The sequence below is a fragment of the Amycolatopsis sp. WAC 01376 genome, assembly GCF_003947415.1.
GTDB lineage: Bacteria > Actinomycetota > Actinomycetes > Mycobacteriales > Pseudonocardiaceae > Amycolatopsis.
Genome location: NZ_QHKL01000007.1, coordinates 567,228 through 613,293 on the forward strand (window position 1 = coordinate 567,228; position 46,066 = coordinate 613,293).

At 69.3% G+C, this 46,066-nt stretch carries 43 protein-coding genes (1 of these 43 running past the window's edge); 15 read left to right on the forward strand and 28 right to left on the reverse strand.

All coding sequences use genetic code 11. The features are described from left to right. Together DMH03_RS33165 and DMH03_RS33170 are read right to left on the reverse strand one after the other, a co-directional pair. Positions 1 to 786, reverse strand: partial view of a sensor histidine kinase gene (locus tag DMH03_RS33165; protein WP_125795912.1) — the 5' portion only. 456 nt of this gene lie to the left of the window's left edge; the window shows 786 of its 1,242 coding nt (coding positions 1-786); its start codon is at positions 784 to 786; its stop codon lies off the left edge, out of view. A gap of 52 nt (positions 787 to 838) precedes the next feature. Beyond that, on the reverse strand, positions 839 to 1,573 hold the full coding sequence (locus tag DMH03_RS33170; protein WP_125795913.1) for a TetR family transcriptional regulator: 735 nt from the start codon (positions 1,571 to 1,573) through the stop codon (positions 839 to 841). A gap of 101 nt (positions 1,574 to 1,674) precedes the next feature. Here DMH03_RS33170 and DMH03_RS33175 point away from each other — a divergent pair, with 101 nt between their 5' ends. Continuing rightward, the gene (locus tag DMH03_RS33175) at positions 1,675 to 2,142 is read left to right on the forward strand and encodes a glycogen operon protein GlgX (protein ID WP_125795914.1); all 468 of its coding nucleotides are present in this window, start codon (positions 1,675 to 1,677) and stop codon (positions 2,140 to 2,142) included. Between the two features lie 10 nt (positions 2,143 to 2,152). Here DMH03_RS33175 and DMH03_RS33180 read toward each other — a convergent pair whose 3' ends face one another. From DMH03_RS33180 to DMH03_RS33240, 13 genes are all read right to left on the reverse strand, one after another. Then, on the reverse strand, positions 2,153 to 2,881 hold the full coding sequence (locus tag DMH03_RS33180; protein ID WP_125795915.1) for a VanZ family protein: 729 nt from the start codon (positions 2,879 to 2,881) through the stop codon (positions 2,153 to 2,155). A gap of 124 nt (positions 2,882 to 3,005) precedes the next feature. After that, positions 3,006 to 3,611, reverse strand: a complete 606-nt coding sequence (locus DMH03_RS33185; RefSeq protein WP_125795916.1) for a TetR/AcrR family transcriptional regulator — start codon at positions 3,609 to 3,611, stop codon at positions 3,006 to 3,008. Between the two features lie 28 nt (positions 3,612 to 3,639). Further along, the gene (locus DMH03_RS33190) at positions 3,640 to 4,713 is read right to left on the reverse strand and encodes a hypothetical protein (RefSeq protein WP_125795917.1); all 1,074 of its coding nucleotides are present in this window, start codon (positions 4,711 to 4,713) and stop codon (positions 3,640 to 3,642) included. Next, positions 4,710 to 6,185, reverse strand: coding sequence for an NAD(P)/FAD-dependent oxidoreductase (locus DMH03_RS33195; protein WP_125795918.1), 1,476 nt, complete (start codon positions 6,183 to 6,185; stop codon positions 4,710 to 4,712). Before DMH03_RS33195 ends, DMH03_RS33190 begins: the two co-directional genes overlap by 4 nt. Positions 6,186 to 6,792: 607 nt before the next feature. Continuing rightward, positions 6,793 to 8,268 carry an isochorismatase family protein gene (locus DMH03_RS33200; RefSeq protein ID WP_125795919.1) on the reverse strand — a complete coding sequence of 492 codons (1,476 nt, stop codon included), beginning with the start codon at positions 8,266 to 8,268 and terminating at the stop codon, positions 6,793 to 6,795. Then, entirely contained in the window at positions 8,255 to 8,908 is a 654-nt protein-coding gene (locus DMH03_RS33205; RefSeq protein WP_125795920.1) for an SRPBCC family protein, read from the reverse strand. Before DMH03_RS33205 ends, DMH03_RS33200 begins: the two co-directional genes overlap by 14 nt. Continuing rightward, complete coding sequence (locus DMH03_RS33210; RefSeq protein WP_125795921.1) at positions 8,905 to 9,405, reverse strand: (2Fe-2S)-binding protein; 501 nt, start codon at positions 9,403 to 9,405, stop codon at positions 8,905 to 8,907. The genes DMH03_RS33205 and DMH03_RS33210 overlap by 4 nt, the downstream gene beginning before the upstream one ends. Beyond that, a complete protein-coding gene (locus DMH03_RS33215) occupies positions 9,402 to 11,807 on the reverse strand; it encodes a xanthine dehydrogenase family protein molybdopterin-binding subunit (protein ID WP_125795922.1) in 2,406 nt (801 codons plus the stop codon). Before DMH03_RS33215 ends, DMH03_RS33210 begins: the two co-directional genes overlap by 4 nt. Next, complete coding sequence (locus tag DMH03_RS33220) at positions 11,804 to 12,691, reverse strand: xanthine dehydrogenase family protein subunit M (protein ID WP_125795923.1); 888 nt, start codon at positions 12,689 to 12,691, stop codon at positions 11,804 to 11,806. Before DMH03_RS33220 ends, DMH03_RS33215 begins: the two co-directional genes overlap by 4 nt. Then, complete coding sequence (locus DMH03_RS33225; RefSeq protein ID WP_125795924.1) at positions 12,688 to 14,082, reverse strand: MFS transporter; 1,395 nt, start codon at positions 14,080 to 14,082, stop codon at positions 12,688 to 12,690. The genes DMH03_RS33220 and DMH03_RS33225 overlap by 4 nt, the downstream gene beginning before the upstream one ends. 32 nt (positions 14,083 to 14,114) lie before the next feature. Further along, positions 14,115 to 15,386 (reverse strand): FAD-dependent monooxygenase, encoded by a 1,272-nt coding sequence (locus tag DMH03_RS33230; protein ID WP_125795925.1) that lies wholly within the window; start codon positions 15,384 to 15,386, stop codon positions 14,115 to 14,117. Further along, a complete protein-coding gene (locus tag DMH03_RS33235; RefSeq protein ID WP_125795926.1) occupies positions 15,364 to 16,161 on the reverse strand; it encodes an aspartate/glutamate racemase family protein in 798 nt (265 codons plus the stop codon). The genes DMH03_RS33230 and DMH03_RS33235 overlap by 23 nt, the downstream gene beginning before the upstream one ends. Then, positions 16,158 to 17,204, reverse strand: a complete 1,047-nt coding sequence (locus tag DMH03_RS33240) for a leucyl aminopeptidase (protein WP_125795927.1) — start codon at positions 17,202 to 17,204, stop codon at positions 16,158 to 16,160. The genes DMH03_RS33235 and DMH03_RS33240 overlap by 4 nt, the downstream gene beginning before the upstream one ends. 236 nt (positions 17,205 to 17,440) lie before the next feature. Here DMH03_RS33240 and DMH03_RS33245 point away from each other — a divergent pair, with 236 nt between their 5' ends. Next, positions 17,441 to 17,950 carry a MarR family winged helix-turn-helix transcriptional regulator gene (locus DMH03_RS33245; RefSeq protein ID WP_125795928.1) on the forward strand — a complete coding sequence of 170 codons (510 nt, stop codon included), beginning with the start codon at positions 17,441 to 17,443 and terminating at the stop codon, positions 17,948 to 17,950. A gap of 473 nt (positions 17,951 to 18,423) precedes the next feature. Here DMH03_RS33245 and DMH03_RS33250 read toward each other — a convergent pair whose 3' ends face one another. Then, a complete protein-coding gene (locus tag DMH03_RS33250) occupies positions 18,424 to 20,064 on the reverse strand; it encodes a VWD domain-containing protein (RefSeq protein ID WP_158633145.1) in 1,641 nt (546 codons plus the stop codon). A gap of 68 nt (positions 20,065 to 20,132) precedes the next feature. After that, positions 20,133 to 20,642, reverse strand: coding sequence for a hypothetical protein (locus DMH03_RS33255; protein WP_125795930.1), 510 nt, complete (start codon positions 20,640 to 20,642; stop codon positions 20,133 to 20,135). A gap of 180 nt (positions 20,643 to 20,822) precedes the next feature. Here DMH03_RS33255 and DMH03_RS33260 point away from each other — a divergent pair, with 180 nt between their 5' ends. Genes DMH03_RS33260 through DMH03_RS33275 form a run of 4 tightly spaced genes read left to right on the forward strand, consistent with a single transcriptional unit; the run spans position 20,823 to position 24,299 of the window. Further along, positions 20,823 to 22,028 carry a hypothetical protein gene (locus DMH03_RS33260; RefSeq protein WP_125795931.1) on the forward strand — a complete coding sequence of 402 codons (1,206 nt, stop codon included), beginning with the start codon at positions 20,823 to 20,825 and terminating at the stop codon, positions 22,026 to 22,028. Beyond that, entirely contained in the window at positions 22,029 to 23,165 is a 1,137-nt protein-coding gene (locus DMH03_RS33265; RefSeq protein ID WP_125795932.1) for a sensor histidine kinase, read from the forward strand. It abuts the gene before it with no gap. Beyond that, on the forward strand, positions 23,158 to 23,808 hold the full coding sequence (locus tag DMH03_RS33270; RefSeq protein ID WP_125795933.1) for a response regulator transcription factor: 651 nt from the start codon (positions 23,158 to 23,160) through the stop codon (positions 23,806 to 23,808). Before DMH03_RS33265 ends, DMH03_RS33270 begins: the two co-directional genes overlap by 8 nt. Before the next feature lie 32 nt (positions 23,809 to 23,840). Further along, a complete protein-coding gene (locus tag DMH03_RS33275) occupies positions 23,841 to 24,299 on the forward strand; it encodes a GNAT family N-acetyltransferase (RefSeq protein ID WP_125795934.1) in 459 nt (152 codons plus the stop codon). A gap of 260 nt (positions 24,300 to 24,559) precedes the next feature. On the opposite strand, the gene DMH03_RS33280 is transcribed toward DMH03_RS33275, so the two are convergent. Next, positions 24,560 to 28,906: a cation-translocating P-type ATPase gene (locus tag DMH03_RS33280; protein WP_125795935.1), complete on the reverse strand. Its 4,347-nt coding sequence runs from the start codon at positions 28,904 to 28,906 to the stop codon at positions 24,560 to 24,562. A 79-nt stretch (positions 28,907 to 28,985) separates the two neighbouring features. Further along, the gene (locus DMH03_RS33285; protein ID WP_233611767.1) at positions 28,986 to 29,729 is read right to left on the reverse strand and encodes a hypothetical protein; all 744 of its coding nucleotides are present in this window, start codon (positions 29,727 to 29,729) and stop codon (positions 28,986 to 28,988) included. Between the two features lie 603 nt (positions 29,730 to 30,332). On the opposite strand from DMH03_RS33285, the gene DMH03_RS33290 reads away from it, so the two are divergent. From DMH03_RS33290 to DMH03_RS33310, 5 genes are all read left to right on the forward strand, one after another. Beyond that, positions 30,333 to 31,037 (forward strand): response regulator transcription factor, encoded by a 705-nt coding sequence (locus DMH03_RS33290; RefSeq protein ID WP_125795936.1) that lies wholly within the window; start codon positions 30,333 to 30,335, stop codon positions 31,035 to 31,037. Positions 31,038 to 31,149: 112 nt separating this feature from the next. Beyond that, positions 31,150 to 31,650: a lamin tail domain-containing protein gene (locus tag DMH03_RS33295; protein WP_125795937.1), complete on the forward strand. Its 501-nt coding sequence runs from the start codon at positions 31,150 to 31,152 to the stop codon at positions 31,648 to 31,650. Positions 31,651 to 31,703: 53 nt separating this feature from the next. Continuing rightward, positions 31,704 to 31,961 carry a helix-turn-helix domain-containing protein gene (locus tag DMH03_RS33300; protein WP_370311008.1) on the forward strand — a complete coding sequence of 86 codons (258 nt, stop codon included), beginning with the start codon at positions 31,704 to 31,706 and terminating at the stop codon, positions 31,959 to 31,961. A 132-nt stretch (positions 31,962 to 32,093) separates the two neighbouring features. Continuing rightward, a complete protein-coding gene (locus DMH03_RS33305) occupies positions 32,094 to 32,723 on the forward strand; it encodes a lamin tail domain-containing protein (protein ID WP_125787779.1) in 630 nt (209 codons plus the stop codon). Between the two features lie 297 nt (positions 32,724 to 33,020). After that, positions 33,021 to 36,977: a S8 family peptidase gene (locus DMH03_RS33310; RefSeq protein WP_233611768.1), complete on the forward strand. Its 3,957-nt coding sequence runs from the start codon at positions 33,021 to 33,023 to the stop codon at positions 36,975 to 36,977. Here DMH03_RS33310 and DMH03_RS33315 read toward each other — a convergent pair. From DMH03_RS33315 to DMH03_RS33325, 3 genes are all read right to left on the reverse strand, one after another. Continuing rightward, positions 36,940 to 37,974 (reverse strand): helix-turn-helix domain-containing protein, encoded by a 1,035-nt coding sequence (locus tag DMH03_RS33315; protein WP_125795940.1) that lies wholly within the window; start codon positions 37,972 to 37,974, stop codon positions 36,940 to 36,942. The genes DMH03_RS33310 and DMH03_RS33315 overlap by 38 nt on opposite strands. An 81-nt stretch (positions 37,975 to 38,055) precedes the next feature. Continuing rightward, positions 38,056 to 38,826 carry an alpha/beta fold hydrolase gene (locus DMH03_RS33320; protein ID WP_125795941.1) on the reverse strand — a complete coding sequence of 257 codons (771 nt, stop codon included), beginning with the start codon at positions 38,824 to 38,826 and terminating at the stop codon, positions 38,056 to 38,058. Then, positions 38,823 to 39,341: a PadR family transcriptional regulator gene (locus DMH03_RS33325; protein WP_125795942.1), complete on the reverse strand. Its 519-nt coding sequence runs from the start codon at positions 39,339 to 39,341 to the stop codon at positions 38,823 to 38,825. The genes DMH03_RS33320 and DMH03_RS33325 overlap by 4 nt, the downstream gene beginning before the upstream one ends. Positions 39,342 to 39,457: 116 nt before the next feature. Here DMH03_RS33325 and DMH03_RS33330 point away from each other — a divergent pair, with 116 nt between their 5' ends. After that, entirely contained in the window at positions 39,458 to 40,228 is a 771-nt protein-coding gene (locus DMH03_RS33330; protein WP_125795943.1) for an SGNH/GDSL hydrolase family protein, read from the forward strand. On the opposite strand, the gene DMH03_RS33335 is transcribed toward DMH03_RS33330, so the two are convergent. The 5 genes from DMH03_RS33335 to DMH03_RS33355 form a co-directional block, all read right to left on the reverse strand. Next, entirely contained in the window at positions 40,219 to 40,791 is a 573-nt protein-coding gene (locus tag DMH03_RS33335; protein ID WP_125795944.1) for a TetR/AcrR family transcriptional regulator, read from the reverse strand. The genes DMH03_RS33330 and DMH03_RS33335 overlap by 10 nt on opposite strands. Before the next feature lie 242 nt (positions 40,792 to 41,033). Then, a complete protein-coding gene (locus DMH03_RS33340; protein WP_255431272.1) occupies positions 41,034 to 41,522 on the reverse strand; it encodes an SRPBCC domain-containing protein in 489 nt (162 codons plus the stop codon). Beyond that, positions 41,468 to 41,785, reverse strand: coding sequence for a metalloregulator ArsR/SmtB family transcription factor (locus DMH03_RS33345; RefSeq protein ID WP_125795946.1), 318 nt, complete (start codon positions 41,783 to 41,785; stop codon positions 41,468 to 41,470). Before DMH03_RS33345 ends, DMH03_RS33340 begins: the two co-directional genes overlap by 55 nt. Continuing rightward, complete coding sequence (locus DMH03_RS33350) at positions 41,785 to 42,171, reverse strand: VOC family protein (protein WP_125795947.1); 387 nt, start codon at positions 42,169 to 42,171, stop codon at positions 41,785 to 41,787. Before DMH03_RS33350 ends, DMH03_RS33345 begins: the two co-directional genes overlap by 1 nt. Before the next feature lie 395 nt (positions 42,172 to 42,566). Beyond that, positions 42,567 to 42,836: a hypothetical protein gene (locus DMH03_RS33355; protein WP_125795948.1), complete on the reverse strand. Its 270-nt coding sequence runs from the start codon at positions 42,834 to 42,836 to the stop codon at positions 42,567 to 42,569. A gap of 120 nt (positions 42,837 to 42,956) precedes the next feature. Here DMH03_RS33355 and DMH03_RS33360 point away from each other — a divergent pair, with 120 nt between their 5' ends. From DMH03_RS33360 to DMH03_RS33370, 3 genes are read left to right on the forward strand one after another with little or no spacing between them, the layout of a single operon-like run. Continuing rightward, positions 42,957 to 43,541 (forward strand): NADPH-dependent FMN reductase, encoded by a 585-nt coding sequence (locus tag DMH03_RS33360; protein ID WP_125795949.1) that lies wholly within the window; start codon positions 42,957 to 42,959, stop codon positions 43,539 to 43,541. Next, positions 43,538 to 44,986, forward strand: coding sequence for a DHA2 family efflux MFS transporter permease subunit (locus tag DMH03_RS33365; RefSeq protein WP_125795950.1), 1,449 nt, complete (start codon positions 43,538 to 43,540; stop codon positions 44,984 to 44,986). Before DMH03_RS33360 ends, DMH03_RS33365 begins: the two co-directional genes overlap by 4 nt. Then, a complete protein-coding gene (locus DMH03_RS33370; RefSeq protein ID WP_125795951.1) occupies positions 44,983 to 45,357 on the forward strand; it encodes a MerR family transcriptional regulator in 375 nt (124 codons plus the stop codon). The genes DMH03_RS33365 and DMH03_RS33370 overlap by 4 nt, the downstream gene beginning before the upstream one ends. On the opposite strand, the gene DMH03_RS33375 is transcribed toward DMH03_RS33370, so the two are convergent. Then, complete coding sequence (locus DMH03_RS33375) at positions 45,347 to 45,829, reverse strand: pyridoxamine 5'-phosphate oxidase family protein (RefSeq protein WP_125795952.1); 483 nt, start codon at positions 45,827 to 45,829, stop codon at positions 45,347 to 45,349. The two genes, DMH03_RS33370 and DMH03_RS33375, sit on opposite strands and share 11 nt — an antisense overlap. Between the last annotated feature and the right edge of the window lie 237 nt (positions 45,830 to 46,066).

The following is a 46,066-nucleotide window of genomic DNA, read 5'->3' on the forward strand; positions in this document are numbered from 1 at the left end:
CCTGCGCAGCTCGGTCAGCCCTTCACGAGCGGTTCCGGCGAGGTCGGCGAACTCCTGCCAGATCTCGGCTTCGCGGCCGGCGTTGGCCGGATCGGCGAACCGGAACCGCGCCGAGTCCGCGCGCACCGCGAGTACGGACATATGGTGCGCGACCACGTCATGCAGTTCCCGCGCGATACCGGCCCGTTCTTCCAGCAGTGCCGCCCGGGCCTCCTCGGCGAGCCTGCGTTCCTGTTGTGCCACGCGTTCCTCTTCGGCCAGCCTGCGCTGCCGGACCGTGTTGCCGAGGAAGAACGCGATCCCGCCCAGCAGGACGAGCAGCGCCGCGTCACGCCAATCACCCAGGAAGGGCGTGGCGGCACCGAACGAGATCAGCCCCGCCCAGGTCAGTTCCGCCTGATCGTTGCTCTCCCCCACCAGGTAGAAGACGAGCGCCGCCGTGAGCGCGAAGCCCGGCGCCCACGGCCAGCCCCAGGTGGCGGCGATGCCGGGCAAGGTCAGCGGGGTGCTCACGACGCCGACGATCAGCGTGCGCCACCCCCACAGCGGCGAACGCACCGCGAGCAGGCAGGGCAGCACGGTGATGAGCACGTTGAACGTCTTCACGGGCGGCGACACCGAGACGGTCGAGAACGTGACGAAACCCGCCCAGAGTCCGCATCCGACGATCGCCAGCGTGCGCAGCCAGCGCAACCCCGCCGAACGCTTCGGCGGGGCGTCGGTTCCGGCGAATGCCGTGTAGCGCAGGGCATCCCACCACGCCCGCAGGCGCTGTCGGGTGATCATCAGACGTCACCCTACCTTCGGATCGCCTCATGGCACTGAGTGCCAGAACCGGCTACGGCTCGTTCAAGGCGGCGTTCACCTTGGCGATGACGGTGTGCAGCGGTGCCGCCGTGGTCAGTACGGCCACCACCGTCTTTTCGGCGCCGTCCGCCGCGGCGGGTTCGGCCCTGAACGCGTCGATGACCAGCGCGAAGGCCTCCGCCGCGCTGGCCGCGATGTCGTCCTGCCCGCCACTGCGCAGCCAGCGCCGGAGCACGTGGTTGTTGGCGGCCGCGATCGCCGCCGCGGCCACGGCCGCCCGCAGGCTCGCCGTCTCGTCGCCCTGCTCCGTGAACCGCGCCCGCAGGTAGCGGGCGAGCACCCGCTGGTAGCGGTCGACGGTCGCGACCTCCTTGTCCCGCAACGAAGGCACCGTCCGCGTCAGGGTGAACCGCTTGAGCGAGACGTCGAGTTCCGCGGCATAGGAGTCGAGGACAAGGCCGACGGCGTCGCAGGCCACCTCCACCGGGTCGCGGCCGGGATCCGCGGCGGCGAACGTCTCCTCCATCTCGGCCACGATCTCGTCGTGGTTCGCGAAGAGCACGTCGTCCTTGGCGTCGAAGTACCGGAAGAACGTCCGGCGGCCCACCCCGGCGGCGGCCGCGATCTCGTCCACCGTGGTGGCCTCGTAGCCCTTGGCCACGAACAGGTCCACGGCCGAGGCGGCGAGCGCGCGACGCAGCCTGCGACGGCCCGCGGGGGTCGCCCCGGCCCTGGTCACCGGCGCTCGGCGCGGCGAATCGGTCATAGCGGGACGGTAGCAGCCACTTGCTAGTGGCACTGAGTGCCGTTAGGCTGACGATGATCCCGGGGCCATCGTGTCCCTCCTCCGTCCGGAAGGCGCCGACGATGTCGCTGGACCACCAAGTGCTTCCGATCGAGTCCCGCTCGTCAGTGGAGTCGATCCGCCCCCGGGGCGACGCCTTCTACAGCCGCCTCTTCGGCTGGTCGCTGAAATGGCGTGGCACGCAGCCGTTCCTGGTGCTCGAGAACGGGATCTGCGCGGTGACCCTGCCCAAGATCAACGGCGCCCAGGTCCTCACCCGGCTCGCCGAGACCGGCTGCGAGGGCCCCGCCATGGCGGTGCTGACCCAGCAAGGCCCGCGTGTGGCCATCCTCGCGGAATCCGACGGGCTGATCCCGCCCCGGATCTCCCTGCCACCGCATGTCGAGGTGCTCGCCTGGGGGTCACTGCTCCCCTTGCCCGTCGACTCGGGCCGCGCCGAAGCCCACGCGGAATGGCTCTCGGCACCTGATCCCCGGCAGCGCTGGCTTCCGAGCCTGGACGCCGTCCTCGCGGGCGTCCGGCCGAGGTAGCGCTCGCGGCTCATGCCGCCACCGAGGCCTGAGCCGAGACAAGCAGAGCTCCACCGTCCGATTCGGACAGAGTGATCTCGAGCGTCGCGCCTTCGGCCAACGGAGGAAGGTCGCTGAGGGTCACGCGGCCGATCAGCCGGTGCCCGCGGCGCGCGTTCATCACACCGGGGCGCCGGACCTCGATCCCCGACCGCTGCCACACGCGGACACTGCCCGCTGTCGCCGTCCGGCCGCGCCACAGGCTTGCACACCAGGCCGCGAGCGCGGCCCCCGCCGTGTTGCACAGCACGTCGTCCAGCGATCCGACCCGGCCGGCGCCCTGCCAGACCTGAAGACACTCGATCGACACGGACGCCACGAACGCCGACAGGACGACCCGCGGCACCGGCCTCGCCCACTCGAAGCGCACCGGCATCAGCACCGCTAGCGGCGTCAGCAGGAAAACGTTGCCCGCCAACTGGAACAGGGCGGGGTCCGGATGATCACCGAAGACGGGCAGGACGTCCGCCAGCAGGTGAAGACTCACCGGGGAACCGCGTCCCGTCGTCGGCGCCGGCACGAAGACGACCAGGAGCACCGCGAAAAGCGAAGCCAGCAAAGCGAAATCCAGCGCGATCACGAACGGGCGACGCCGCTTCCCGCGAAGGCGCGCCCCGATTTCGGCGACTCCCGCACCGGCCGCGGCGGCGAGCAGCGACCACGGTGCGGCGCCGGAGAATGCCTGCCACCACCATCCCATGCACTCCCCTTTCGCCGATGATCGTCTTCGGCGAGGGTGGCAGGATCGTGAAGGTCAGACAAGAACCCGGGCTATTGTCGGTGAATAACTACCATATGCGTTGATAGTGCACCGGATTCGTTTGTCACGGCCGTGCGGTCAGCGCGGGGCCGATCCACCGGCGGACGAGGGTACGCAACTGCTCGTCGGTGTGGGCCGGCGTGGACGGGTACTGCAGGAACGAGAGGAACAGCCGCATCAGCATTTCGGCGAGCCCCTCGAAGTCCTCGTCGGTCGTGACGCCCACCGCGGCCCAGTCGACGGGCACGTTCCGGAGGATCCGCGCGCCGAGCGCGAAGGACTGCGAAGAAGTGACCGCGACGGTGAAGACGTCGGCCTCACCCGCTTTCAAGAGCAGTCCGAGGTACGGCTCGTCGGGGACCGCGCGGACGCCGAAGACCACGGATTCCACCGCGACCTCGGCGGCACTGCCGAACGAGGCCAGATGCCGTTCCATCCGCCCGGCGAACTCCTCGACCCGGTCCAGCGCGACCGCGCTGAGGATGTCGGCGAGGCTCGGGAAGTAGCGGTAGACGGTCTGCCGGGTCACGCCCGCTTCGGCGGCGACGTCGGAGAGGCTGGTCTTGGCGAGACCGACCCGGTCGATGCAGGCCGTCGCCGCGTCGACGATCCGGCGGCGAGCCTCGCGCTCGGTTCCGGGCGGGTTGCCCCGCCATCCGTGGTGCCCCATACGTCCCATCTTCCCCGAACGGAGAATCTCAGACGGTGGCAGGTGCCCCGCGGCGCACGCGGTACAGCGCGGCCAGCAGCAGACCGGCGGCCACGAAGCAGGCCAGTGTGTACAGACCGTTCCCGACCGGGGTGCCGTCTTCGGTGACGCCGTTCTCCGCGGACAGGTAGCCCGGCAAGGCGCCGAGCCAGAACACGGCCATACCGCCCAGGTAGACGGCGGGATAGAACCGGGTGAAGGCGGTCAACGGCTCGCCGGGACCCCGGTGCCGGACGAAGATCCAGATACCCGCGAACCACAGCAACGCCAGCTCGACGCCGAGCACCCAGGCCTGCGCGGTCACGTTCCCGCTGAAGACGCTCGACGGGAGACCGGCGATCGCCATACTCGGCGGCGTGAGGACACCGGCCACGGCGATGCGTGCCGCGAGCGACCACCCGCGTCGCGAACCGCCTGCCAGCCGCACCACCAGATAGGTCATGGCGCCCATCGAAACGGAGGCGAAAAGCAGCATGCTGTTCATGGGAACCGAATCCAGCGCGGGGTGGTTGACGATCCGGTTGTTCCCGTTCCAGGCCCACCATGTCAGCTGCGGGCCGAGGTGATCGAAGACCTCGTAGAACACCTGACAGGCGAAGGCGACCGCCACCGATCCGATCAGCGCGCCCCTGGCGCGGAAGATCCCGAGGGAGCGGACGAGTTCGTAGGCGAGCTGGCTGATCATCGGATAGAACGCCACGATGTACAGCGGCAGCCGGTCCCACATGAACTGAACGGTGAACCGGTTGTGAGCGAAGATGAAGCCGTACTGCCGCTCGAGCCCGAACCACTCCGGGAAGTACAGCGGCGGTTCGATGACGAAGAGGTAGACCAGGGAAGCGCACCAGAGCGCCAGGTTGGTCGAATCACCCTGACGGTGACGGCGAATCGCGTGCACCAACGCGAACACAGCGCCGCCGAGGACGAGCAGTTCCAGCAGCGGCATCGTCCAGTGGGCCGCCGCCCACGGTGGGCGGATCGACAGCCAGGGGGAAACGTCGTGGCAGTCGAAGCCGAGTCCGCGGGTGACGGCTTCCGCGTCCGGCCCGCATACGGCGTTCATCGGGAGACGGCGGGCTCGGTGGCGCCTTCCGGCGAGTAGTCCGTGACCGGTGGCTCGGCCCGGGCGTCGAAGTCGAAGGGAACCCGGTGCCGTCCGAGCGCGGCCCGGATCCGGTAGCGCACGAGCCCCGCGAGCACGCGCGGGTTCGTCATCATGTCCTTCAAGGACTCGTCGAGGTTGAACACCTTCGCGAAGTGCTCGTCGACCACGTCGTCCTCGCGGGCGGCGCCGACGATGAGCCTGAACGCCGGGCCGGACACCGCCTCGAGCAGGCGGCGCTTCCACTCCCCCGCCTTTTCCGTGCCCACCGCGCAGGCGTAACCCTGATCCCTCGCCATCGCCAGGCTCCACGGCACGTTGAGCAGCTTTCGTTGCGCGGCAAGGAAACGCGCGGAGAACTGCGGGTCGAGGCGGCCGGCGCGCGCGAGGTGCTCGCGCAGCAGCAGCGCCGAACCGGCGGCCGAACTGATGCCTTGCGCGTAGAACGGGTTGAACGCGCAGATCGAGTCGCCGACGAACGCGAGGCGTTCCGGCGGGGTGCGGAGCCGGTCGTAACGGCGCCACTTGTTGCCCGTCGAGCGGGTCAGATGCACCTCGGACGTCGGGGTGGACCGCTCCATCGCGGCCGCGAACAAGGGCGCCCGCACCCGGCGGGCCGACTCGACGAACGCCTCCGTGGTGCGCGGCATTTCGAGCCCCCACGAGCCCATGCACGCGATGACGCGGTTGCCTTCGATCGGGAAGAAGTTCACCAGGAACTCGTGCTCGGCCGGATGCGTGCCCTTGTCGGGGGTCGGCATGATCACCAGATGCCGCCACCACCAGGACGGGGGCCGGTCCTCGGGTGAGGGCAGGTCGTACCAGCGCGAGGTGTAGGTGACCTTGGCGTCGAGGGTCCGCACTTCGGGTTCGGGCCAGCCCGCCGCCGCCAGCCAGGCGCTGACCGAGGAACCGCGGCCCATCGCGTCCACCACGAAGTCGGCGTCGACGTGCTCCTCACCGTCGCGGGTGGCGAACCCGACCCCGGTGACGGCACCCGCCCGCGTGGCCAATCCGTTGACGGCCACGCCTTCGCGGATCACGACGTTCGACAAGGCCCGGACCTTGTCGCGCAGCACGCGTTCGATGAGGATCCGCGAGCCGTAGATCATCGTCATCGCGCTGCGTTTCCGCGCCGACCAGCCCTTCCCGTCGAGATAGGCGGCGTCCATGGACGGCATCAGATGCAGTCCGCCAGCGGCGATGAGGTCGTCTTCGAATCCGGGGAACAGCTCGCCGATCGCGCGACGGCCGGAGTTCAGCAGGAAATGCGGATGTTTGCTCTGCGGTACCCCGCGCCGATGTTCGGCCTCGGCCGGAAGCTCGTCGCGTTCGAGCACCAGCACCTCGTCGAAGTACGGGGCGAGCGCGCCCGCGGTGCAGAGGCCGGCGGCGCTGCCACCGAGGACGACGGCGGTCTTGCCCAGTCGCATGCGGACCAACTCCCAGCGTCATTCATACACATTGACAACGCATGTATGAATGTATGAACGACGCTGGAAGCTGTCAAGGAGGGACCCGGGGAAGAAGACAGAGCAGGTGCCCGGTCGTGAGTGATTGGGAGGATTAGAGCCAAGGGCGACTTAGGTAGCCGAAGGTCAAACGTGTCTTGTCGGCGGAGTGTCCAAGGACCGGGGGCCGCTGGGTGGTCGTGAGTGTTATGTGTCGTTCTAACGACCCGAAACACTCACGACCACCCAGCGGCCGTGTCGCGAAAGCCACTTTCGGGACGGTAGGCGTCGCGAAAGTGGCTTTCGCGACACGGCTTGGCATCACGCCACCTTTGCCTTACCTCTCAGTAGTACTACGCGGATTCCGGCTGCGGTTGGTGCCGGGCCCGGCCCGGCACGTTCGCCCCACAGGCACCAGCAGCCACAACAGTGGCGCGTGAAGGCCCCCTTAACTCGGCTCAGCCGAGGAAACTCGACCTTCACACCTTGCCGAGGTACATGAAGGACCCCTTCCTGTACCTAGGCGCAAGGAAGGGGTCCTTCATGTACTCAGGCGGCAAGGACACCGAAACGAACCGCTGATCTGACCTCAGAGGAGCTTTCGCAGCACTTCCCGCAGCGCGGTGAGGGCGGCCTCGGGCTGGTCCCAGAAGACCATGTGCCCGGCTTCCGGGATCTCGACGAGTCCGGCCGAAGGGTTGCACTCGGCGGCTTCGGCCACACCGGCGGCGGTGACGACCGGGCTCTCGCCGCCGTACAGGAAGAAGGTCGGAGCGGGCACCTCCGGCCAGTCGATGAAGAAGTCCTCCGATTCGAAACCGGCGTGGGTGGCGGCGATCGCGTCACGGGAACACGACGACAGCCAGCGGGCACGCAACTCCTGTTCCCGGCGCGGCCAGCGTGGCCAGGACCGGGCCACCTCGTCGGCGTCGGTCCCCCGGCGGGCCTGGTCGAGTTGCCCGAGGAAGGCGTCGAGGGTGGTGGGGTACGGCTCCCGGCCGGGCCCGCTCAGCGGAGGGTCGACCAGAACGGTGCCTCGAAGCCGGGAACGGCCGACGGCGGCGGCCCGCGCGGCGATCCGCGCGCCCATGGAGTGCCCGAGCAGGATCGGGTCGCGCAGTTCCAGTCCGGCCACGACCGCGTCGACGTCCGCGGCGTAGCTCGCCAGGTCGTAGCCCGGCGCGTCGTCGGACAGGCCGCGGCCGCGGACGTCGAGTACGAGCGGGCGTACGAGATCGGTGAGTTCCCGCGCCACGAAATCCATCGTGACGGCCGGACTGGTGATCCCGGGCAGCACGAGCACCGGGACACCGTCGGCGGGACCGTAGTCGAGCACGTGCAGCCGGACCGGCCCCGACCGCACCCAGCGGCTGGTCGCGGGAACGGTGCCGAGGTCGGCCAGCGCGGGCTGCCCGAGCGTGCGAAGTGGCGCCTTCCCGAGGTAAGCCGCGGCATCTTCGACGCTGACGACGTCGGCGTACTTGGCATGGAGGTCGAACAGTGCGGCGTCGTGCGGTCCCTGGGCGCGGTCACCGCAGGCTTCCCGGACGACGAGGGTGTTGAATCCGGACTGGACGGCGTCGACGGCGGTCGCGCGGACGCAGCCCGAGGTGGTGGCGCCGCAAACGACGACGGTGTCCGCGCCCAGGCTCGTGAGGAGAGCGGCCAGCGCGGTTCCGTGGAACGCCGAGGCCCCCTTCTTCAAGACGAAATGGTCGCCTTCGCGCTTTTCGAGCCGAGGGTCGAGGGCGATCGCTTCGCTTCCTTCACGGAGGGCTCGCATCCCGGGTGCTTTCCGGAGCCAGGCGATGGCGTCGCCGTCCGCCTCGGCGGGCGTGTAACTGATCGCCGTGTAGATCACCGGCACGTCCTGCCGCCGGGCCACGGCCACGAGGGCGGCGGTCGCGGTGACTTCGGCGGTGAGGTCCGCTCCGGACGGGAAGCCGGGTTCGGTGAATCCACGGGTCAGGTCGACCACGACCAGCGCCGGACGGGATCCGCGGGGCACGCTCGCGCCGAAACCGGCTCGGTCGTACACGCTGTCGAGGTGTTCATCGACGGGCACGCTGCAACTCCTTGATCAGTTTGTCCTGAGTGCGGATCCGGCCGAGCAGCCAGCCCTGGAACAGACCGAGCGCCGCGGCCGCCGCGATCGCGCCGTAGCGCTTGACGTTGTCGGGAACCAGCATGGCCAGCCCGTCGAGCGCCTCACCGCCTTGCGCGGGAACGGATTTCGCCACCGGCGCGGGCCCCGCCGCGACAGGCTGCCGCAACTGGTCGGCGAGGTTGCGGGCGAACTGGTCGAGCAGCCGGGTGGACACGGCGCCGATCGCACCCTTGCCGAACTGGGCGAGTTTGCCGCGGATCGACAGGTCGGTGCGCAACTCGATGGTGGCGCCGCCGGGTGCCTCGAGCACGGTCAGCGTGACGTCGGCTTCGGCGTCGCCGTTGCCGTGGGCGTCCGCTCCCCTGGCCAGCAGCCGCAGAGTGCGGTCGGCCTCGGTGACGTCGGTGAAGCGCACGGTGCCGGAGTAGGCGGCGGTGATCGGGCCGACCTTGACCTTGACGCGGCCGAGATAGGCGTCGTCCTGCCGCCCGTCGAGGGTCGCGCCCGGGAGACAGCCCGCCACCCGCTCGACGTCGTTGATCAAGGCGAAGACCGCGTCGGGTCCGGCCGGTACGGACAGCTGGTTTTCCAGGATCACGCTGTCGCCTCCTTTTCCTTGGCGTGGCACCGACGGGTCGCGGTCGCCTCGACCGCGTCCACGATCGTCTGGTAACCGGTGCAGCGGCACAGGTTCGCCGACACGGCCTCGCGGATCTCCTCGCGGCCGGCGTCCGGCCGCTGGGCGAGGAATCCTTCGGCCAGCATGAGGAAGCCGGGTGTGCAGAAGCCGCACTGCAGGCCGTGGTGCTCGCTGAAAGACCGTTGCAGGTCGGAGAGTTCGCCGTCGTGGCTCAGTGATTCGACCGTGCGGATCTCGGCGGTTTCCGCTTGTACGGCGAACATCAGGCAGGCCCGCACCGGTTCGCCGTCGACGAGGACGGTGCAGGCGCCGCACACTCCGTGCTCGCAGCCGACGTGGGTGCCGGTGAGCCCGAGGTCGTGGCGCAGGACGTCGAGCAGGGTCTTGCGCGGCTCGACGAGGGTTTCGTGCTCGTCGCCGTTGACGTTCAGGACGATCAGGTGCCGGTCGGTCATGATGGGACGCTCATTTCCTCGGGGATCCGCGTTTCGAGCGCGGCGAGCACGGTCTGCGGATGGACGGGGGTCGTGTCGAGTTCGATCCCCGTATGGCGCAGCGCGTCGTTGATCGCGTTCAGCACGGCGGCAGGCGCGCCGATGGTGCCGCCTTCGCCCGCGCCCTTCGCACCGCTTTCCGTGAAGGCGCAAGGGGTTTCGAGGTGTGTGACGGTGATGTCGGGGATCTCCGTCGCGGTCGGGACGAGGTAGTCGATGAAGCTGGCGGCCGACGGTTCGCCGTTGCCGGCATAGGTGACCTCCTCGAACAGCGCGCCGGCGATGCCCTGCGCGATCCCGCCGCGGCATTGGCCGTCGACGACCTGCGGGTGGATCACCACCCCGCAGTCCTCGACGCACGCGTAGCGCAGGATCTTGATCTGCCCGGTGCCCGGATCGGCCTCGACGACCACGGCGTGGGTGGCGTTCGAGAAAGTCCCGTCGCCGGGCACGTCGAAGCTCGCCGTGGCCGTCAGCGTCGGTTCGACGTCCTTGGGCAGCAGGTGACTGCGCAGGTACGCCACGTCGGCGATCTCCTCGAACGACGCACGCCGCTCCGGGTCGTCGATCTGGACGACGCCGCCGTCGCCGTCGAGACGGACGTTGTCGGGGCTCGTTTCGAGCAGGTGCGCGGCGATCTTGCACAGCAGCTCGCCGAGCTTCCCGGCGGCGAGGGACACCGCCGAGCCGCCGATCGTCACCGAACGGGAAGCGAAGGTCCCCCATCCGTAGGCGATGCGCTCGGTGTCGCCCTGGCGCAGTTTGACCTGGTCGAGGTGCAGCCCCAGCCGGTCGGCCACGATCTGCGCCAGCGTCGTCTCGTGGGACTGGCCGTGGTTCATGGTGCCGCTGGTGACGACGACGGATCCGGTGGTGTCCATGCGGATTTCGGAGATGTCGAAGCCGGGGACCACGGCCATCTTCCGCTTGGCGAAGGCACCCGACCCGTAGCCGGTCCGCTCCGAGAAGCAGCAGTAGCCGATGCCGATGTGCCTTCCCTCGGCGGCGGCACGGTCCCGGGTCTCGTACCAGCCCTCGTCGCGGAGCGTGGCTTCGGCCAGTTCCAGCGACTCGCGATAGGTGCCGGGGTCGTAGGTGATGCCGTTGACGCCGGTGTACGGGAACTGGGTGATCACGTTGCGCCGCCGGATCTCGACGGGGTCGAGGCCGAGTTCCCGTGCGGCGCGTTCCATGACCCGTTCGATCGCCATCACGTACTGCGGACGGCTGACGCCGCGATAGGGCGCCGTCGGTGCCTTGTTGCTGGTGATGGCGCGGGCGCGGACCCGGTACTCGGGCACCTGGTACACGCTCGGCATCTCGGCCGACGCCATCAGCGGCTCGATTCCCGCCGTGAACGGGTAGCAGGAGTACGCACCCATGTCGCAGACGACGTCGACGTCCAGCGCGGTGATGCGGCCGTCTCCGTCGAACGCCGCCAAGGTGCGGTAGCGCTGCTCCCGTGCCAGGAAGCCGGCCGTGAGCGCCTCCCGGCGGTCCTCGATCCACTTCACCGGCCGGTTCAGCCGTCGTGCCACCGCCGCGACCGCGATCTCCTCCCGGCCGACCACGCATTTCTGCCCGAAGCCGCCGCCCATGTCCGGAACGGTGACCCGCACGGTGCGTTCGGGGACCCGCAGCGAGCGGGCCATCGCCGTGCGCACCTGATGCGGCACCTGGGTGCACATCTGCACGAGCAGCTGGTCGTCGTGATCGTCCCAGGACGCGACCACTCCGCGTGTTTCGAGCGGGAGCGCGTTCTGGCGCCCGCTCTTCGTGACGACCTCGACCACGCAACCGCCGTCCGCGCGGGCCGCCTCGAATGCCGCGTCGACACCGGGAGTGTCGAACATGGACACGTCGAGCAGCACGTTGCCCGGCGCCTCCTCGTGCACGAGCGGCGCTCCTTCGGCGAACGCCGACTCCTCCGAGACGATCGCCCCGAGCGCCTCGTAGCCCACGATCGCGGCCTCGACGCCGTCCTCGGCGCTGTACGGGTCACGCGCGATGACCAGTGCCACCGGTTCGCCGGTGAACCGGACCTTCTCCCTGGCGAGGATCGGCATCGCGGTCGGCGAGAACTCCTCGGGCGGGCGGTCGAGCAGCGCGACGATGTCACCGAGCTCGAGATCCGCCGCCGTGTAGGCGGCCACGACACCCTCGACCGCCAGGGTGGCCGACAGGTCGATCGCGGAGATCGTGCCGTGCGCGACCGTCGAGCGGACGAAGGCGGCGTGCAGCATCCCGGTCAGCTGGATGTCGTCGACGAACCGACCCCGGCCGCTCAGGAAACGGGGGTCTTCGCGTCGCGGCACCGAGGCCCCGACCCAGCGACCGTTCCGCCCGTCGAATCGTGGAGTCATCGCGTCGCTCCTTTCTCCCACGCCTGGCCCAAGGCCGTGGTGACGAGGGTTCGCGCCAGCCGTCGGCGGTAGGTGCCGCTCCCCGCCGCGTCATCGGGAGGGTCGATGGCCGCCGCCGCGGCCTCGCCGCACGCGGCGAACAGCTCCGGCCCGGGAACACCTCCGGCGAGCAAGGACTCGGCCTCGGGAACCCGGACGGGCGCCGGGGCCACGCCGCCGAGCACCACGCGTCCGCCGGCCAGCGGAGCACGATCGCCGGGGCCCGCGTCCAAGCTGACCGCGGCGTCGACGATCGCGAAGTCGCCGTGGCGTCGGGCGAACTCGGTCAGCGCGGCCCGGGGCGCCGGACGGGTGAAGCGCACGGCCGTCACCACCTCGTCCGGTTCGACGGCCGTGCTGTAGAAGCCGTGGAACATCTCCCCCGCCGGGATCTCGCGGCGGCCGCCCGGGCCTTCGGCGACGATCACCGCGTCGAGCAGCAGGGCGAGCAGGCACCATTCCGCGGTGGCGTCGCCGTGCACGATGCTGCCCGCCACCGTGCCGCGGGAGCGGATCGGCAGATGCCCCACCCACCGCATGGCGCGGGACAGCACGGCGAAGTCCGGTCCGAGCGCGGCGACCTCCACCGTCCGATGGGTGACCATCGCCCCGATGGTCAGTCCCGAATCCGTATGGCTGAAGGAGTTCAGTGCCGGATCCCGGCGCAGCGGGCCGAGGTCGACCAGAGCCGTCGGCCGGGCGAGCCGGAAGTTCATCATCGGCATCAGGCTCTGTCCACCGGCGATCAGCTTCGGATCCTCGCCCGCCGCGGCGAGCTCGCCGAGCAGGCCGACGGCGTCGGAGACGTCGTGCGCCCGGTGGTAGCGGAACGCGGCGGGCTTCACGGAGCCGGAGCCGAGGTCGTACCGGTCGCGGGCTCCGCCGGGTCGACGATCCGGTCGAGTTCGCGCCCCCGGGTCTCCGGCGCGCCCATCATCATGAACACGACCGCCGCGACCACGAGCAGCCCCAGCACGGTGAAGGTCAGGGGCAAGCCGAGCACCGGCCACAGGACGCTGCCGAACAGCAACGGCGCGAAGCCGGTGATCGCCCGGCTCGACGAAGACGCCCAGCCGAAGCCGGAGGCACGGAGTTCGGTCGGGTAGAGCTCGGAGACGTAGGCGTACATCACCGGGATCACCACCAAGGCGAACAGGCCGAACGCGCCGATCGCCACCACCGCCGCCGCCGGAGTGTCCAGCAGCAGCGAGAACACGACCAGTGACAGCGCCGTCACCGGCCCGGCGACCATGATGATCCGTTTGCGGCCGACCTTGTCGACGAGGAGCACGGCGATCGCGACGCCGACGATGCCGGTCGCGTTCATGAGCGCGGTCGAGGCGAAGGCGGCGATCTCCCCGAATCCCTGTGCCCGCAGGATGGACGGCATCCAGCTGAGCGCGGCGTAGTACACCAGCATGACGGTGATGAACAACGACCACGCGACACCGGTGATCCGCGGGTTGAACGCCCACACCCGGCGAAGCTGATCGAACGCCGCAGCGAGCGCGCCACCGCGGGTGTCCTCCACCACCGCGGGCGGGATCGAGTACGGCTCAGGCGCCGCTCCCGTACGGCGGACGAGATCGTCGATGACGGTGCGTGCCTCCGCCTCGCGTCCCTTGCGCACCAGGTACAGCGGTGATTCCGGGATACCGCGCCGCACCCAGAACAGCAGCAGCGCGGGCAGGATCATCAGCACCAGCATCCAGCGCCAGTTCCCGGAAACCGGGACCAGCAAGGTCGCGGTGACGGCGGCCAGCGTGGTGCCGATCGGCCACCAGCCGTCCATTGCCGAAAGCACCCGGCCGCGATGCCGTCGTGGAGAGAACTCGCTGACGATCGCGTAGTCCACCGGGATGCATCCGCCGAGCCCGATACCCGCCAGGAAACGCAGCAGCAGGAACGACTCCACGTTCGGCGAGAGCGCGCCGAGCACGGAGAACAGCGCGAACAGCAGGAGCGTCACGCTGAACGCCCGCTTCCGGCCGATGCGGTCCGCCACCGTGCCCCAGATGACCGCGCCGACGGCCATGCCGATCAGATTGGCCGTCGCCACCAGCCCTTTCTGGCCTGCCGACAACCCGAATTCCGCCCCGACCAGCGGGGTGAGAAATCCGTTCAACGCCACATCCCAGGCGTCGAACATGTAGCCGAGGCCGCCGATGAGGAAGATCTTTCCTTGCACGCTCCAACGCCAGGGCAGGTCCTGGACGATCTGATCTCCAGTGCGCATGAATGGCTCCGTCACGCCGGCCAGTCCGCTCCTCAGCGGGCGAACTGGTAATGGATGGACTCGGTGTCGGGATCGGTGAGCGGGCTGCCGTTCCACAGCCAGTCGTAGGAAACGTCGGATTCGCCGTCGAACCGGCGCAGCTTCTCGTCCCGCTCGCGCTGCTCGGGACCGTCGGGCAGGTGGTAGAAGTCCATGTTCTGCAGTGACGCGTCCTGCACCATGCCCGCATGCTTGGCGCGCCGGTCCACGTACCGCATCAGGGCGCCGTCGATCCCGTCGCGGGTGACCCGCCCGAGCTCCTCGGCGAGCACCGCGGCGTCCTCCATGGCCTGGGACGCGCCTTGTGCCTGATAGGGCAGCATCGCGTGGCAGGCGTCGCCGAGCAGGGCGATCCGGCCGTCGACCCAGACGGGATCACGGCGACGACGGTACATCGCCCACACCGAGACGTCCTCGTCCTTCGCCTTGGCCAGCATGGCCGGGACCCGGTCGTCCCAGTCGCGGTATTCGGCGGCGAGTTCGGCGGCGGTGGCCGGACCGCTCCAGTCCCTGGCGACCGACTCGGTGCACGGCACGATCGCGACCACGTTGAGGTACTGGCCGCCGCGGATCATGTAGTGCACCAGGTGCTTGTTCGGGCCGTACCAGATCGTGGAGTGGTAGCGGTCGACCAGGAACCGGGTAGTGGGGTCCTGTGCGATCAGGTCTCCGGAGATCAGGGCGCGATAGGCCATCTCGCCGGAGAACTCCAGGGTGTCGTCGAATCCGGCGAGATCACGGACCGCCGACCGGATGCCGTCGGCGCCGATCACCACGTCGCCGGCGAACCGTCGCCCGTCCGCGGTGATCACCGCGGGGCGCTCCGGCTCGGTGCGGTCCAGGTCGGTCACCCGCGCGCCGGTCGCCACCCGCACCACCGGACCGGGGACGTCCGGATCCAGGCAGGCGTCCAGCAGGACTCCGTGCAGATCGGCGCGGTGGTAGTGCCAGTACGGCGCGCCGTACTGGTCGATCACGCGCCCACCGAGCGGCAGCTGGGCGATGATGCTCCCGTCGGCCCAGCGACGGCGGACCTGGTCCTGCGGCTCGGTCCGCACCCGTTCCAGCCGGGCACGCAGGCCGAGCCCGATGAGGATCCGGCTCGCGTTCGGCGCGGTCTGGATCCCCGCGCCGATCTCACCGAGTGCCGGCGCCGCCTCGACCACGGTGACCCGAAGTCCTCGCTGCCGCAGGGACAGCGCGGCGCACAGCCCGCCGAGGCCGCCGCCGACGACGATGACCTCAAACGACTGACTCGCGGCCATGCCCGCCTCCCGTCTTCGTCAATTCCCCGGCGCCGCTGAGCAACCGCCCGGCGCCCGGCACCCGGGGCTCGACCCCGAGTTCGGACAGGATCCGGAACGTCGTGGCGGTCGCCGCCGACAGGACCGGGATCCCGATTTCGTCCTCCACCGGCTGGATCGCGGACAGCGACGGCATCTGGACACAGGCCGAGAGCACCAGCGCGTCCACATCGGACAGGTTCAGCCTCCGGTGGTGCTCCCGCAACCCGGCCGGATCCAGCCGTGCCACGGCGAGGTTGTCCGACACCTCGAGCGACAGCGCGTCGGCCACTTCGATGCCCGCGTCCTCGATGTAGTCCACCACCGCCTGGGTGAGCGGCTTCAGATACGGCGTGATGATCGCGACCTTGCGGGCACCCAGCGCACGGATACCCGACAGCAGCGCACCGGCGCTGGACACGACCGGCGCGTCGGAGCCCTCGTCGCGCAGCACGCGCTCGATGTCGGCCTCGGCGGTGCAGTGGTAGCCGGGCCCCTGGGCCATGATCGCCACCAGGCACGCGGTGGCCACCACGTCCGGCCGGGCGTCGGCCAGCTCGGCGGCCGCCCGGCCCGCCTGCGCGTTCATCGCCCGCAGCTGTTCCGGTTCGACGTGCTTCATCCTGGCCCGCGCGGAATGGAAGACGAACCGGTCCCCCGGTTCGGCCTCTTCCCTGGCACGCAGCATCCTCGGCAGCTCGGTCTCCATCGTGAGATTCGAGCTGGGGACGATCATCCCGATGTGGTGGTCGCTCATCGACGACCCGCCGGGCGCATCTCGGAAACGGTCAGCTCACCGTTGTCGACGATCAGTTCGTCGTCCAGGTACAGGGAATTGCCGCGCATCGGGATGTCGAAGTGGCAAGGGGTGTCGTTCGGGCCGCCGAGCTCGTTGTTGGGGCCGATGGAGAACATCACGTTGCCGTAGAAGCTGCGCAGTTCCATACCCATTCCGCCGGGGAACTGGGTCAGCCCGTGCCAGTGCGCACGCTCGTCGAGCCCCCAGCCGACGTGGCTCATACCGTAGCCGCGGGGGTCTTCGAAGCTTTCGATGTAGGACCGCAGCAGGTCGGCGTCCAGCCCGGTCGATCCGGCGCCGCCGCGGATGTCCCGGATGAAACCCTGCTCGATGGTGATTTCCACCGGCGTCTGTACGTAGGTGTTGAACGGCAGCAAGACATCCCCCGGCGACAGCACGATCTTCCCGTCGACGCCGTCGTCGGCGCCGCCGGTGAACACGAACGCCGCCGGCCAGTGGTCCCAGCGACCGGGGGTGTCGGTGTAGCCGTACTCGGACAGCGTCGGGTAAACGCCCAGCTGATAGGTGACATCGGTGCCCGCCGGACTGGTGATCCGCATGGTGCCCGCCTTGGCGAGCAGCTCGGCGCCGATCTCCACCCGCTCCCGCAGTTCCTTCGTCGGCATGAGCCGGGCCAGCAGCTCGGGCGGCTCGACCGCGGTGAGGATGCGGGTGCCCGCGTCCTGGATGGCGAACTGTTCCTTGCTGAACAACAGGAACGTGCAGTCGACCACCATGTCCACGCTCTTGAGCGCCTCGACCGCGAGCGGGATGTTCCCGAGGCCCGAATCCCCCACGGCCCAGGCGCCCGCGGCGCTGACCGGCGAAGGCAACCGCATGTGGTAGGCCGAGGCGCCCAGCTGCTGGGCGGCCCACAGGAAAGCGTCGGCGTACTCCGCCCGCTCACCGCCGCGGGTCAGCACCACCACGGTCTCACCCTCGTGCACCCCCGAGAAAGTCAGCTGGCGCAGGCAGATGTCGTTGAACAGGTTCTGATCCATCGTTGACCACCTCCACATTAATCCGAGCACGTATTATCCGGATGCGCAAGAGTTGCGCCTGGATTCGTGCTCCCGCAACGCATTGGGCCCAGCACTCATCCGAACACGTACTATCCGGATACGCAAGGGCTCGCGGAGGACAGACTTCGTCGAGGGATGGCCGTGAGCGACCGTCCGGACACGTAGGATTACCCGGGGGCCCGGACAGCGGGTGAAACAGACGAGGGAGAACGACGATGGGTGAACCGGCGCGTACGGGCCGGCGCAGGGAAGACACGCCGGCCGTCACTCCCGCGCCACCCTCCGACCTGCTGGCGGCCCCCGGCTACGGCGCCCGCCGGCTGCACCAGGCGTACCTCGCCGCGTGGAACCGGCACGTGGATCCGGTCCTGACCGGTCCGCAGTTCGCGGTCTTGTCCGCGGTCCGCGCCTACCCCGGGAGCGACCAGAGCTCACTGGCGGGCGCCGTCGCGCTCGACACCTCGACGATGGCCGATCTGTGCCGCAGGCTCGAGCGGCGGGGCCTCATCCAGCGCGTCGAATCCCCGCACGACGCGCGCCGCAAACTGCTCTCGCTCACCGACGAGGGCAAGTCGGTCTTGAGTCAAGTCAACCGCCGCGCCCGAAGGCTCGACAAGGCGCTCCTCGACGGCGACGGCACCGACGGCGACATCGACATGGCCGCGCTGCTCAACACCCTCGGGGCCCACTGGGAACGGATCGCGTCGGTCGACAAGCTGCGCTGACCCGGCCCAGCGCCGTGAGGGCCTCCTTCCCTACCTTCAAGGTAGGCAAGGAGGCCCTCACGGCGCTGCCCGTTGACGTCACACGCGTGCTTGGAGCCGGATGACAGCCGGCGCGAGAGTTCGCCCTCCAATCACGCGAGTTACGTTTCTGATCACGCGAGTTCACCTTCTACCGAGCGGTAAGAAGCGTGGCGTGATGGCAAGGCGTGTCAGATGTTCCGAAAGCGGCTTTCGCGACACGGGTGCTGGGTGGTCGTGAGTGTTTCGGGTCGTTAGAACGACACATAACACTCACGACCCCCACGCGAAATCGAACATATAGGCATCAAATGGACATTCAGCCGTCGGGAAGCGTCCTTTGTGGAGACTCGGGTGACTCCTTCCACCTTGAAGCCAACGAAGAAGTCCTTCAGCGCAGAGGCTCGGTCACGCCGCCTTTGCCGTTCGCCCTCTGATCACGCGTGTCCGGCGGCTCAGCAACCCGCCGGTGAGCACGGTGGACGGCGGGGCGGGTTGCCGTCGATGACGTCCTGTTGCCGGTCAGCGTGGACGGCCGCGGCCCGCGCGCCGAGCACGGCGACGTCCAGGGTGCAGGACTCCAGCCAAAGGGGCCTCAGGACGCCGGCCTGACGGCAGATGGTCTCGGACTGGACGCGGACCGAGTAAGCGAGGTTGCTCGCGAAGAACGGTGCCGTCGGGTTACCCGGGGCCACCTGTGCGCAGGGCCGGAGCAGGGACGCGGTGGACGCGACCCGCCAGCTGTTGCCGAACGTGTAGAGATCTGCGAACGCGATCGGGGCGCGGAACCGCGTGCCGTCCTTGGCCTCCAGCAGCGTGGGGCTGTCGTCCGGGTTGCCGAGCAGACCACGCACCCTCGTCGGCCAGGTGCCGAGGGCGACCGCCAAGTCCGTATAGCCGGTGTTCGCGGTGACGTGGATGCTGTTCCCGGCCTTGTCCCTCACCGTGTACACGTTCGCGGCGCGTTTGATGTCCACCCCGGCCGGCAGCGACAGGGATCCGCCGGACACCAGCTCGGTCGGCTGGCCGTCCACCACCAGGCGCGTTCCGTCGCACAGCGCGACCTGTGTGGTGCCCATCCTCGTCGCGACCGATCGGTTGACCGAGGTGTTCGGCCACGACGGAGCACCGGACACCTTGCGGGTCTGCACCTCGAACTCACTGCCCACCTGTGCCTCGACGAAGTCGCCCGAAGCCTGGAAGTCATAGGCCAGCCCGGCGAACGTGACTTCGTGGGTGTCACCGATGGCCACGGCCGAGGCACATGGTGCCTCCGCGCCGAGCACTCCTGGGGCGAGTTTCTTCTGACGGAAGACCACCGCGGGCTTGGTTCCGGTCGGCAGCGGCGGAGGTGCCACGAACGAGAGGTTGTTGGCCTCCTTGCTGAAGCCGGTGGAGATGCACAGGGGTTTGGCCGTGCCGCCGTATTCGATCTGCGTACGGGTGTTGAACTCGGCATTGCCGTTGAACACGGCGGTGGATTCGTCGTCGAAGCCGTACACGTTGAACTCGACGTCTTTCCACTGCGTCCCGATCACGAGTTCGCGGGCGGCCGCCACGGCGGCGACGCCCCCGTCGACGGTGAACACGGCCGCGTCCTGGGGCCCGTTCGCGCTACCGGTCAGCTTGTACCTCGGCATGCTGCTGGTCACGAGCGGCATGTTCGGTGTGGGCGTCCCGGCGCTCTTTTTATAACAGTTGTCGGCCGGCTTGGCCTGCCAGCCCGCCGGGCATGGCGCGCCGAGCGACCGCAGCCAGTACTTGATGTACAGCTCACCGCCGCTTCCGTTGTTGGCGAATACGAACTGCATCCAGCCCCAGCACTGCGGTTTGCCCGCGCATAGCGGGGTCCTGAATTCGTTGGTGTTGAGCTGAAGTGTGTAGGCGTCCTTCGTCTCCGGCGGCGTGTTGGCCGCGACAGGCGACGTCACACTCGTCACGTTCTTGACCGTGCCGTTGTCGAACGAGCCGGTCGCTTGCTGGACGGCTCCGGCGGGCGTGCGCGCGATGACACCGAAGTCCCCGCCCGCCATCAGCGTCGGGGGTGTGTCCGCTCGCGCCGCCATCGGCAGCAGAATGATCCCGATCGCGGCCATCGCCGCCGTGCGTCTCTTTCCGCGTATTCGCGATAATCGGCTCGTCACCTGATTCCCTTCCATTCGTTTCAGCATTGAGCGAGAAGGCTGTCCTCCCAGGTCCACACACCCGGTTGCTGCTGGACTTCCCCATGCCAGAACCGGAATGTGTACGGAGTCGGGATCAAAGTGCCGACCTGGCTGCGGATCTGACCGACGAGGTGATACGTGGCGATTTTCCCGTTCCTGATCTCCGAGTACGCTCCCGGCGATGTGCAAGCCGGCTGTCCGGCCAACGCCTGCGGCTGCATGCCGACCACCGGGAAGAGCAACGGCGAAGGCGGATCACAGCGGGCACGATCGGCCGCATCGAAGCGGTACTGGCCGTTCACCACCTTCTCGTGCAGCCAGTACACGATCCTGCCCGAGCCGACCGGGCGGGAACCGACCCGCCAATGGGTCGAGTAAGGCGCGACGCTGTCACTGAAGCTGCCGTTGATCGTGCACCGCCAGTTCTGTGCGGCTTGCGCGGGCGCCACTCCCGTCACGATTCCGAGTACGACGACCATCACCGCGACAATGCCGAGTTCGCGTTTCATGGAGCAGCTCCTGGGGTATTCAGCCGAAACGTCGGCCGGGTCTCGCACCGATCCTGCTCCTGGCACCGCCGACCGGGTAAGCTCCGAATTCGCCCATTCGGCCGTGGGTGAGAATGCCCATCGATTCTGCGGCCATGCGGGCTAGTGTGACCGGGCCGGCGAACCAGTAGACTCCCATTTGTGGTCTCGACCGGGGGGTCCAGCACGGGGCACGGCGACCTCGCCGAGATCCTGGGGGCACAGGTCGTCTGGTGGCAGCTCGGTTTCCGGACACGCCGGGCGGTGATCCGGCAGGCGCGCAAGGGAAACCGCTTCCCCGACCCGGAGATCTGGGCCGTCGCGCTGGGTTGGGCACGTCATTGGCTGACCGCGCCACGCTGGTGGCGCCGGGTGCGAATCGCGGGCGCGACCGTCCTCGCGATCTTGTACCTTTTGGCGCTGGCTGGCGAATGGGTGGGAGCGGACCCGTTCGTCGCGTTCAACGGCGCGCTCGTGCTCTGTTTGCCGCCGGCCGCGGCTTGGGCCACCAGGCAAGCACGTGTCGCCAGGATGCTGGTCGCCTTGGCCCCCGGCCCTCGACCGGAGGGGCCATCCACCCGGGCTCTGGCGATCCGCACCTCGGGCCTGCTGCTTTCGGTCGGACTCGCGGCGGGCGTGGTCGTCGTGGCCGTCGCCCACCAGCACCCCGAAGGCCGCTTCTGTCCTCCGTTCGCCGTCGACGCTCCGGTCCGCGATTGGTTGCGGCACAACGACGGTCAAGTCGGGGCTGGATGCCCCGCCGGTGACACTCGCAGTGGCGCCGGCGGCGTGCGCTACACGCCGTGGAACGCGCCGAACCGGGGAGTCAGGTTCGGGCCCGACTACGTGATCTACGGTCCGCGCTCCGACCGTCTCACGGTGATGCCGATGGCCATCTTCACCGTTTGGGCCGCCGAGGGCGGGCCGTCGGGGCGGCTCGGCGAACCGATCGACGAGTCGGCGGATCATTCGGTCTGCTACGTGAATTTCCGCGGCGGCGCGATCGTGCTGCCCGTCGGCGGAACACCACGAATCCACTTTGGACAGCGCCGGTCCGTCGCCCGCGAAGCCGGCGGCTCCTGCGAAGTCCTCGACTGGCCCTGCATCACGAAGGCCTCCGCGGCAGGCACGGGTATCCGGCTGAGCTGGCGATACCAGACCGCCGACGCGTTCAACGTGGCCTGGTGGCGGGAAAACGACCCGACACGGTCACGCGTGGAACGCGAAGTCGCGGGCTACGAACTCACCGTGCCCGGCCTGACCGCGGCGACCACCTATCTGGTGGAGGTCCAAGCATGCGAGAAGCATTTCGTGCGCCGCTCGACCTGCACGAGATTCTCGCCCCCAGTGATCGTCAGAGTGCCGTAGATGCCGGAGGGCCCGAGACATCCGACGCCGATCCTGCTGGTGCTCGCCCTGCGCTGGCTGGCGTTCGGCTGGATGCTGATCGTGGCGTTGATCAGCGGGCAGATCCAGCGGCCCGTCGAAGCGGGGATCGCGCTGCTCGCGACCGGTTGCTGGACGGCCTGGCTTACGGTGGCCGGGATCCGGCGGATGCGGCCGGTGCTCGCGATGGACGTGGCGGTGGCCATCGCCCTGACCGTGGCGTACGGCCACATCCATCCGCCGCACGCGATGCTGACCGAGCACCCGTCCTTCATGGGCGCGTATCCGGCCGCGGCGGTCGCGGCCTGCGGAGCCGTCTACGGACCGCGCGGCGGCTGTACGGCCGGGCTGATCCTCGGGTTGTCCCTGCCGTTCGCCTACGCCGCAAACGAAGTCGCGCTCGACAGGCTTTCCTTCCTCCAGGTGCTGGCCATGATCGGCGGAGGGCTCTCTTACGTCTTGCTCGGCGGCACGATCGGGGCGGCCGCCCGTCAGCTCGACGCGCTGCACGAGCGGGCGAACCGTGCCGGGCTGCGAGCGGCGCGGATGGCCGAGCGGCAGCGGATCGCCGCCCAGATCCACGACGACGTGTTGCAGGAACTCGCCCGGCTGCGCGCGAACATCCGGGAAGCCGGGCCGGCGTGGGCCGCCGTCGCGGAGGGGATCGCCCGGCAGGAGTCGGCCCTGCGGGGCCTGGGCGGCGCGGAACCCGATCCACCGCCGACCGGCGTCGTGTCGCTGCGCGCCCGGCTGGCCGAACTCGCCGAGCGCCACGACGACGTCGCGGTCCGGCTCATCACCGCGGGCCCGTTCCTGCTGCCCGCGGGTATGGCCACCGAGATCTCCGCCGCGGTGGCCGAACTGCTGACCAATGTGGTCAAACACGCGCGGGCGCACCACGTCTGGCTCACCGTGCTGCCCGACGGCGGCGACATCACGGTCACCGTCCGCGACGACGGTGTCGGGTTCCCGCCCGACCAGGACACGAGCGGGCTCGGCCTGCGGCTCTCGGTGAAGGCCAGGGTGCACCGGATGGCGGGTGGCGTCCGCATCCGCAGCAGCCCCGGCCACGGCACCGAGGTGGAGCTACGTATCCCGAAGGGAAAAGACCATGCGTGAGACCCGGATCCGCGTGCTCATCGTGGAGGACCACCCGATCACCCGCGACGGTGTCCGAAATGGACTGGAGCGCGACGGCAGGGCGATCGTGGTGGCCGAAGCGGCCGACGTGCCGACGGCGTGCCGGATGGCCGATCAGGTGCGGCCCGACGTCGCACTGGTCGACCTGAGCCTGCGACCCCACCCCGAAGAACCCACCGGCCGAGGCGTCAGCCTGATCCGCCACCTGCGGCAACGCCGGCCCGAAGTGCGCGTTCTCGTACTCTCCCAGGCGGGCCCGGAGGAGTTGCTGGCCGCGATCCAGGCGGGCGCGCACGGCTGCGTCGGCAAGGCCGCCACCTCCGCCGAGCTGACCGACGCGGTCGCCGCCGTGCTCACCGGGCCGGTGCTCCCCGCCGAACTCGCGGCGCATCTGATCGGCGAGCTGCACCGGGACGCCCGGCCGCTCACCACCCGGGAACGCGATGTGCTGCGCTGCCTCGCGAACGGCTACGACAACCAGGAGATCGCCGCGCAGCTGCGCATCGCCGTGCGTACCGTGAACCGCCATCTGGAGAACATCCGGGACAAGCTCGGCCGGACCCGCCGCTCCGACCTGATCCGCATCGCCCGCGCCCAGCTGCTGCCCTGGAATTCCCGTTGAGGGAAACCCGGCTGGTCACTACGGTCCCTGGCATGACCGCCGAGGAGTTCGTGCCGAGAGGTTTCATCCCGCCGACCTCGCTCGTCACCGACCGGTTCCATCTGGAACCGCTGGGGCCACGGCACAACGCGGCCGACCATGCCGCCTGGATGTCGAGCATCGAGCAGATTCGCGCCACACCCGGCTATCCCGACGGGAACTGGCCGCCGCATGAAGGCATGACCCTCGAGGAGAACCTCGTCGATCTACGCCGTCACGCCGACGACTTCGCACGCCGCACCGGTTTCACCTTCACCGTCCTCAGCCCGGACGACGGGGACGTCATCGGCTGCGTCTACCTGTATCCCACGGCCGCCGAAGAGTGGGACGTCACGGTGCAGTCCTGGGTTCGGTCCGACAAAGCGGAGCTCGACGCGGCACTCGCCGACGCCGTCGCGCGCTGGCTCGCCTCGGAGTGGCCGTGGATGCGCGTGGACCGCTGCGGTCGCTAGACCGCGTTTCATAAGCCAAGTCCGTGTGGTAATTCGGCGTGGTGCCGAAGGCTCTTGTTTCTTGTTTCGTGCGGTGAAGATGCTGCCGGCTGAGGCCGTGAGCACTTCGCTGACTTCAAGGTAGCCAGGAGGCCTTCATGGCGAGGTTCCGGACCGGCCATGGGAGCCGGGTCGTGAGTGGTAAGTGCCGTTAGAACGACACTTACCACTCACGACCTTGCCGTAAGACGATCTTCCAAAGCCCGCAGAGGCCATTCTCGCTACGTTTCGACGCCTCGCTGCCCGAGCAGCAGGCCGCCGACGCTCGCCGCACCGGCGCTGCCGAGCGCGATCCCCCAGCCGACCGGCCCGAGCGGCGTGCAGCCGAAGAACTGGCTGACCCCGGGGGTCTGGACCAGGATCGCCAGCAGTACGGCGGAGCCAAGCCCCGCGGCGAGGACGGTGCCGTCCCGGCCGCCGACGGCCAGCGTCTGCCCGAGCTGGGTGCCGATCAGGGAGACGAGCGCGATCGTGCTCGCCCGCCGTTGCCTGCCGGTCAGCCTCGCGAGCGTCCACGCGACGGACGCCCCGAGTGTCGTGGTCACCGCGCGCGTGGTGATGTCCCGCCGGAGAGCGTTCCCGAGTGACGCGCTGGGCCCCTCACGCAGCAGTTCCGGCACGGTCTCGCCGTCCGGCCTGCTCAACGCGATCGCCAGCGCGGGCGCCAGGTCGGTGAGCAGGTTCATCAGCAGCAACTGGCGAGCGGTGAGCGGTGAGCGTCCGGTGACGATCGAGCCGAGCACGGTGAACGCGATCTCCCCCAGGTTGCCGCCGAGCAGGATGCCGAGTGCCTCACGGACCGACGCCCACATCGCCCGGCCTTCCACCAACGCGGCGACGATCGTCTCGAGCCGGTCGTCGGTCACCACGAGGTCCGCGGCCGCCCTCGCCGCGGCCGTGCCCCGTTGTCCGAGCGCGATCCCGACGTCGGCGAGCCGGATGGCGGGCGCGTCGTTCGCGCCGTCGCCGGTCATCGCGACGACCCGGCCGCCGCGCTGGTATGCCTGGATGATCCGGACCTTCTGCGCCGGGCTGCACCGGGCGATCACGTCGACGTCGGCGAGTTCGCGATCGAGCTCCTCGTCGGCGAGTTCCTCGATCCTCGCGCCGGTGAGCACCTTGGTGTCGCCGTTGCGGCCGGTGATCTCCTCGGAGACGGCCTCGCCGGTGGCCGGATGATCGCCGGTGATCATCACCGTACGCACTCCGGCCTCGCGCAACCGTTCCGCCGCCGGTGCGGCACTGTCACGCACCGGATCCGCCAAGGCGATGAAGCCGAGAAGCCGGAGTTCGTCGACGTCGTCCTCGGAAAGGTCCTTTGTGGACACGGGCTTCTCGGCGACGGCGAGGACGCGGTGCCCGGCGGCGGCCAGGCGGCCCACCCGCTTCTCCAGCCTGCTCCGGACGCCGGACCCCATCGGCCGATCGCCGTGCCGGGTGCACCGGGGAAGGACTGTCTCCGGTGCGCCCTTGACGCACATGAGGTATCGCTTGCCGATCTTCCCGTTCGTCGCGTGGAATCCCCGTGACGGCTCGAACGGGACGGCGCCCGACTTCTCCCAGCCGCCGGCGTCCACGCCCGCGGCGATGCCGCCTTCGAGCACGGCTTGATCCGTATGGTGCGGCAGATCCTCGGGGTTCTCCGCCCGAGGCGTCGCGCGGACGGCCGCCACCAGCACCGCCTGGTGGCTTTTTCGCAGTCGCCGCACCTCTGCCGTGGTCCTGCCGTCGTCGATCCGGCTGACGCTGAGCTTGCCTTCGGTCAGGGTGCCGGTCTTGTCGAAACAGAGGACGTCGACCCGCCCGAGCGCTTCGATGGTGCGCGGATTGCGGACGAGCGCGCCGTGCTCGGCAAGCCTGCGGGCGGCCGCCAGTTGTGCCGCGTTCACCAGGAACGGCAGGCCTTCCGGCACCGACGCGACCGCGAGGTTCACCGCCGCCCCGACACTTTGCCGCAGCGGTACGCCACGGACGAGTCCGGCGCCCGCGACGGCGGCCGCCGAGCCGACCGCGACCGGCAGGGCCTGTTTGGTGAGCGACGCGAGCCGTGCTTCGACACCGGTTTCGGGGGCGGCGCCTCGTGCGGCGGCCATCCCCCGTCCGACCTCGGTCTCGTCCCCGGTCGCCACGACGACGGCGGACACCTTGCCCGCGGCGACCGTGGTGCCTTCGTACAGCATCGATGCCCGCTCGGCGAGTTCGGCGGCCACGACCGGCGCCGGAGTCTTCGACACCGGCAGCGACTCCCCTGTCAGCGACGACTCGTCGAGTTCCGCGCCGGTCGCTTCGAGCACCCGGCAGTCCGCGGGCACGACGTCACCGGATCGCAGCGACACGACGTCACCCCGCACCAGCGCGTCGGCGACGATCTGCCGCTCGGCACCGTCGCGTACGACGGTGGTCACCGTCGCGGACCGTTCGAAGAGCCCGGCCAGCGCGCGATCGGTGTGCACCTGCTGCACGCTGCCGATCAACGCGGACACCCCGACGATCCCGGCGACCAGCGCGGCGTCGACCGGAGAGCCCACCGCGGCCGAAACCGCCGCGCCACCGGCCAGTACCGGGGTGAGCGGGTTGGCGAGCTCGGCCATGAACGCCTTCGCGATGCTCGTGCCGGCGTTGCCTTCGCCGCCCGCACGACCGGCGGGCGCCCGCCGCCGGGCCTCGCGCTCTTCCAGACCACGCGGGCCCGAGCCGAGCCGGTCGAGCACGAGGTCCGCGGGCATCAAATGCCACGGAGGAGCGACGCGGCCTGAGGAAGGCGCCTTCCGCTCGCCGGTGAGCGTCCGGGCACGCCAGATCCCGTCGCCGAAAGCCATGAGCGCCCCGGCGTTCACCGCGCGAAGGCCACTCGCGGCGGGCCTTCGCCGGGCGCCGAGCGCGGTCACGCCCCCGATTCCGCTGGCCGCGGTCGCGAGCATCGTCGAATCCCGGACGACCGCCTTGGCGGCGGTGAGCGCGTCGACGAGCAGGACGGCCGTGCCGATGTCGCGGCCGATCAGCACGTGTGCGCCCCACGGCGGCGGATTCCCGTCCTCGTGCACGCCGACTCCGCAGTCGGACGCCCCCAGCGCCCGGCGATCGTCGGAAACCAGCATGACCACGCGTCCGCACGCCTGGAGTTCGCGAACCGCGTCGAGCACGACGCCGTCGTCGGTCTGGACCACCCGCAGCCCGGCGGCCTTGGCCGCGGAAGCCAACGCGTCCACGTCGGGTGAGACCTCCTGCGCGACGGCGAGCAGCCCGGCAGGCTGCCCGTCACGGACCAGGCCCAGCACCAGATGGGCGCCCTGGTCCAGCATCCGCTGCCGTTCGGGGAATCCTTCGCCGCCGTCCAGGTCTTCGACCGGTCCGAGCGTCCATTGGCCGTCCCGCCGGACCACCTCGGGTTTCTCCGGGTCGAACAGGGCGAAGGCGGCGGCCGTCAGGTCCACCGGGTCGCCACCGGGCAACGGGACCAGATCGCTGAGTACGTTCGCCCCCGCGCCGAGCGCCGTGGTGTCGATGACGATCGTGTCGATGAGGTCGAGCCCCCGCAGCACGGACCGGTCCATCACCAGCGCGCCGCGCCTGGCGAGGACCTGGCCCAGCTGGGCGGCAAAGGCGGCCGCGCCGTTGGAGGGGGCCTTGGGCAACGCGGAAATGCCGACCGCGGCGGCGCGCCTCGGCCCGACGAACGGCAGGGTCGCCGCGGCGGCCGCGGCCCCGGCGGCGATGGACCGGCGCGCGTGCCGGTCGGCCGCGCTTTCCGGTAGCGGCCATGGTCGTTCGCTCACCACCGATTCGGCGCCGGCGTGCTCGCGCTGTCCGACCAGCTTGGACTCGGCCTCGCACCAGGCCCGTTGGTGTGCCTTGGCCTCCCGCCATTGGGTGCCGCGGACCATGATGTCCAGCACCGTTCCCTCGCTGCGGGCCGCGAGACCGTGGACCAGCGCCGCACCGATGGAGGTGGCCGAATCCGCCCGCTCCCGTCCGCGCAGCTTCCGGTCCGCCAAGGCACGCAACCGCGGGTGCAGGTCGACGAGTGACGCCAGCGCCGCGACCTCCGTCGGCAACGGAGCCCACGGCATGATCTTCGAAGCCACCGACAGCATCAGTCCCGCGGCGTCCGCGGCCAGTGTGGACGGCAGCCGGGTCGCCGTGGTGCCGTCCGCCGGATGGTGCAGTTCGTCCTCTTCGACCCGTTCGGCTTCGGAAGCAGGTTCCGCCTCGGCTCGTTCGACCGCGCGGATCAGCTCCAGGCGCCGGGGTCCCGGCTCTCCGACCGCGACGACCACTCGGGACGTCGGCGCGTTCACCTGCGCCCAGCGCACGCCGGGGATCTCCGCCAAGGCTCGTTCCACCCGCCGGGCGACGCGGGCGCCGTCCGGTCCCTTCACGCCGTGCGTCTCGATGTAGAGCCTGCCGGGACACGACCAGACCGCCCGCCGCGGTCCGCGTCCCACGATCCCCTCCAGCGGAAGAAGCGCCAGCCCGGCCAGCCCCCGGGCGACCCGCCCCAGCGTCCGCGACGGTTTGGGGAAGGCGACACCCAGCACGTCCACGGTCTCCAGGTCCGTCCGCCGCATGCGGCATCCTCCTCGCGCTCGGGGCCTTGTGGATCTCCCCGAGTACCCGCGCGGTGGAACGTCGAACCCCCTCACCACCTCAAGAGGTGACGGAGTCGATCAACCGGTTGTACCGGAGCCTCAGCGCGCGTTCGAGGGCGGAGAGGAATCCCGCCACCGTGAGCGTGATCTTCGCCCATTTCGGCAGCACCACCGGCGACGTGAAAGTCCCGGCGTGTTCGGCGACGACGGGGATCTTGGTGACGGCCTCCGCGCCCTGGAGCAGGCCGAAGACGAGCGCGATCAGCAGGATCACGAGCGAGACCGCGCCGATCGCGGCACTGGTCCGGGGGAACCGCCGCCCGAACCTCACCCGCAGTCCTTCCTGCGAACGAGGGTGAGGCCGCAGTGCTCGCTCGCCACCGTGCTCGGGGACGAAGTGCATGCGCTTCAGCCCGACCGCGCTGGTGGCGACTTCGATGACGCCGCCCGGCACGGGGAACGCCGCGGGCAGGTTGGACCGGAAGAGCTGGACGCCGTCCCGGTACAGCGCCGCGGGGCTTTTCCCCTCCGCGTCTTCGTGCTGTTTCCGGGTCTTGGCGTCGGCGAGGTACCGGACGTCGACCGCGTAGACGTGTGCTTCGTGATCGAGGTAGAACAGCGAACGGGAGAAGAGCTGCCACCGGCGGTACTCGGCCAGGGCGGATCCGTCCCCGGACCTGACCCTGGAGAGCTGCCACCGTCGTTTGAGCTTCTTGACCATCATCAGCGAACGTTCCTCCTCCGGCGTGCCCTCGACGTTCCCGTCGTGCCGGCCAGTTCCGCCGGCTCCCGTGTGCTCCAAGACATCCCCCGCAGTGGACACCGTGCCCCAGGGGCACGGTCAAGCGGCTTGACCATGCCCCCGGGGCGCGGCCTCGAATACGTACGTCCTCGGCGACAAGGCCTGCGCGGTGAATACGCGCATCACCGCGATCCGGGAAATACGATTCTCCGACGAAGTCTTTCAACGAAACGCACCGAACCAATACGATGGACGGGCGTGAACCGGATGAAGACGAATCCGTCGGATCATCCTTCCCCAAGGGACCTCGGCGACACAACAGGATCCGGCCTTTGACGTGTCCCGTGCGACGCGTGGGGAATTTGTATCCCCGATCCGCCGTCCGGCCCAAATCCGGCCATCTCCTGCGACGACTTTCCCTCTTGTCACCCGATTGCTGGTCCTCACCCGCGTGGAGAAGCGGGAAGATCCATGCCGGACCGCGACGAAAGAGGAATCGGCGAAAAATGACTACCGAAGTCGCCGCGGCGGTCGGTTCGACGGATCGCCCGAGCGGCCGAACGTGTTCTTGGCGCATGCGGGCGCCGCCGGGACGTCCCGGCCCGGACCGACCGCACGGCCCGGGGCCACTCCGGGCGTCCGTCAAATACCCCAAGGGGAACCATGAACCGCGTCACCACGCTCGTAGTAGACGATCAGCCCCTCATCAGATACGCGCTCAGCAGGCTGTTGCGGGATTCGGCAGGGGTGGGGGCGGTGGCCGAAGCCGCGAGCGAGCCGGAAGCGTTGTCGCAGTGCGAGAAGAGCCACCCCGACATGGTCATCACCGAACTGTCGATCTGGGGCGAGCCCGCCGGGACCGCGATCTGCCGGTTCGTCAAGGAACACTTCGAGCGCGCGGCCGTCCTGGTCTTCGCCGGTGACGCCTCGCCTTCGGCCATCGCCATGGCACTGAACGCGGGTGCGGACAGCTTCGTGCACAAGTCGGCCAGCGGCGGCCAGGTGATGTCGGCGGTACGCTCCACCCTCGCCGGGCAGCGGGTGTGCGTGCAGGCAGGCGAAACCCCGCGGCCGGTCACCGAAGCCGTGCGGTACGCGAGCCTGATGACCAGGCGGGAGGAGGACATCCTCGCGCTGATTCTCTACCGGTGGTCGAACGACGAGATCGCCGAAGAACTGCACCTCGCGACGCAGACGGTGAAGAACTACGTCAGCAGGATCCTGCAGAAACTGGGCTTCGGCAGCAGGCGCGACCTGTTCCGGACACTGCGATTCCGGCCGGGCGGCACCCCGCTGCCACGGCTGGAGACCACTCCGCACGAAGGCGGATTGCACGCCGCGGACCGGCTGGCCGGGTACCGCGGCTAGGACATGGCCTAGGCCGGCCGGGTGGGTGGCGTACCGGAAGTACCGTGGCCGGAGCAGGTTCGGTACCCACCGTCTCCTGCGCCACCGAGATCGTTTTTCTAGCGTTGCAGTCATGACGAAGCCAGGCTTCCCGTTCGTGCTCCTCGCGCTCGCCGGAACCCTCGCCCCGGATACCGTCCGGGCCTCGTCGGTCAAGATCCATGAGGTGCTCGGCGGCCCGGCAGGCTACATCGCCCTGCACAACACCGGCGCCGTCACGCTCGACATCGGCGGTTGGTCCGTTCAGGCGTGCACAGGCGGAGCCGTGCCCATCGAACTGGCCATCATGCCCGCCGGGAGCGAGATCCCCGCCGGTGACCATTTCCTCATCACCGGACAGGGTTTCGGCGGGACCGTGCAGCGGATGGTCGTCGAGGCGATCGTCGGGGACGGCGAGATGCTGCTGGACCGGCGCGGAGCCCGGGTCGACAGCGTCGGATGGGCGCCGTCGTCGCCGTGTCGCGAGAACCAGGCCGCTGTCGCCTGTCCCGGGCTCGCTCAGGCAAGGGACGCCGTCAGCCGCGACACCGACGACAACAAGGCCGACTTCGGCTGCGTACGGCCACTCCCCTGAGATCCGCTCCCCCCGGTTTCGAATCCGTGTGCCCGCATCAGAAAGGTTCGGTCGTGACCCCCCTGTGCGAACTACTCGCCGAACAACGAATCGCGAAAGGCTGGTCGCAGTGCGACCTGGTCGCGAAGTTGCATATCCGCTCCGGCAACGACAGCGTGACGCGAGAGGAGATCTCGCGCTGGGAGCGAGGGAAACGCATCCCCGGCCCGTATTGGCGAGAGCGGCTCAGCGACGTATTGGGCACGCCCAGCCGGGAGCTCGAACTCGCCGCTGCGGTCGCCAGAAGACAACGGCGGAAAATTATCGGCTGACGGGAAAGTACCGGAAAACTGGCCCCTTTCCGGCGGCGCATCGGTTCTCGGATACTTATCTGGTCGCCGCCGGATGAAAGGTTTCCGGTCAGGCGAACAGATTCCCCGAAATCCAGTTGAAAGGAATTTCTCATGCGACGAATTCTGGGTGCTTCGGCGGTATTCGCGATGCTGGCGATGGGTATGGCCGGCGGTGTCGCGAACGCGGCAGGCGAGAGTGAGGGAACCGAGGCCGCGCCGCTCGTCTCGTCCACGGTGGTGGTCAACGAGGTTTCGACCCGCGGCGTGAACGGCCTGCTCGACGAGTACGTCGAGCTGCGCAACGTCTCGAACCAGCCGCAGGACGTGAGCGGCCACGTGATCCGCATCTACTCGCCGTCGAACGTCGTGGTCGACACGATCGTCCTGCCGGCGGGCACGATCCTGCAGCCGAAGGGCAACCCCGGCCAGTACGCCGTGCTGGTCGGACAGAACTTCTCCGGCACCATCGGCGACCAGACGTACGTCATCCCGTTCACGCTGACCGGCACCGAAGGCATCCCGACCCTCGGTGGCGTCTCGGTCCAGAACCTGGCCGGCGCGAAGATCGACGGTGTCGCCTTCAGCAACGCGGTCATGGCCGCACGTGAAGGCCAGGCCGCGACTCCGGAGAGCACCGTCACCGATTCGCTCAACGCGGCGAACACCCGCAACATCCTGAGCACCGACACCGACAACAACCGGCAGGACTTCTCGCTGCAGCTGCGCTCCCCGGGTCTGTAAGGCTTGTAGTACCGACCCGTTTCGCCCGGGCCCGGGCCGCCGTCGGCGGTCCGGGCCCTTCCATGGCGGTATCTCGCCAACGGCGACATACCGCCACCGAGAGTTGTGTTCATCTGAGAACTCCTGCCTCATCCTCTGGGAAATCCCTTTTCGCGGCGGCCGTGACCACGGCCGCTTCGTGATATCCGAGGAGAGTGAGGCTCGATGCTTCCCCGTTCCCCTCACGTGACGAGACGCCCACGGCACCCATCGGCGATTTTGGCGGCCACCGCACTGGTCGCCCTTTCCCCGCTACCGGTGACCGCGACCGCCGCGACCGCCGCCCTGTCCGGACCCGCTCCCGTCGCCGGGCGGCCGGACGTCCATCGCGTCACGTTGCTCACCGGCGACGTGGTGACCTACGAGCGGGACGGTGCCGGACACGGCAGCGCACAGGTCGAACCGGCGGTGCGGCCGGACCGGCCTGCCCCGGCGTTCCAGATCACGACCACGGCCGAAGGTCTGATGGTGTATCCGTCGGACACGCTTCCGTTCGTCGGTAAGGGATTGCTGAGCCGGGACCTGTTCAACGTGACCGCGCTCGTCGGAGACCGGCGTGACGACGCCGCGAGCGCCACGATCCCCGTCATCGTGCGCTACGGCGACCGAATGGGTCTGAACGCGCAGTCGCTGGACGCGAAGGCGAAAGCTCTTCCGCAGACCCAGCGACGCACACCGCTCGTCACGGCCAACGCGGTGGGGGTGCAAGTCAAGAAAGCGGGGACGGGCGAGTTCTGGCGCTCGCTCGTCGCGTTCGACTCAGGCGGAAAACCCGTGCTGAGCCAAGGGATTTCGCAGGTCCGCCTCGACAGGAAGGTCCGGGTGGCGCTGGACAAGAGCACCGGTCAGGTCGGTGCGCCGTCGGCGTGGAGCGGCGGATGGACCGGGAAGGGGACCACGGTCGCGGTGGTGGACACCGGGATCGACGCGAACCATCCCGACCTGGCGGGCAAGACGATCGCCTCGGCGGATTTCAGCGGAGAAGGCGACGCCGTGGACCGCCATGGCCACGGCACCCACTGCGCGTCGATCATCGCCGGCACCGGCGCGGCGTCGGACGGCCGGTACAAGGGCGTGGCGCCGGACGCGAAGCTGCTGGTGGCCAAGGTTTTCGACGCCTCCGGCGAGGGCGACACCGCACAGGTCATGGCCGGGATCGACTGGGCCGTCGCGCAGGGCGCGAAGATCGTGAACCTCAGCCTCGGTGCCGGCGTCAGCGACGGAGCCGACCCGTTGAGCGAGCAGGTCGACACGCTTTCGGCGAAGTCCGGCACGCTGTTCGTGGTCGCGGCCGGGAACTCCGGGCCTGGCGACCGGACCGTCACCACACCGGGGGCCGCGACGTCCGCGCTCACGGTCGGGGCGGTCGGCAGGGACAACTCGATAGCGTGGTTCAGCAGCCGCGGCCCGCGGCTGCGGGACGCCGCCGTCAAGCCGGAGATCACCGCACCGGGCGTCGGGATCGTCGCCGCCCGGGCCGCGGGCACGGCGATGGGCGCGCCGGTGGACGACTCCTACACCGCGTCGTCGGGCACTTCGATGGCGACGCCGCACGTCGCGGGTGCCGCGGCGATCCTGCTGCAGCAGCAACCAGGGCTCACCTGGCGGGACCTGAAGAACACGCTCGTCACCACCGCCAAGGACGTCGGCCTTCGCTGGTATGAGCAGGGATCCGGTCTCCTCGACGTCGCACGTGCGGTGTCGCAGAAGGCCACCGGAACCGCCGTCGCGAGCTTCGGCCGTAACGAGCGGACGATCACCGGCACGGCTCAGGTCGTACGGCAGCTGTCCTATACCAACGCCGGGGACCAGCCGCTGGCACTGAACCTGAAACTGACCGTGCACCCCTGGGACAGCGGCACCCAGCCCGGCACCGCGATGCGCCTGGCGAGACCGAACCTGTCCATCCCGCCGAAGTCCACCACCACCGTCGACCTCGCCGTGGACCCGAGCCAAGGGGTGGCCGGCGTCTACGGCGGCGCGGTCGTGGCCACGACCGCCGACGGGGCCACCACCGTGCGGACGTCCGTGAGCACCTACAACGCGGCCGAGCTGTTCCCGGTGACGATCCGGGTACGGGATTCGGCGGGTGGCCCGGCTCAGCTCGCGTCGGCCCAGCTGATCGACGACGCGGCCGGTGCGGGTAACCGCAATGACCCGTTCCTCGACCAGGTCAGCCAGCAGGTCGGCCTGGTCGACGGGGTCGGCCGGGTGCTCGTGCCCGCCGGACGCTATTCGGCACTCGGCTGGGTGATGGAGCGCGGGCTGGCGGTGCGTCGCTGGTCGGCGATGAGCGCGACACAGGTCTCCGTCCTGGCCCCGGCCGAGATCACGCTGAACGCGGCGAGCGCCGTCCCGGCGGGGCTGGTCACCCCCACACCCACCGACCTGCGGGACCGCACGGTGATGCTGCGGCGCGTGATCCCCGGCGGAGCGGGTGTGAACGGCTACGTCGGCGAAGCCGGGCTGACCGTCGGCGCGGGTTGGGACGTACGCGTGACCCCTGCCGCGGCCACCTCGGCAGGCGCGATTTCGTTGCAGGACAGCGCGACGCTGTCCCAGACCGCGGTCGAAATGCGAGTCGTCGGCGGCGGCTCGCCCGTGCTGAATCCCGCGTACGACGTGCCGACGCTGACGGCGAAGTCACCCGGTGAACGAACGCTGCCGGTCGTGTTCGGCGGTGCGGGTGATCTCGCCGGTCTCGACGTGCGGGGGAAGGCCGTCCTCGTGCGGATCCCGGTCCAAGCCGGGTCGCCGAACCCGGTGGGCGACGTCTCCGCGGGCATCGCGAACGCGGCACGCGCGGTGGCCGCGGCGGGCGGGGCCGCCATGATCCCTTACGCTGGTTCGCCCGGTTCGCTGAGTGTTCCGGGGCTCAGCAGTTCGGTGGTGCCGACCTTGTCCCTCGGCTGGGACGAAGGCGAGGCGCTGCGGACCGCCGGCGCGGTTTCGGTGCGGTTGCTGGTGCGCGCGGCTCCGGACGCGATGTACAACCTCAGCCACCTCGACGCCAACGGTGTGCCGAAGGAGCTCGTCCGGCGTGTCGACCAGAAGTCTTTGGTCGCCACGAAAACCGCCTACCAAGCCGAAAAACCGGGGCTGAGCGCGCATAAGAACTGGTATGCCTTCCCGACCGGGCTGTGGAAGACGCAAGTGGTGCAGGGCACGAAGATCCCGGTGCCGGGCGCGTGGACCGAGTACACCGGTCCGGCGGACGATCGGCTGGTCTGGAAACGGGTGGTCACCCTGTCCGGCACCGACACCGCGGGCCGTCGCGCCGCGCTGTCCATGAACGCGCAGAACATCTACCGCGCGGGCGAGCGGTCGAGGCCGGACGAGAGCTGGTTCCGCGCACCACTGCGCGGCGGGTCGGTCGAACTGCCGTCCGACCATCCAGCTCGCTACCCGGCGACGGCCCGCGGCTGGGCGGTGCTGTGCTCGATGTGCCGCGGCGGCACGGATCCCGACCTCTTCGTCCCCGGGGCACAGTGGATGGACGGCACAAGCGGCGCGGGTTCGGGCGGGCACTACACGAATCCGTACGAGAACGCGCGGTACTTCGCGGCGACCACGGTGCGGTTGTACAAGGACGGGAAAGAGATCCCGCGATCCAATGTGGACGATCCACTCGCCCTTCTCCCGGTGTTCCGGCTCGCGCCGTCTCCCGCCACGTACCGGCTGGACGTGACCGATGTGATGCCCGGCCAGGCACAGGTCGGCGCCCCGAGCGGAGTGCTGTTCCAGAACGCCCCGCGGACCGACACGTCGTGGACGTTCGCCTCGGCGCGGTCCGAGGCCGCGTCACCACTCGGGTTCACCTGTTACGAATCGGGCAACGCGTGTTCCTTCCAGCCGCTCATCCAGCTGGACCACCGGCTGCCGCTGGATCTCGGCGGCCGTGCACCGGCAGGGCGCCCGTTCACCTTCGACGTGTTCGCAGGGTCGCACAGCGGCGCGCGGGGCGGTGGGCCGGTGACGCAGCTGCGGGTCTCGGCGTCGACGGACGGCGGGCGCACCTGGACGGCGGCGAGCGTCCGGCCGAACGGGAACGGGTTGTGGTCGGTGACGGTGTCCCATCCGCGACTCGCGGCGACCGACGGGTTCGTCTGGCTGCGCTCGGACGCACGAGACGGCTCCGGCAACACCGTGACGCAGACGGTCCAGCGGGCCTACGCGCTCACGGACGTGGCGAAGGCGAACCCGCGCCTTCGGTGACGTCGTCCGCACGCGTGGGCCGGGTCACCGGCAAGGTGACCCAGCCCCGGGTGGCGACCTGAAGCCCGGCTTGGAAGCGGGTGGTCGCGCCGAGTGCGGTCATGAGGTCGCGGAGGCGTCGCTGGAACGTCCGGTAGCTCATGCCGAGCTGCTTGGCGATGCTTCGGTCGGGCAGCCCGGTGGTGAGGAGTGCGAGCAGGCGGGCGTCGTCGGACGGCGCGACGTCCGCCTGCTCGACGGAGCCGGGCATGTGCAGCGGAAGCCCGGTCTGCCATAGGAAAGCGAAGACCGCACTGAGCGCGTCGAGCAGCGCGCACGGGTGGATCACCAGTGCCGTGCCGACCTCGGGGAGATCGGAACGCAGCGGCACCAGTCCGAGCCGCCGGTCGACCACGATCATCTTCAGCGGGGCGGCGGTGACCACGCGGGCCTCCTCGCCGAGGGCGAGACCCGCCTCGATGTCGGACGACAGATCGTGCAATTCCAGCGCACTGCGCTCGTAGACCCCGCGGAACCGCACACCCCGGTTGAGAAGGTCACGTTCGGCGGGGTGCAGGACACTCGGCGGTTGCGCGTAAGGCGGCTTGTTGACGAAAGCGACCTCCTGCTCGGCCGAGCGCAGCAGCTGATCGGCCCGGTCGGCGATGAGCGCGTTCCCGTGGACCACCTCGATGAGGTCGACCGGCCGTTCGCCGGCCGTCGCCCGGTACCGCTCGCGCAACCGGTCGGCGACCAGCCGCGCACTCGCGAGTTCCCGCTCCTTCTGCCGGAGCATCGCCTCCAGCGCGATCTCCGGTCGCACCGCCGAATACGCCTTCACCGGACCGGGCAGCCCGGTGAGCAACCCTTTTTCGGTCAGTGAGCGCAGAATCGGGAGCAGCCGCTGCTCGGGCAACCCGGTTCGCCGCCGGATTTCGGCGACGGTCATCGAACCGGTTCCGGCGAACGCGTCGTAGACCTCGACGTCGATTTCACTCAGACCGATGATGTCCAGCAAATTAGCTCCCACCGAGGTCGCTTTCGCCTGACCATACCGCTGGGCTTCGGCAGGCAAAAGGGACCGCGCTGGTCCCGGCGATCAGCCCTCTAGACGCGGATCGACGGTTCCCTCGAGCCACGTGCGCAGAACACCGTTGAACAGTTCCGTGTCCTCCACATTCCAGATGTGGTGCATCCCCGGCGCCACCCGGGAAGATGTCTGTGGAGCGACTCGCGCGATGTCCGACAGGGATCGCCGCACCGCCGCGGAATCCTTCTCCCCCGCGATCGCGAGCAAGGGCCCCCGATAGCGGCCTACTTCCGCGGGCATCCCACCCGCGCACACTTCGGCGACCATCGCGGACTCGGTCTCCCGGCTCACCGAAAGACCGTGCTCGACATACCGCGCGCGTGAGTCCACGGGGAGTCCGAAGACCGCGGCTTGAGCACGCCAGAACCAACGGGTCCGCAGCAAGGCCAGCTGCATCTTGCAGTACAGGCGCAACCCGACACCGGCGGGCACGAGCGGCGCGCTGGTCAGGAACGCCGAACCCACCCGGTCCGGATGCCGCGCCAGCACACGCAACGCCGTGAGGGCTCCGAGGGAAAGCCCGACGAGATCGAAGGGACCGTCGACCCCGTGACCGGACACCCTCGCGACGACGTCGTCCGCCACCGCGTCCAGTCCCGGCCAGTCCTCGCCGACCCGCTCGCCGAAGCCCGGCAGATCCGGAGTGAGCACGGTGCGGTCATCGAACGCGGACAGCTGCGGCTCCCACATCCAGTTCGCGGCGTTGCCGCCGTGCAACAGCACCAAAGGCCGCTTTGTCGCGTCCGTCCCGGCGAAGTGCACTTCGGGGAACGCGCTCACGCGAGCTCCTCCTCGACAGCGTCGAGCCAGGCCAGTTCGACGCGCAGATGTGCGATCCCGTTGTCCAACGTGGACAGTCGCAGCCGGGCCGCACGGTCGGACGCCGACGACTCGGCTCGGGTCCGTTCGAACCGCTCAAGCCGAGCGCGGGTCGCCTCGCGATGTCCCGCCAAGAGTGAGCGGAAGGCGTCGTCGCCGAGGTCCGCGCCGAAGAACACCCGCGCGAGGAACGGGTCGCGCTCGACGTGCCGCTCGGGCTCACTCGCCAGCCACTCGGCGAGAGCCGTCCGCCCCGCGGCGGTGATGTGGTGTTCCTGCCGGTCCGGCGCTCCGGAACCGGCCACCTTCTCGACATCGGCGAGCCCGTCGGTGACGAGCTGGGCGAGGGTGCGATAGATCTGCGCCTTGTCCGCCGCCCAGAAGTGCCCGACCGTCGAGTCGAAATGGCGTTTGAGGTCGTAGCCGGTCATGGGCGCGAGGGCGAGTAACCCCAGGATGAGGCGGGAGAGAACCATGCCATTAGTAGACAGGTCACCTATATGACTTGTCAACTAGTGCAGGGTGCGCCCGGTCCAGCGCGCCCGTCTGGGTAACATCCGGGTATGCCATCACCATTCGAGGAGACCACCTCATGTCCTCCGCGATAAGCAAGCGCTTAGTCAGCCTTGGGGACTCCTTCACCGAGGGTGTCGGCGACGAGGACCCGTCGTCGCCCAACGGCGTCCGCGGCTGGGCAGACCGCGTCGCCGCCACGCTCGCGGCCAACCACCAGGACTTCCGCTACGCCAACCTCGCGATTCGCGGCAAACTCCTCGGGCAGGTCCTCGCCGAGCAGCTCGACCCGGCGCTCGCGCTGAACCCGGACGTCGTGACGCTGTACGCCGGCGGCAACGACCTGATGCGGCCGAAGGTCGACATCGACGCCCTCATCGACGACTACGACATCGCTGTCGGCAAGGTCGTGGCCACGGGTGCGCGGGTCGTCCTCTTCACCGGTGTCGACGGGGTCGAAGACGCGTTGTTCCGCAGGATCCGCGGCCGCGTCGCGATCTACAACGAGCACGTCCGTGGTATCGCCGCGCGGCACGGGGCGCTGCTGGTGGACATGTGGGCGATGCGGCAACTGCGGGACCGGCGGCTGTGGGCACCGGACCGCCTGCACCTGAACTCGTTGGGGCACAACGAGATCGCCATCGCCGTCCTCGACGCGCTCGGCGAACCGCACAAGCTGGCCGCCGCCGAACTCGGACCGCGCCCGCTGCTGAGCCCGCAGGCGCGGCGCACCGAAAACCTCCAGTGGGGCAAGGAGCACGCTGTCCCGTGGATCAAGCGCAGGCTGCGTGGCGAATCGTCGGGCGACGAGCTCGCGCCGAAGCGGCCGGCCATGGACCCTTACGCCTGACGCGGCCGAAGCCCGTCGAAGAGGATGCAGATCGTCCGGGCCCGGAACTCGGGTCCGGCATGCTCCGCCGCCTTCGCCGTTCCGATGATCACCGGGATCAGTTCATCGACGCCGAGATCCTTGCGGACGTCGCCGGTGTCCTGCGCCCGGCTGAGCAGTACGCCGAGCGCGTCCTTCAGGCGGACGCCGATGACCGACCCTGCCGACGGAACGCTGACTCCGGCCGCCGACAGGGCTTCGAAGTAGGCGTTCTTGGCACCCGACATCTCGATCCAGCCGGTCAGGAACCCGAAGAACGCAACGCCCGGGTCGGGTGAGTCGGCGGCCACCGTGGCCTCCGCTTCGTCGGCGAAGCGGTGAAGGCGTGCGAAAAGTACCGCCTCCAGAAGCGCCTCTTTCGTCGGAAAGTGCCGAAACACGGTGCCGACTCCGACGCCTGCTTCGCGGGCGACTTCCTCTGTCGGCGCACTGGTGCCTTTGGCCGTGAAGACGCGCTCCGCAGCCTCCAACACCCGTGTGCGATTACGGCGGGCATCGGCTCGGAGCGGTTTCTCGTCCGTCACAGCGGGGATCCTAGACCCGCTGTCGAGAGCCTGTCCGGCGACTCGGGTCTCGGGATCGACGATGGAGGAATCGGGACGTTCAACGTCCCCAATCCTCCATTGATCAAGCCAAGCTGCTCGCGCCCTGCGGGCTCCGAGTGGGGAAGATTCGGGACGTTGAACGTCCCGAATCTTCCCCACTCACCCGCGCCACCGAGCCGAGGTCAGATTCCAGCAGGTACCGGGCCGCCGGCGAATGCCCTCTAGTCCGCCATCTCGTCCAGCACCCGCGCCAGTGCCTTCGGAACCCCGGTCCGCCAGCCGCCGCCCATGATCCGGCGTGACATCCGCTGGAATTCGTCGTCGGGATCGAAGCCCTCGTGACTGAGGAACAGTCTCGTCCCCCGGCCCTCCGGCGCGAGCCGCCACGTGACCGTCCACTCCGGACCCCAGCTGATGCTCAGCAACCGTTCCGGCTCGACGGCCAGCACCTCGCAGGCGACCGGGCCGCCCTCGAATCCGGCGGCGGGAACGGGGTCCGCGAGCAGTTCGAATCGGTGTCCCACAACGGGTTTGATGTCGTTCGGCATCCGGAGCCAGCGTTCGAGCAGCTGCGGTTCGGTCAACGCGCGCCACACTTTGCGCGGCGGATGCGCCAGGAACTGATCGACATGAATGGCCGTCGGGTCCTCGTCGTTCAGAACTCCTCCTCGTCCAGCAGGTCGCGCAGGTTGCCCAGCTTGCCGCGCCAGTAGCGCTCGTAGGGCGAAAGCCAGTCGGAGACCTCTTGCAGCGGAGCGGCCTCGAGAGAGTAGACGCGGTTGCGCCCCTGCCGCTCTTCCCGGACGAGGCCGGCCTCCCGCAGCACCCGAAGGTGTTCCGACAGGCTGGGCCGCCGCATGTCGAAGCGTTCGGCGATCTCCCCCGCCGCCCGCGGGCCGTCGAGGAGGATGCCCAGCACCTCGCGGCGGGCCGGGTTGGCGAGCGCGGCGAAGACGTCGTCGTTGACCGGCACTAGCGCGGCCAGTTGCCGTAGCCGGACGGTTCGAGCAATCCCATCGCGTTGCCGTCGGGATCCTTCAAGGAGGTCACGCGGCCCCACGGCATCTCCTCCGCGTCGTCGACCTCGATGCCCTGGGCACGAAGCTCGGCGATGTCGGCATCGAGGTCAGCGGTGCTCAACTGGAAATGCACGCGCGTCTCGTGGTCGAGCCCGCCGACAGCGCGGTCGACAAGGACGATGCCGGTCTCCGCCCCCTTGGGGCCGACCATGACGAACGGGCCATGCGGGCCGCTGACGTCGACGATCAGGTCGAACCCGAGCTTGCCGACGTAGAAGTCGCGCGCCTTGGCCTGATCGGCAACCGGAACGGTGAGGAACTGCACGCGGTCGATGTTCATGCCGCCACCATACGTAGGAGATTTCCTACGTGTCAATCCCAGGCCCTTCGACGGAAAGGAACATCTGCGCGCCACGAGAGTCAGGCGTCGCCTTCGGGTCGTCGAACACCCCCGGTCGCCGGATGAAGCCGGTCGCTTCCAGGGCGGACATCAGATCCCAGATCAACTCGTGAGTCGCCACGACCACGCCGACTTCCCGAAGATCCCGCGGCAGCGCGAAAACGATCTTCTCCGCGATCCGCAGGGCGATCTCGTGAACAGGATCGGCGTCCCGTCTCCCGATGATGGGAATCGTCGGCCTCCCGCTGCTTCCTCGACTTCGTTGGTACCCGTCGCACCCTCACGTGGAGAATGAACCGCCCAGAAGACACCATTCCAGCAGGGACGCTCGATACTCAGCTCCGCGGAAGGAAGCAGGCCGTCCTCCCGGAAGCGATTTCCGGCACGATCGCGGCGGCGAGCGGCATGCCTGCAACAGCGCGATCTGAGTGTCCAGCGGATCGTTCCCGCAGTTCCGTGCGACTGACGCCCAGTCGTGCGCGGAAAAGCAGACGGCCGTTGTCGTCCATCCTCACAATGTGATGCGGCGTGCTTCGCGCACCGAGGCAGAAGCAGTGCAGTCCCCATTTCGCCAGGTCATCCGGGTCATCGCCGAAGTCGTCCATGACCGAAGCCTTACCACAACCCCTGCCCTTACAACCTCCACTTAAATAGAGGTCCACGGTTCGTGACCAGGGCCGCAAGAGCTTGAGTTCGCCTATGGACGAGCTTTTAGCGTCTTCGGCATGACCACGGAAAACACCACCCAGTCCCCCCTTCGCCTCGCTGTGATCATCGGCAGCGTCCGGCACGAACGATTCGCCGACGCCATCACGGGCTGGCTCCTGACCGAACTCGCCGCGATCGACGGACTGGAGGTCGACCCCATCGACCTCGCCGACATCGATCTGCCCTTGCAGGGAACGCAACCCGGCGGCACGGAGACGGTGATCAGCGACAGGCTGCGCGCGGCCGACGCCTACCTCGTCGTCACCCCGGAGTACAACCACAGTTTCCCGGCGGCGCTGAAGAACGCGATCGACTGGCACTTCACCGAATGGGCGTACAAACCCGTCGCGTTCGTCGGCTACGGCGCCGGTTCGGGCGGTATCCGCGCGATCGAGCAGCTGCGGCTGATCTTCCCCGAACTGCGGGCCACCACCATCCGCGACGCGGTGCTGCTGAACGCTCCCTGGACCCGCCTGGGCGCGAACGGGTACGAGGGCACCGAAGGCGAGCGCGGCGCGCTGGTCGCGACGATGACCGAACTGGGCTGGTGGGCCCGCACCCTGCGCGCCGGACGCGTCGCGGCTCAGGCGAGTGCGGCATGAACCGCCTGACCGGACAAGAACTCCGCATCGCCGCGGTGATCGCGCTCGGCGGGTTGATGGCCGTTCTCGACACCACGATCGTCGCCGTCGCGCTGCCGCGGTTCATGACGACCTTCTCCGCGTCGCTCACCACGATCCAGTGGATCGTGACCGCGTACGCGCTTGGCATGGTCGCGGCGATGCCGCTGGCGGCGACTCTCGCGCAACGCTGGGGAGCCCGCCGGGTGTACCTGGTCGCGCTGCTCGTGTTCGCGGCAGCGTCCGCGGCCGCCGGAGCCGCCGGCGATCTGGGCTGGCTGATCGCCGCAAGGGCGGTGCAGGGCCTCGCCGGCGGCCTCATCAATCCGCTGGGGATGACCATCGGTTTCGGCGCGGTGTCCCCGGAACGCCGGAGCCGGATGACCACGATCACCGGTCTGCCCTTGCTGATCGGGCCGATCCTCGGCCCGATGCTCGGCGGGCTCCTGCTGGACAGCTTGTCGTGGCGGGCGCTGTTCTTCATCACCGTTCCGCCCGCCCTGCTCGGCGTCGCCGGCGTGCTGCGCTGGGTGCCCGCCGACACCGCGTCGGCGGAACGTGCTCCGATCGATTTCGCCGGCGGCCTGCTGCTCGTCCCCGGCGTGGTCGCGGTGGCGTACGGATTCAGCGAAGAGACGGTCGGCATGGACGTCCGGGCGGCGATCGTCGCCGCCGGACTGGCGCTCATGGCCGTGTTCCTCCGAAGGTCGTGGAGGCATCACGCGCCGCTGCTGAACGTCCGGCTCCTGCGTGACAGGACGTTCGGGCGCAACGCCGCGGTCCTCGTCCTGTACGCCGGGCCGTACTTCGGCTCGATGCTGCTGATGCCCGCCTACATCCAGGTGATGCGCGGCGATTCGGCCATGATCAGCGCGCTGATGATGGTGCCGAGCACGATCGGGATGGGCCTCACCATCCAGTTCGCCGCCCGCGTACTGGAACGCTTCGGCCCGCGGATCGTCGTCGGGACCGGACTGAGTCTCGCGATCATCTCGACCGCCCTGACCATCCTCGTCCTCACACCGGACACGCCTTACACAGTGCTGGCGATCTTGGGAGTGCTCCAAGGGGCGGGCACTGGGGCGATCATGATGCCCACCATCGTGAGCGCGGGCCGGAACCTGCGCGGCCCGGACCTCGCGTCGGGTTCCGCGATCCTTCCCTTGTCCAGCACCATCGCGAGCGCGGTCGGCACGGCGGCGGTGAGCGCGGCGTTCACCGGGCTGATCGCGGCCGCCACCGCCGGGCAGGGTCTCGCCGCGCTGAGCGATCCGTCTGCGGGCTCGGCGCTCACCGGGGAGATCGTCGACGCGTATCGTCTGACACTCGTCGGTGTCCTCGCGGTCATGGTGCTCGCCCTGGTGGTCAGGCTGCGGACCAAACCCACTCCGGCGGCGGAACCCATCACGGTACGGAGCGCAGCATGACAACGCCGACACAATCCCTGGCGGATGCCCGCCTCACCGTCAGCGAGGTCGCGAGCAAGGCCGGGGTCTCGGCCAACGCCGTCCGCTACTACGAGCGTTACCGCGTGATCACCGCCGAACGCACCGCCGGCAACGCGCGCCGGTTCACGATCGACGCCGTCTGCCGGATCCGGCTCGCGGTCGCCGCCCAGCGCGTCGGGCTCAGCCTCGCCGAAAGCGCGGAGATCCTGGCCGAGATCCCGCCGATGTCCTCCGACCTCGGGCAGTGGTCACGCGCCGGGCAACAACTCGTCGACGCCGAGCAGGTCCGCATCGCCGAACTCGCCGCCGTGGTCGACGAGTACCGGACGCTCGACTTCATCAGGAGCTGAACGGTCCGTCCGCCGCGTTCGACCAACGGAATACGGGGCGGTTCTCCAGACCGGGGTAGGCCACGGCCATACCCCGGTCAGGGGACATCGACCACAGCCGCGCGTCAGGCGACGCGGCATGCTCCGCCCAGGACGGCGACCAGGCGGGAACGTAGCGCTCGTAGATGCGGCGGATCCGGCTCACGTCCTTGGCTTCCAGCCTCGCCGACCCGGTCATCCGCACCTGACGGACATCATCCGGCGGGGCGAAGGTCGCGACCATGACAGCGACTTCGCGATTGTCGCGAGCCGCGGCCAGGAACGGGGACGGCGGGCCGTCGGACACCGGGGTGTGGAACCACAGCCTGCCCTCCTCGGCCACGAACCACATCATCGCCAGCGCCGGGTTCCCTCGGCCCGTGGTGGTGGCGACGCTGGCAGGCAGGCGCGGCTCGTCGAGGAAGCCCTGTATCGCGAAAACCGATGAGTCCATGGCGTCACCCTGCAACCTCGACCGGGGTCGAAGTCCAGTGACGATCGGGATTTCGTCGCCCGGGGAACGAGTCCGTGAAGGCCTCCTTACCTACCCTGAAGGTAAGGAAAGAGGGGCGGATTCATGCGGTCGTCGCAACATGCTCTATTTAGGACAGTAGCAGGTTGAGTTTTTCTTGGGGTGTAAGCCAGTCCAGTGTTTTGCGGGGGCGGCCGTTGAGTTCGGCGGCCACTCTCG

Excerpts from the sequence above, each read along its gene's own strand:
- DMH03_RS33170 (WP_125795913.1), bottom strand. The coding sequence starts at position 1,573 with ATGACCGATTCGCCGCGCCGAGCGCCGGTGACCAGGGCCGGGGCGACC.
- DMH03_RS33330 (WP_125795943.1), top strand. The coding sequence starts at position 39,458 with ATGTCCTCCGCGATAAGCAAGCGCTTAGTCAGCCTTGGGGACTCCTTC.
- DMH03_RS33265 (WP_125795932.1), top strand. The coding sequence starts at position 22,029 with ATGCCGGAGGGCCCGAGACATCCGACGCCGATCCTGCTGGTGCTCGCC.
- DMH03_RS33215 (WP_125795922.1), bottom strand. The coding sequence starts at position 11,807 with ATGACTCCACGATTCGACGGGCGGAACGGTCGCTGGGTCGGGGCCTCG.
- DMH03_RS33250 (WP_158633145.1), bottom strand. The coding sequence starts at position 20,064 with ATGGCCGCGATCGGGATCATTCTGCTGCCGATGGCGGCGCGAGCGGAC.
- DMH03_RS33240 (WP_125795927.1), bottom strand. The coding sequence starts at position 17,204 with ATGGATCAGAACCTGTTCAACGACATCTGCCTGCGCCAGCTGACTTTC.
- DMH03_RS33360 (WP_125795949.1), top strand. The coding sequence starts at position 42,957 with ATGACCACGGAAAACACCACCCAGTCCCCCCTTCGCCTCGCTGTGATC.
- DMH03_RS33190 (WP_125795917.1), bottom strand. The coding sequence starts at position 4,713 with ATGAACGCCGTATGCGGGCCGGACGCGGAAGCCGTCACCCGCGGACTC.
- DMH03_RS33185 (WP_125795916.1), bottom strand. The coding sequence starts at position 3,611 with ATGGGGCACCACGGATGGCGGGGCAACCCGCCCGGAACCGAGCGCGAG.
- DMH03_RS33305 (WP_125787779.1), top strand. The coding sequence starts at position 32,094 with ATGCGACGAATTCTGGGTGCTTCGGCGGTATTCGCGATGCTGGCGATG.
- DMH03_RS33275 (WP_125795934.1), top strand. The coding sequence starts at position 23,841 with ATGACCGCCGAGGAGTTCGTGCCGAGAGGTTTCATCCCGCCGACCTCG.
- DMH03_RS33195 (WP_125795918.1), bottom strand. The coding sequence starts at position 6,185 with ATGCGACTGGGCAAGACCGCCGTCGTCCTCGGTGGCAGCGCCGCCGGC.
- DMH03_RS33295 (WP_125795937.1), top strand. The coding sequence starts at position 31,150 with ATGACGAAGCCAGGCTTCCCGTTCGTGCTCCTCGCGCTCGCCGGAACC.
- DMH03_RS33350 (WP_125795947.1), bottom strand. The coding sequence starts at position 42,171 with ATGAACATCGACCGCGTGCAGTTCCTCACCGTTCCGGTTGCCGATCAG.
- DMH03_RS33225 (WP_125795924.1), bottom strand. The coding sequence starts at position 14,082 with ATGCGCACTGGAGATCAGATCGTCCAGGACCTGCCCTGGCGTTGGAGC.
- DMH03_RS33325 (WP_125795942.1), bottom strand. The coding sequence starts at position 39,341 with ATGGTTCTCTCCCGCCTCATCCTGGGGTTACTCGCCCTCGCGCCCATG.
- DMH03_RS33290 (WP_125795936.1), top strand. The coding sequence starts at position 30,333 with ATGAACCGCGTCACCACGCTCGTAGTAGACGATCAGCCCCTCATCAGA.
- DMH03_RS33230 (WP_125795925.1), bottom strand. The coding sequence starts at position 15,386 with ATGGCCGCGAGTCAGTCGTTTGAGGTCATCGTCGTCGGCGGCGGCCTC.
- DMH03_RS33245 (WP_125795928.1), top strand. The coding sequence starts at position 17,441 with ATGGGTGAACCGGCGCGTACGGGCCGGCGCAGGGAAGACACGCCGGCC.
- DMH03_RS33280 (WP_125795935.1), bottom strand. The coding sequence starts at position 28,906 with ATGCGGCGGACGGACCTGGAGACCGTGGACGTGCTGGGTGTCGCCTTC.
- DMH03_RS33255 (WP_125795930.1), bottom strand. The coding sequence starts at position 20,642 with ATGAAACGCGAACTCGGCATTGTCGCGGTGATGGTCGTCGTACTCGGA.
- DMH03_RS33370 (WP_125795951.1), top strand. The coding sequence starts at position 44,983 with ATGACAACGCCGACACAATCCCTGGCGGATGCCCGCCTCACCGTCAGC.
- DMH03_RS33180 (WP_125795915.1), bottom strand. The coding sequence starts at position 2,881 with ATGGGATGGTGGTGGCAGGCATTCTCCGGCGCCGCACCGTGGTCGCTG.
- DMH03_RS33175 (WP_125795914.1), top strand. The coding sequence starts at position 1,675 with ATGTCGCTGGACCACCAAGTGCTTCCGATCGAGTCCCGCTCGTCAGTG.
- DMH03_RS33270 (WP_125795933.1), top strand. The coding sequence starts at position 23,158 with ATGCGTGAGACCCGGATCCGCGTGCTCATCGTGGAGGACCACCCGATC.
- DMH03_RS33210 (WP_125795921.1), bottom strand. The coding sequence starts at position 9,405 with ATGACCGACCGGCACCTGATCGTCCTGAACGTCAACGGCGACGAGCAC.
- DMH03_RS33375 (WP_125795952.1), bottom strand. The coding sequence starts at position 45,829 with ATGGACTCATCGGTTTTCGCGATACAGGGCTTCCTCGACGAGCCGCGC.
- DMH03_RS33355 (WP_125795948.1), bottom strand. The coding sequence starts at position 42,836 with ATGGACGACTTCGGCGATGACCCGGATGACCTGGCGAAATGGGGACTG.
- DMH03_RS33365 (WP_125795950.1), top strand. The coding sequence starts at position 43,538 with ATGAACCGCCTGACCGGACAAGAACTCCGCATCGCCGCGGTGATCGCG.
- DMH03_RS33235 (WP_125795926.1), bottom strand. The coding sequence starts at position 16,161 with ATGAGCGACCACCACATCGGGATGATCGTCCCCAGCTCGAATCTCACG.